Genomic DNA, 57,671 nt, shown 5'->3' with positions numbered 1-57,671 from the left:
AGCGGAATTGCACCGCCTGGTGCGAAAAGATTAGTTGTCCGAAGCTTTCGCGCTCCTTGGCATAGGCGAGCGCCGCTTCGAATGCCGCGCGTGCCATGCCGACGCTTTGTGCCGCGATGCCGATGCGTCCGCCTTCGAGCCCTGAAAGCGCGATGCGATAGCCTTCGCCTTGCGCGCCGATGCGATTGGCCGCGCTCACACGGCAATTGTCGAAGACGATTTGGGCGGTGTCGGAAGAATGCTGACCGAGCTTGTCCTCGATGCGTGCAACGATGTAGCCGGGCGTATCGGTCGGCACGATGAACGCGCTGATGCCGCGCTTGCCGGCAGATTTGTCGGTGACGGCCAGCACGATCGCCACCTGGCCGTTCTTGCCGCTGGTAATGAACTGCTTCACGCCATTGATGACGTAGCTGTCGCCGTCCTGTACCGCGCTCGTGCGCAGTGCCGAGGCGTCTGAACCTGCCTGCGGTTCGGTCAGGCAAAACGCCCCGAGCATGTCGCCGCGTGCGAGCGGTGCGAGCCACTCGTGTTTTTGCGTTTCACTGCCGTAGGCGAGCAAGATGCTGCATACAGGGCAGTTGTTGACCGAAATCGCCGTCGATGTACCGCCGTCGCCGGCTGCGATCTCTTCGAGAATGACGGCTAGCGCAAGCGCGTCGAGCCCCGCACCGCCATACTCGTGCGGCACCAGCACGCCATATGCGCCGAGTTCGGCCAGTTGACGATGCACGTCCTTTGGAAACGTCCGCTCGCGGTCCCAGCGGGCCGCATTGGGCGCAATGGCCTCGCGTACGAAGGTGCGCACCGCATCGCGAATCATCTGGTGATCCTGATCGAGCACCATGTTGTGTGTCTCCCTGAGCGGAAATGGGGCGGGCAGTTCACCAGTCGATGGCGGTGCCGTCGTATTGGATGAAGCGCCCGTTAAACGAGGTACGCGCGGCGCCTGCCTGCGCGATGACCTCGCGCATGCCCGCCACGCTGCGTTCCGGCTCGATCGCCGCTTGCGCGCCGCCCATGTCTGTGCGCACCCAGCCAGGATGGAGCGCGATGCAGCTTGCGCGGCGCGTCTGCAACGATGCAACGTGCAGCGCGCAATTGAGCGCCGCTTTGCTCGTGCGATACAGCCAGCCCGTTGTGCCCGTGGCCTCGCCGATGCTGCCCATGCGGCTCGACAGCACCGCGAGCACGCCTTCGACGGACTCGACGAGCGGTAACAAGCTCGGCATGAGCAGCATCGGGCCGCGTACGTTCGTCATCATCACGTAGTCGAAATCGGCGGCCGAAAATGCTTCGACACCTTCGGTTGGTGGGCCGTACACGCCGGCTACGACAACGGCCACATGCAGCCGTTCGCCGGCGAGCCGTTGAGCGAGCGCGTTGATTTCATCGGGCTCGGTAATGTCGAGCGACATCGGCTCAGCGCCGAACGCCGTTTCGAGTTCATCGAGCGCTTCGTCAGTGCGCGCGGTGGCAATTACACGCCAGCCTGCTTCACGGTATTGGCGCACGAACTCGTGGCCGAGGCCACGTGACGCGCCTACGATCAATGCGGTTCTCATGGGATTGTCTCCGCGAGTTGCGGTGTGCTGCTTAACCGGGTTAACGATCACAGTTTCGGCATCAATGCGCAAGCGATTGATGAGGGTCCGGCGAGGCTATTCGTCCCATATCAATCGTTATTCAGTCCGAATTTTATCGGACGACTTCGAGTGCTTGAGGCGAGCGGCGTGTAATGCGGCGGTTATACGCATTTACCGCATTTACCGATTACGCCGCCAATGATGCAACGCCGACACCTGGCAGCTTGGATTGGGCTGCTGGGGAGCATGTTGATGTTGTCTCGCGCCGCACCAGCCGCACCGTCTTTACCGCCTACACCGGGGCCGCAGATTCAACGTCTGCAAGAAGAGCAACTCGAAGCCATCGAGGCGCTCAACGCGCGCCCAGACGTATTGACACCCGCCGAGCCGTCCTCGACGGCAGCGGACCTCGCACATTTGCCGGTTGAACCCACTTGCTTTGCGGTAAATCGGCTGGTCTTGCACGACAACCCATTCGGGTGGCTTGGCCGCAAGCTGCAGCCGGTGGTAGGTCAATGTGTCGGTAAAACGGCGCTCACGCAGATATTGGACGTGGCGAACGGCGCGCTGATCGAACGCGGCTATATCAGCTCGCGTGTGCTGATGCCGGTTCAATCAATGGAATCGGGCACGCTCGCGTTGCAGGTCGTGGCCGGCCGGGTGGGGGAGCTCAAGTCGCCGGTGCCGGGCATCGGCTGGCTGCGCGCGGCATTGCCGACGTCTCACCCTGCGCTGCTCAATCAGCGCGATATCGATCAGGGCCTGGAGAATTTGCGTCGATTGCACTCGCAAGCCGATGCGATGTTCGAGCTTGCGCCGAGCCTATCGCCCGATGAATCGGACATCGTCCTGCGCCCTGGCACCGGCAAGCGGTGGCAGGCGGTGGTCGGTGTCGATAACGCCGGGCTCGACTCGACAGGCAAGTACCAGCTCTCGAGCGCGTTCACGTTCGATTCGCCGCTGCATCTGTACGACCAACTGCAGGTTATTGGTGCAACCAACGCGAACTTCGGCACGCGCGATCAGGGCAATCGCTCGGTGGCGGCGAACTACAGCGTGCCGCTCGGCTATGCGCTGCTCTCGTTGAGCGCCAGCCGCTCGCGCTACAAGCAAACGGTGGCGGGCTTCGACGCCCCGATCGAATACAGCGGCACGCAATCGCAACTGCAAGCGGGGCTCTCAGGCGTCATCTATCGCAGCGCGCGAGCGCGCACGGAGGTGCGTGCCGATATTTTCCACAAACTCAGTCATAACGCGATCGATGGTGTGGACCTGCCGGTGCAGCATCGCGACGTGATCGGCTATGAGCTCGAGGTGTCGCACCGCCACTATCTCGGCAACGCGCTACTCGATGGCTCGCTTGGCTGGCGTGCGTCGCTGCCGAGTCTCTCGCGCAACCCCGGAACGGTGATCGGCGCGCCTGAGTTTAGCGGCGCGACGCAAATCGAACTCGCGAGCGTGAGCGCGCAAGCGCCGTTCACGTTGGGCGGACAGGCGCTGTCGTATCGGTTCAGCTGGAACGCGCAGCATGCGCGCACGCCGCTCACACCATCCGACTACTTCACGATCGGCACACGCTACGCGGTGCGCGGCTTCGATCAGCAACGGACGCTGGCGGCGCAAAGCGGTTGGGCGCTTTCCAACGAAATCGATTGGTTCGTCCCGACGGCCATCGGGACGCAGGCGCTTTATGTCGGGGTCGATGCGGGGCGGCGACGGAATTTCTCTCGGGCAGGGCACTCGTTGGCGCGGTGCTGGGCATGCGCGGCAATTTATCGACAAAGCGTTCTCCGGCATCGCTGAGCTATGACGTCTCGCTGGGTTGGCCGGTTTCGATGCCCGATCACTTCCAACGCCGTTCGCCCACGTTGCTCGTTCAGCTGAGCACGTTGTTCTAAGCGCGAGAGGAAATGATGAAATCGGGGAGATTGAGACTAACAACGCGTGTTGGATTCGCCGTCCTGTGCGCATTCATTGCTCAGCCGTTCGCTGTCCACGCGCAGATCACGTTGCCGATCACGCCTGATCGCCGCGGGCCGACGCATCCGGTCATCGGTGTGTCAGCCAACGGTGTGCCGCTGATCAACATCACGGCGCCCAATCGCGCGGGCGTGTCGCTGAACAACTTCACGCAGTACAACGTAGGCACGAACGGCGCGGTGATCGTCAATAGCGCTCGGCCGAGCGCGTCGCAACTGGCGGGCGCGGTGCAAGGCAATCCGTTTTTGGGCAACCAATCGGCGCGCGTGATTATTAATCAGGTGACGTCCGGCCACGCCACGCGCTTGCTCGGCCCCACCGAAATCGCTGGCCACCGGGCCAACCTCGTCATCGCGAATCCGGTCGGCATCACCTGCGCGGGGTGCGGTTTTATCAATACGCCGCGCGTGTCGCTGTCCACTGGGTTGCCGACGGCTCGCTCGCGGGCTTGAATGTCACGCAAGGCCACATCGATATCATCGGCGCCGGGCTCGATGCGCGCGGCAGTGCGTTGGATCTGATCTCGCGCGCGATGACGATCAACGCGCAACTGTGGGCCGATTGGGCCGACGCGGTGGCCGGTGCCAACCAGGTCGACTACGGTACGAACGCGGCGCACCCGCAGGCGGGCGTCGGCCCCGCGCCTTACTTTGCGATCGACGCCAAAGCGCTCGGCAGCATGTACGCCAACGGTGTGCGGCTGATTGGCACCGAGGCGGGTTTGGGGGTGCGCGAGGTCGGCGGGATTACCTCATTGACGGGCGAGATCCACCTGTCGGCGAATGGCGAGATCACGATCGAGCCGCGCGCACGCCTGCAATCGGCAGCGGGTACGCGTATCGAGGGCAAGGTCGTTACGAATCGGGGCGAGATCGTCAGCGCGCAGGCGGCGACGCTGAGCGCCTCGGCGACGCTCGCGAATGAGGGCGTGATTGCGGCGGCGGGGGACGTCACCTTGGAGGCAGCGGTGCTTCGCAACAGCGCGCAGGTATGGGCCGGTGTGGATAGCAGCGGCGTGCCGAGTGCGCCGGGTGCGGTGAAGCTTGCCGCGTCGGAGGTGGTGAACCGCGGGCTGATCGCGGCGGGCGGCGGCATCGACGTGGTGGCGCGCGAGCGGATGTCCAACGTCGGCGGCACGCTGCTGGCGAACCACGCGACGATCGACGCGGCGCGCCTGGACAATACCGATGGGCGAATCGGCACGGCGGGCCAGCTTACGATCGAGGTGGCGCGCGATATCTCGAATGCGGGCGGGTTGATCGAGGGCGGCAAGCGGCTGAGGCTCGAAAGCGAGACGCTTTCGAATACGGGCGGTGGGCAGGTAAGAAGCGTGGCGGGCGATTTACGCATCCAGGCGCGCGAGGACGTGAATAACACGGACGGCACAATGTCGGCAGCGGGCCGCTTGACGCTCGACGCGCGGGTCCTGCGTAACGGACGGGGAGCGATCGGCGGGGGCGAGGCAAAGGTGGTGGCCGACTCGATCGAGAACGACGCGGGCAAGATCGTGGCGGCTGGGGCGTTGGAGGTGGATGCGAGGGGCGCGGCGTCCAATGCCAATGGCGTGATCGTCGGCGCAAGCAGCTTGATATTCACGGCTGGACGGCTGTCGAGCAATGATCACGGTCAAATCGGCACCATTGCTGGGGATGGATCGTTTGAGGTCGCGCGGGAGATCGATAACTCGAATGGCCGCTTCGGTGTGGGCGGTGAGCTGACGTTGCGCGCGGACGCACTTGAGAATGGCGCGGGCACGATCACGTCAGGTGCGGCCGATATCGGGGTCATCGGCGAACTGACGAATCGCGGCGGCACCATCGCCACGACGCGCGACACCGAACTCACAGCGGGCGCGTTGCGTAATGAGCACGGCACGATCGGTTCGGTCGAAGGGGGACTGTCGATTACGACCGATGGCGCGACTAATAACACCGAGGGCAAGCTGCTGGCGCACAAGGATCTTTCGCTGAAAAATGCGGAGTTGATCAATCGCGCGGGGCTCATCGATGCGAATAGCGCCAAGGTCGAAAGCGCGGGGACATTCAACAATACAGATGGGCGCGTCAACGCGGGCCAGCAGCTCGATGTTTCGTCAGGCGTGCTCAATAACGACGGGACGCTTGAGTCGGCTGGTGACGCCACAGTTTCCACGCGCGGCGATTTCAACAACACCGGGACCGTGTCGGCAGCGGGCAACCTGCGCGCGACAACCGAAGGCGCGCACGAGAACAGCGGAACGCTATCGGCCGGCAACAGGCTTTCAGTGTCGGGTGCCACCGTCAACAATAAGGCCAGTGGCGAGATGATCGGCACCGTGCAGACGAACGTCAAAGCGATCGAAACCGTTGCCAATGAGGGAGTGATCGATGGCGGCGCGACCCAAGTTACGGCCAACAAAACGGTGCGCAACGTTGGGCGCCTCTATGGAGATGCCGTTTCGATTGGCGCGCAAACCGTCGTCAACGCACAGAACGAACAAGGTGTCGGCGGCGTAATCGCTTCGCGCGGCGATGCCGACATCGGCGCGCAATCGATCTCGAACGAGCAGCATGCGCTCGTGCACGCGAGCGGCGATATGCGCATCGGCCGTGCGCTCGATGCCGACGCGCGTGCTATGGGCACCGCCGAGACCGTCACTAATATCGGTGGCCAGCTCGATGCGGGAGGAGACGCCAACATCGACGCGGACCGCGTCGATAACCTGAATGCGGACTTTAGAACGGCTAAGGAAACGACCGATTCGGGCCGCAAGATCTGGCATCAACTCTCGGGCTCGACCGAGCAGATCGATCCGTCGACCGTTCACTTGTACCACCGCAACAATCACGAGATCACCGAGGGCGCGAACTATCGATGGCTCGGCTCGGACGATCATAAAGTGTTGCTGCTGCCGTCCAAGGCGTATCCGGCGGCGACGTTCGGGCCGCATACCGTGAACGGGGTGGCGGGCGCGATTGATCCGGTGTTTTCGGAGTCCTATTGGGACAACATGAGCGGCTGGAATATGCCGCCGAAGTACCGCGTATTCGGGGATAACGGCATTTGGCGGACGTTTGGCATTGAAGCGCCGGCAGCGATGCCGGATATCGAGCAGCGAGATGGGCGCGGCCGGTCACTGCCGCCGTTGACAGGCAGTGCCGCCATTACAACTTGCTTTGCATCGACCGCCCCCGATTGCGCGCCGGTGATCAACTGGATGCGAGCGAGCGGCAGTGCCTACACCGCATTGAACCGTGCCATTTGGAAATACAACGACGACGTTCGCCGCCATATGGTATCGGATTGGACCATCTACGATGTTCAGATGCGCTCGTCGAAGGACGTGGTTGTCGCGACGCAGCCGGGCAAGATCACCGCGGGCGGCAATATTCATATCAACGCGAAAGACGGCAGCAACGACAAGAGCCAGATCGTCGCGGGCGGCACCGCGTATTTAGGCGGCATGCGGGACAACCAGCGTGCGGTGGGCGAACAAACGTTCACGGCGGAGGGGCACGCGATTTATACGCGGGTCGCCTCGGGTGGACGATTTAGCGGGGACGAGCGCAAGAACGACTACACGCCGTATCGGCCGGCCGTGCCCGCGCGTGAGATCGAGCTGCCGGTGGCCACGCCCAATGCGGCACGCGCCGCTCCGATCAAGCAGGTCGTGGCCCGGACGCCCGATGTGCCCACCTTCACTTCGACCGTCTCCACCCGCGGCCTGGACCCGGCGCTCGTCACTGCAGTGCGCGCCAACGCCGGGGACGCGGTGATTCGCACCGTGAGCCCGAACGTCCAACTGCCAAGCCACGCGCTGTATCGCGTCACGCCCGATGCGGGCAGTCCGTTTCTTATCCAAACCGATCCGCGCTTCACACGCGGCAAGGCGGAGGTATCGAGCGACACGATGTTAGCGGCGCTCAGGACCGACCCGGCGAGCGTCACCAAGCGCATCGGCGACGGCTTTTACGAGCAGCAACTGGTGTTGCAGCAAGTCATGCGTACGACCGGACAGTATTTCGTGGGCGATTACACCGATAAGCAGCGGCAGTATCAGGCGCTGCTGGCCAATGGGGTGCAAGCGGCCAAGCGGTTCGATCTGAACGTCGGCACCGCACTCACCGAAGCGCAAATGGCAGCGTTGACCACCGATATGGTCTGGCTCGTCAATCAGTCGGTGAAGCTGCCGGATGGAACCGAGCAAACGGTGTTGGCCCCGCAGGTGTACTTGCGTGCCCGCGCGGCTGATGTAACGGGCGAGGGTGCCGTCATTGCCGGCAAACGGGTTCGCATCGACGCGGCGGGTTCGTATCGGAATTCAGGCACGATCGCGGGCCGAACGGTCACGGTCATCACCGCCGACTCGATTACGAACCGCGGCATGGTCGAGGCCGACACCGTGCTCATCGGTGCAAAACGTGACTTCGCGAATCTCGGTGGGGTGATTCAGGGCAATGCGGTGGCGCTCGCGGCGGGCCACGATGTGAATCTGACGAGTACGACGCGCTCGGCCGAGGCCGACAGCGGCACAGCCACGGGCGTTGATCGCCTATCGACGATTAACGTGGGCACCCTGCAAGTGCAAGCGGGGCACGATGTGAACGCCCGTGCCGCAGTGATGACCACGACGGGGGAGGCGCAAATCGTGGCCGGCAACGACATCAAGCTGCTTGCCGCACGTGAAAGCAGCGAGGAGGCGATCCGATGGAGCGAGAAGAACCGCGCGGAGCATTCCGCCTCGGTGGATGTGGGCACGCGCATCGCATCGGGCGCGGGTCTGACGATGCAGGCGGGACGCGATGTCAACGCGGTTGCAGCCTATGCCAGCGCGCAAGGCGAGATCGACGTGCATGCCGGGCGCGACGTGAAACTCGATGCGGGCGAACGGAGCGCGAGCGCGCTGGATGAGCATTACCACAAGGAAAGCGGATTCCTGTCGTCGAAGAAGACACACACGCTCGATTCGAGCGCGCACACCGAAGCGATTGGCACGACGCTCTCGGGCGATCGCGTCACGGTGACGGCAAGCAATGACCTCCGCACGCAAGCGGCGACGATTGCGGCAACCGATGACGCCACGCTGGCCGCAGGACATGACCTCTTGATTGGAACGGCCGAGACCTCAGCACGTGAATACCATTTCAAGGACGTTACGCGAAGTGGCCTGGGCGCGGCCGGCGCCGGCATTTCTTACGGGCGCAGTCAAACGACCGACACGAGCCGCGACACCGTGCGCGGCGCGCAGGGCAGTCTAGTGGGTAGCACGGACGCCGGTGTGAGGATGCAGGCGGGCAATCGCCTGCAGATCACGGGCTCGGACGTCATAGCGGGCGAGAGCATAGCCGGCATCGCCCGCGAGGTGAGCATTGAGGCGTCGAGCACACAGCGCCATCATGACGAGACGCACGAGATGAAGAGTGCGGGCATCTCGCTGGCGGTCAAGACGCCGGGGACCGATGCGCTGCAAAACGTCAACCAGCAGGCGCAGGCGGCAAGCGACAGCCAAGATGGCCGTGCGGCGGCCTTGCGCGCTATTGCGGTCGCTGGTGGCGCGATGGAGGCATTGATTGCCACGGAGGACATGGTCAATGCAATCAAGGACCTTGAGCGCCGGCCGGAAGCGAAAGTGGAACTGAGTGTGGGCGCGTCGCGTAGCAAGATGACCTTTACCGAAGACAGCACGCAGCACACGGGCAGCCATATTCGTGCGGGCGAGACCGCGGCATTCGTCGCGACAGGCGACGCGGCATCCGAGAGCGGCAACGTCACGATCGCAGGCTCGGACATCGATGCACGCGCGGTCTTACTGCAAGCGAACAATCGCATTGACTTGCTGAGCAGCGTCGACACGAATCGCACGCGCAGCACGAGCGAATCGAAGAGCGCGAGCGTGGGGGTGTCGTATGGGGTGGATGGGGTGGGTGTATCAGGCTCGGTGTCGTACGCGCGAGGCGACGCGAATGCCGACGCAAGCAGCCACAACAATACGCACATCAACGCAAGCGATCGGGCCACGCTGGTCAGCGGGGGCGACACGAACGTGGTGGGCGCAAACGTGAATGCGAACCGTATCCTGGCGGACATTGAGGGCGACATGAACATCGCTTCGATGCAGGACACGAGCCGCAGTGCGGCGCATCAATACGGCGGGGGCGGCGGTTTTAGCGCAAGCATGGGCGGCGTGAGCGGCAGCTTTAGCGCCACCGCTGGTCAAGCGCGCGGCAACTATGCGGGTGTGAACGAGCAGTCGGGCCTCCAAGCCGGTGAGGGCGGGTTTGACGTGACGGTAAAGGGCAATACCGATTTGAAAGGCGGGTATCTGGCGAGTACGGCGAGCGCGCCGGACAATCGCTTGAGCACGGGCACGCTGAGCTGGAGCGACGTCATGAACCACTCGAGCTATCGTGCAACGAGCGTGGGGGGCGCGCAAGGGGGAACGACAGGTAACGGGGGCAATAACTACGCGACGCACGGTGCGAGCTCGGGCACGAACACGGGCGGTGTGTCGCCGATGCTGGTGCAACACGACAGTGGCAGTCAAAGCGCGCTGACGCGCAGTGCGGTGGAAGCGGGTTCGATCACGATCACCGATGAAGCGAATCAGTCGCAAGACGTGGCGATGCTCAATCGCGATACCGGCGCATTGAGTGGCACGGTGGCGCGCACGCCGGACTTGCAAAGCAAGCTGAACCGGCAGGCGGAGGTGATGACAGCGGTGCAGGAAGCGGGCGAAGTGGTGGCCAAGCAGATCGGGCGATATGCGAATGGCAAGCGCGAGGCGGCGTTGGAGGAGATGAAGCAGGCCCAGGCGCGGGGCGACGCGAAGCTTGCGGCGCACTACGAAGCGCAGGCCGAGCGTTGGAGTGAAGGCGGCCAGGGTCGCGCGCTGATGCAGGCGGCGGGGTCGGCGGTGACGGTGGGGCTTGGTGGCGGCAATGCGGTGGGCGCGGCGGCGGGAGCCGGGGTGGCTTCGCTGGCCGGCGGCAAGTTAGACGAGCTTGCTGAGCAAATCAGGTCATCAAAGCTCACGGGTAACACCGATGTCGACGAAGCATTGGCCAATATCGTGGCGAATAGCCTCGCGACGGTGCTGGGCGTGGCAGTAGGCGGCAATGCGGGTGCTGTGGGTGCGTATAACGTGGATCGGTTCAATCGGCAGTTGCATCCGGATGAAAAGAAGTGGATCGGCGAGAAAGAAGCGGCGTATGCGAAGAAGTACGGTTTGACGCTTGAACGGGCACGCGAAGAATTGACAACGCAGGCGCACCTGCAAGTGCAGAATGGTTCGCCTGGGCGGTGGAATCAGCGTGCATCTGAGTTCTTAGGCCAGGCGCATGGGATGTTGCCTGCGGATGGCAACAGCGGGCCTGGGTACATGTTCTATGCGACGCCGGAGCAGAGGGCAAATCCAAACATATATGCCGGGTTTTCCGCGAACGGCGAGGGGTTGAATCAACCCGCACCGGTTGATATCGCCAATTCGGTCGAACGTCAGAATGCGTATCGCGTTCTCTATGAGAAGGGGACGTGGGGTGCGGCAGCGGGCGCAGCGACAGTCGCAATCGCTGGCCCTGTTGCGATGATTCCTGGCGCGCCGATCTTGAGCACGAACGGCGTACTTGGTGCGAGTACATGGGCTTCGCCTGCGGGGACCGGCGCGATTAGCGCAACGATCAACGCGGGTGCGCAGTACGTACAGAATGGGACGATCAATCCGGTGGACGTCGGCGGTGCGTTTGTGACGGGCTCGGTGGGATCGAGAGGCGGGTTGTTGTGGAATATGTGGGTGAATGCCACCGGCGGCGCTGCAACGACGGCGTTAAACAACAAGTTGTTGGGAAAGAATGACAGCGTCGTGGGTGCTGGCATCAACAGTGGGCTGTTCAGCGCAGCTGGTTACGGTATCGGAAAGGTGGGAGATTCGTGGATTACCGATACTCTTAGACCGGGCATCAACGCCCAGAATTGGTCGAACCCTGGCATGTGGTCGAGTAGTGGATGGAATCTTCTCAGGCCAAATACGACGGGAGTCGTTGTCGGTACCACTGCGGGAGGTATCGGACAAGAAATCACGGGCTCCGCTGCCCAAAATCTCCCTGGATTCCGCGAGCAGAAGAAATGACACGATGGATTACTGCTTGCGTTGGAGCTTGGGCGATTTGCGTCGCCGGATTCCTTGCCATATGGCTGTTTGGCCTGTGCGTGCATTGTCTGACCACGCCAGGCTGTGTCAGCCGGATCGATATGCGGAGCTTGTTAGCCGCGGTGAATTACAAAAGCGTTGCGACGAAGGGAACGCTATCGGCAATTGCTCTTGTAGGAATTGTGTGGCTCCGGAGGCGGTCGCAATGATGGCAAGCCTGCCGTGCGGGAGGCGTATGCGTCGGTTTGGTTCGACGGCTGCGGATCGGTTCAATCGGCAGTTGCATCCGGCGGAGAAAACGCTGGCGCAAAAAATAGCCGCCGATGCGCAGGCGAAGGGCATCACGAATCCGGACGGTTCACTGATCACGTTGCATCAAGTCGAGAATGCGCTGCGCTCGGCGGACAACAGCAAATATGGCGAGACGATCACGGCTGGGATGGTTGTGCCGTTGAACGCGAACACCAAAGCGAGCGACGTGTACGACGCGGCGGGCATGAAGGTAACGAGCGATGGTGCGGGCAACAACTATCTGGTGCAGGATCCGTCGATGCTGGGTTCGCCGTCTCAGCCGTTGCGGGATTTGATCAACGAAAGTACGGGCGGAGCGAATTCGCCGTACAGTTGGAACGTGCCGTCACCGGAGACGGCGCAGGCGAGCGGCGGTGCGCCGAAGGTTGATTCGTATGGCCCGTTCTCGCCTGGGTGGAACACCGGTGACAATTCAGCTGGATTTCAGCAACCTGGCATCCCCGCTCCTGACTATGTCGCCGTCAATGGCAATGCGTTGGGTATGGCGGGCTCCCTCTTATTGAATCTGCACAACGGTCAAGTTTACGTTGGGGCTGGCGGCTCTGTGCCGGTGGCTCCCGGCGCGAGCGTTTCGCTGGGTTGGATGCCGTCAAATTATGGACTGCCCAACGCGGTACAAGGCGAGAATACTGATCAATTCTTGGCGGGCGGCTCCTACTCGGCTGGCGCTTGCACGTACGGAATTTGCCTTGGCGCGAACCATGCCATTGGTGGCTCTACGTCCATCGAGGCTGGCGTGGGAATCGGCGCGCCGACAAAAACGATAAATCTCGGCGGGAGTGTAGGCACGGGAGTAACTTTGCCTGTGTTCACACTTCCGGCGCCACAATAATTGGATCATGCGAAAGAGCCGAATTTTTGGCACCTCCGCCTGGCGCTACGTAGTAGCACTGGCTGTGGTGTTGTGGTTGTTCATCTTCATTTATGCGCTGACAAAAAATCCAACAACGACCGATGCAAGTGAAAGGCTGCACATAATGAAAGCGGATATGGCGACGATGCTCTCAAACGGAGGGGGGTTCGTGTATCGCAATGAGAGTGCGAAGCCCGGAGGGGCGCTGTTATCGGTCCTGATTCGAACGGATTCGTGGTCTCAGCAGCTTCGGGATCGGGACATCAGAACCCTGGGTGATCTAGGCTGGCAGCAGGTTCCGGCTAACCCATCTTCCTTTTGTAAACAGGGCGTGCTTGCGGAGATTCAGGAAAACGTTGGGGATTACAATAACACGCCCACTGTTCTCATATCAATGAGGTACAACGCCACTACAATCAAGGCATGCAAATGGCTCAATTGACCCATTCTTCGATCCTGGCTCGAACCCTTGGTGGGGATAGCAGAACGTGATTAACCAATTCAAAAAAGGTGATCAATGACTCTTGGTATCGGAGTGATCGTTATCTCGTTTGCATCCCTTGCGGTGAGTTGGTCAATGTTCGGCCGCGGAGATTTGCGGTTGAAGCGGAATAAGTTTTTTTACTGGTTAAAGTCAACGCTGTTTCTTAGTGTAGCGTTGACGGTTTGGTGTCAATACAAAGAGCCGACCGTCAGTTTTTTATTGTTAGCGGCCCTTAGTTTCACGTTCGCTGCGTTTCTTAATATGCTGAGGTCGCAATCGATTTTTATGCTTCCGTGAGCATTGAGCCCGGCGCTAGCGCCGCAGCTTCGGCCGATGGCGCCCAAAATCGCGGACAGGCCTCCAACGCCTTTTCATCGAAGCAAAACACTTTCATCGGAACGCGAGGCAGTACTCGTCCCGCTGCTGTTCGGCACGAAGTGCACGACCACCTTCACAGCGTGCCCACACGGCATGGTGGGGTTGGGTTTAGCGAAGGGCGGTCCGTTGGCGTCTGCGGGGCTGATGGGTATTGGCACGGCCGCTAATTTGATTGCGAATGGGAGCATGCAGCTCGCGGGCGATCAGCCGTTTGACTGGACGAGCTTTTCGTTGTCGGGCGTGACGGGAGCGCTATTGACTAGGATGAAGTTCGGTCCAGTGTTTCTGACGGGAGTCGGTGGCGCGTTGACAGGCTCGGCATTGCAAGGTCAGAACCCGAATTCGGCGATGGGGGGCGCGGCGGTCGGAACGGTGATTGGGTATCCGATTGGCTCCAAAATCGAAGGCAAACTCGACAGTATATTGAACCCATGGTATCGCCAGGAATGGCGTGATCTTGGGATGGGCATATCGACCTATGTGCCGCCAAGCACAATTCCGTCGTGGGCTGGCGGGGCGTTAGGTGGCGTGACTCAAGAGGCTGCAGGTGGGGCTGCGCAGAACTCAATCGACGGGAACGGTAAGAAATGAAGCCCAAGACTAGCTTCGAGCTATTCCGCTGGAGCTACTTTGTATTGCTCTGGCTGATTGTTATGGGATTCGGGGTTACTCTAGTTGAGATCGCTGTTGGCCCTGCTTTGCAGTGGTTGTTCCACGACGTGCCATATCACTTGCCGACATGGAATCGTGTGGGCCGAGTGGTCGTGTTTGTGGCTCTGTTCAGCCTCTCCGTTGGTACGCTGACCTGGTTTTACGAAAAGAGGTCATCAGGTCGCTAGCCTGAAAAACGAACCCGGCGTAAGCCGGATTCGTCGTATCCGGCATCAGGTGATGATGGGCACGCCAGCGATCATGTAGCGATGGTCGGGCGCGATGGTGATTTGGGAGTTTTGATAATCGACGCTGAATAGGACGTGCTGGCCGGATAGGAATCCGGCGTGAGCGAGCAGATGCTCGGTGATCTGCATCCAGGAGAACGCAATGCGTGTGGCGTGCGTGAGCGTGTGGCCGTTCGCTCTTGCGTCTCATAGGACGGCGGGCACGTGCAGAGCGGAAGGCGGCGCACCGCGGCATTCGTTGCAACAGGCGACGCGGCATCCGAGAGCGGCAACGTCACGATCGCAGGCTCGGACATCGATGCACGCGCGGTCTTACTACAAGCGAACAATCGCATTGACTTGCTGAGCAGCGTCGACACGCACCGCACGCGCAGCACGAGCGAATCGAAGAGCGCGAGCGTGGGCGTGTCGTATGGGGTGGATGGGGTGGGGGTATCGGGCTCGGTGTCGTACGCGCGAGGCGACGCGAATGCTGATGCGAGCAGTCACAACAATACGCACATCAACGCAAGCGATCGGGCCACGCTGATCAGCGGGGGCGACACGAACGTGGTGGGCGCAAACGTGAATGCGAAGCGCATCGTGGCGGACATTGGGGGCAACATGAACATCGCTTCGGTGCAGGACACGAGCCGCAGTGCGGCGCATCAATACGGCGGGGGCGGCGGTTTTAGCGCCACCGCTGGTCAAGCGCGCGGCAACTATGCGGGTGTGAACGAGCAGTCGGGCATGCAAGCCGGTGAGGGCGGGTTTGACGTGACGGTAAAGGGCAATACCGATTTGAAAGGCGGGTATCTGGCGAGTACGGCGAGCGCGCCGGACAATCGCCTGAGCACGGGCACGCTGAGCTGGAGCGACGTCACGAACCAATCCAGCTATCGCGCAACGAGCGGGGGGATCTCGCAAGGGGGAACGACAGGTAGCGGCGGCAATAACTACGCAACGCACGGTGCGAGCTCGGGCACGAACACGGGCGGTGTGTCGCCGATGCTGGTGCAACACGACAGCGGCAGCCAAAGCGCGCTGACGCGCAGTGCGGTGGAAGCGGGTTCGATCACGATCACCGATGAAGTGAATCAGCGGCAAGACGTGGCGATGCTCAATCGCGATACCCGCGCATTGAGTGGCACGGTGGCGCGCACGCCGGACTTGCAAGGCAAGCTGAACCGGCAGGCGGAGGTGATGACGGCGGTGCAGGAAGCGGGCGAAGTGGTGGCCAAGCAGATCGGGCGATATGCGAACGGCAAGCGCGAAGCGGCCTTGGAAGAGATGAAGCAGGCGCAGGCGCGGGGCGACGCGAAGCTTGCGGCGCACTACGAAGCGCAGGCCGAGCGTTGGAGTGAAGGCGGCCAGGGTCGCGCGCTGATGCAGGCGGCGGGGGCGGCGGTGACGGTGGGGCTCGGTGGCGGCAATGCGGTGGGCGCGGCGGCGGGAGCCGGGGTGGCTTCGCTGGCCGGCGGCAAGTTAGACGAGCTTGCTGAGCAAATCAGGTCATCAAAGCTCACGGGTCACGCCGATGTCGACGAGGCATTGGCCAATATCGTGGCGAATAGCCTCGCGACGGTGCTGGGTGCGGCAGTGGGCGGCAATGCGGGCGCGGTGGGTGCGTATAACGCAGATCGGTTTAATCGGCAGCTTCAAGATGAAGACCGGGAGCAAAGAAAGGAGCTCACGGCGTTGGCTGAGGAAAAGGGACTGCGGCACACCGACGCGGAAATCGCCAATCAACAGGCACTGATGAATCTAAGTGTGGGCGCAAAGGGTAAGCGACATTTGGCGGCCGTCTTGACGATCAGAATTTGATCTCGAAGAGGCGTTCGTTGGCGGTGTGAAGGTCGAAGGCTGCTGGATCGAAGCCACCGCCACACCAGTCGAGCAACTGCTGGTGTTCCTCATGAGCGGGGTCGATGATCGCATCGAGGAACTCGATGTAGCCGGGTCCACCGCCAACATCTTCCGGCGGACAGGCATTGCGGCCATCCAAGCAGATAGGCGAGCGCAACTCCGGATCAGTCGGCAGGACCTTCTCGATCTTCACACGATGTTGCCAGTTGTCACCATAATCGTAGAGGTAAGTGAACGACTTGCGCGTACCCAGCGCACGGTCCAAGGTCACTCGCGCCTCGTTAAGCATCGGCGGGTCACTCGGGAAGTCCAGATCGGGTACACCGTAGTTGGTGTCGCCGAACATGAATTCGTGCAGGTGGCCACCCTCCCAGCCCATTGCCAGCAGCAACACAACGTGCAGCTTCGGTAGTCTGATCGAGGCGGGAACCAGCACCCGTCTCCAGACTGCCGGCTTCAGATACTTCAGCTCAATGTGCAACTGATAGACCGGTGCCGGTGAATTGACCGCGCGTACCGCGGGTTTGCGAGTTGATGCCATCGTCACGCAGCCTGCTGGAGCGGCTGCTGCGCCGGCATCAAACGCCACGGCAGCAACTGATCGATTCGGTTGATGGGATGATCGGCAATGCGCTCGAACACTGTGCGCAGGTAAGCATACGGTTCGACACCATTCAGGCGTGCCGTGCCGATTAGGCTGTAGATGACCGCCGCACTTTGTCCACCACCGTCAGAACCGGCAAACAGGTAATTGCGCCGGCCGATCACGAGCGGCCGGATCGCGCGTTCCGCCGTGTTGTTGTCGATCTCGATGCGCCCGTCTTCGCAGTAGCGCACCAGCGCAGGCCAGTTCCCCAGCGCATACCGGATGGCACGCCCCAGGCTCGACTTCGCCGAGACCTGCGCGAGCGTGTGCTCCAACCAGTCCTTCAGCGCACGGGCAAGCGGTAGCGCCCGTGCCATACGCACCGACTGCCGCAACGCCGGCTTTCGGCCGCGAATCTCGCGCTCGATGGCATACAGAGCCGCGATGCGGCCAAGTGCCTCCTGTGCCACCGGCGAACGCTCCAGCTCGTACAGGTCGTAGAACTTGCGCCGCACATGCGCCCAGCACGCGGCCTCGATGATCATGCCATCGCGATACAGCGCATCGTAGCCGCTGTACGCATCCGCCTGCAGGATGCCCGACCAGCCCTGCAGATGCGTACGGGGTCGCTCGCCCTTCCGGTCGGGCGAGTATCGGTACCAGACGGCCGGCGGCGCCCGGCTGCCCGCCGGCCGATCATCGCGCACATACGTCCACAACCGTGCCGTGCGGGTCTTGCCACGCCCGGGCTCGAGTACCGGAACGGGGGTATCGTCCGTATGGATTTTTTGCGCCTCGCGCACATACCGGCCAACGGCATCGGCCAGCGGCTGCAGTAGCTTGGCGCACTCGCGAACCCATGAGGCCAGCGTAGCCCGCTCGAGGTCAATGCCGGCGCGGCGATAGATTCCTGCCTGCCGGTACAACGGCGTATGGTCAGCATACTTGGCGACCACCACCTGTGCCAGCAGACCCGCACCGGCCATGCCGCGTGCGATCGGGCGCGACGGCGCCGCTTCCTGGACCACCTTTGCACAGCGGCGGCAGCTTAGCCGGGGACGCACGTGGCGAATCACCCGGAAGTACCCTGGCACGTAATCCAGCATCTCGGAGGCGTCTTCCCCCAGCTTGCGCAACCGCCCGCCGCATTCGGGACAGTCGCAATGCTGCGGCTTGTGCTCGATGGTCTCGCGCGGCAGATGCGCAGGAAATGCGCGTGCGCGGCGGCGCAATGGAACCACCGGTGCTGTCGTGCTCACCCGTTCATCCTGCTCGGGTTCAGGAGGCGGCGCAGACACCTCATCGGGCTGCGGCAGCGGCCAGTCACTGAGCGCGAGCTGCAGTTGTCCCGTCAGTTCCACCATGCGTTCCGACGACCGACCATACTGCCAACGCTTCAGGCGCGAGATCTCGGCCAGCAGGCGTGCGATAGTTTCTTCGCGCACGGCAAGCATGCGCTTAAGGGTGTCGATGTCGTCGGGGAACCGGCTGGCTGGCATGCCCGGAATTTTATCAAGCACACGCAGACGCGGGAGCAAATTTACGCGGCGCATGTGGGCCTCCACGTTCGTTGCGGGCGTCGCCAGTCGATGCCTTCGAGCAGCATCGACAATTGTGCTGCCGACAGGTGGAGGCATCCCGCGTCAGCTTGCGGCCAGATGAAACGACCGTGCTCCAGCCGCTTGACGTACAGGTTCATTCCATCGCCACTCCACCACAGCAGCTTGAGCAGATCACCCCGGCGACCACGGAACGCAAACACGTGGCCCGAGAACGGGTCTTGCTCGAGCGCCACCTGGGCCAGTGCCGCCAGACCATCCATGCCACGGCGCATGTCGGTGACGCCTGCGGCTAGCCAGATGCGGGTGCCGGTCGGCAGCGCGATCATGCCGACCTCAGACAATGCAGCACCAGTCGCAACTGAGCCGGATCGACCTTCCCGTTCACCCACACGCGTGCGCCATTGAGTCCGATCTCAATACTTGAGGGTGCTGCTTCCTGTGCGCGTAATGGCAATTGCGCCGTTGGCAACGGCAGCGACGAAACCGCCGTCGACTCATCCGGCGATATCGCCACCGGAACAAACACCGCCGCCTTGCTCGCCGTCTTACTGTCCAGCAGACCGGCACGATACTGCCTGCGCCACTTGAACACCATGTTCGGATTCAGGCCGCGCGACTGTGCGAGCTTCGCCACCGAGATGCCTGACTCGCACGCTGCTATCGCAACCTCACGCCGGAATTCAGGTGTGTAATTCGGCCGCCCTTTGCGGCTCTTTGCACTGTCGATCTCTGTCATCAAAGTGGTCCCCACTACTCGAAGTGATGGGCATCACTTTGGACTCACGCGGCTACGCTGTCGATGCGGCCTCGAAATAACGCTTACCGCAAAGGCCTACTATGGCGAGAATCAAGTTTCGACGGGCGAGAAGCCGCAAGACGGAACGGATTGGAGCTACTACGGGCAGAATGTGAATGGCGAGTCGGTGTGGGTACAGAACGTGCAACGAGGCGATCCCGACCTGCAAGCGTTCATTGCGAACAACACGAATGGCAAGACGGCGAACGGTATGACGTACGAAGCGACGACATTCGGTTCGAATCCGGGGCTGTTCAGAATGCCGGACTTTGTGAACTTCCAGGTTGATTACTTCGTAGGCAGCGCGTGGGGCACATTTACGCGGGATGGCAACTCGTACCTCGGTTACGGCGTGAACATGAATGTCCCTAACCCCATCAATGCGGGGATTGGAGTCTCGGCCGGATGGCTGAACACGTCAACAGTGAAGCCCGGTCAAACAAACAACTTTGCTGCCGGGTACGCTGGGGGGACAACCGGAGCATATGACTTGGTAGGCGGTGGTGTAATGTATTCACCGGGAAACGGAACAGCGACCGTATTAGGCGTTGGCGCCGGGATAAATGCCGGGAAGACAAAAAACGTTGGGACCGCAGGCGGGGGCTTCTCGGTCGACCAAGGCAAGACTGGAATCGAATGGTGATCAAATGCCTAGCTTCCCCTTCTCTTCATCAGCAAGAACGCATCGTAGTCGGATCGTAGCCATCGTTGCCTTTGCGACGCTGATGAGCTTCATCGTGTACGTGATAGTCAAGAACTTGTTGTTCCGCTGAGGCATGAAAGCATCGAGTCCCGCACTGCCGTAACGACGGCAATAACTACGCGACGCACGGTGCGAGTTCGGGCAAGAACACGGGCGATGTGTCGCCGATGCTGGTGCAACACGACAGAGGCAGCCAAAGCGCGCTAACGCGCAGCGCGGTGGAGGCGGGTTCGATCACGATCACCGATGAAGCGAATCAGCGGCAAGACGTGGCGATGCTCAATCGCGATACCAGCGCGTTAAGCGGCACGGTGGCTCGCACGCCGGACTTGCAAAGCAAGCTGAACCGGCAGGCGGAGGTGATGACAGCGGTGCAGGAAGCGGGCGAAGTGGTGGCCATGCAAATCGGTCGGTATGCGAACGGCAAGCGCGAGGCGGCGTTGGAAGAGATGAGGCAGGCGCAGGCGCGGGGCGACGCGAACCTTGCGGCGCATTACGAAGCGCAGGCTGAGCGTTGGAGCGAAGGCGGCAAGGGGCGAGCGCTGATGCAGGCGGCGGGGGCGGCGGTGACGGTGGGACTCGGTGGCGGCAATGCGGTGGGCGCGGCGGCGGGAGCCGCGGTGGCTTCGCTGGCGGGCGGCAAGTTAGACGAGCTCGCTGAGCGGATCAGGTCATCAAAGCTCACGGGTAACGCCGATGTCGACGAGGCATTGGGAAATATCGTGGCGAATAGCCTCGCGACGGTGCTGGGTGCGGCAGTGGGCGGCAATGCCGGCGCGGGTGCGTATAACGCGGATCGGCTTAATCGGCAACTGAACGTAGATAAGAATCCGCATCGCGACGAAAAAACCTTGGCGGGACAAATCGCCGAGCATAGTGACGGCAAATATACGCAGGTGCAGGTTGAAGACCAGATGCGAATCATGGGTGTCATGATCCATGGCGAGCACCAGTCCGGCGTACCGGTGACTTTAGTCGGTGAAGAGCCGAAGGATCCTGGAGCTCAGTGGATTTATGTCGGAACCACGAGCGAGGGCAAGCCGATTCGGACGCAGGTGACGGCACCGGCAAATCCTGAACTGCAGACGTACATCCTGGAAAAGTACAACTCAGCTGGGAAAGATAACGTGCCGAGCGTCTTCACTTACGATCGGCCCAACAGCAACGATTGGGGATTCACTCTCACGGGGCCTTTTACCGAGCTGAGCAAGGCCGATGTCGAGTTTATGAGAACAACGACGGCGGATTCGATGTCGATGGTTTCAAAAATGCGGGGCGATTGGGCTCGATAACTGCCGCGGCTGCAAGCGTTCCCTCACCGTATGCGCCTGGTCTCGCCGCGGTGTCATATGGTGCGACTGCAGTGGGTTTGACCGCCGATGCCGTCGCGCAGGTCGCCAGGCCCGATATGGGTGAATACGCCTACGGAGGGGCACTGACTTTGGGTGCGAAGGTAGCTTCCGACAGGGTGCCTTTGGCTGCGCCGATTATCAACGAAGCAGTCGAGTCCACGAAGGCCATACCGTTCTCAGAACGGATTCGTAGCTGGATCAATGAAAGATGGGGTGCCGTCGCTATCCCCAAAGGGAGCAACGAATGAAATTGGTCGAGAATGGAAATTTCGCCGGATGGTTTCGGGTCGCGATGTTCCTTGGAGGGGGGGTATCTCCACTGGTGGTTTGGCATTCGATGTGCTGCCCAACTCAATCAGAGCCTCGGCGTTTCTACTGGGGTTCGCCTTCATGGCTTTGGGAGGTCTGTCGAGCAACGCGCATATGTTAGGCATTCGACCATTCGACGACAGCTATCGGAGAGCCCGGCGCAGCTACATGGTCACGGACGACAGTAGGGAAAAAAACGAAGGCTAATCGTTTCGTATGCGTTGTGAAATGCAAAAACGGAGACGTTTCGAAAATGGCGCCGGGACTGAAGGACGAGCGAGCCCGAGCGCTGATCGCGTCGCGGCTTGATCGCCCGGTCTTTGGGCATGTCGGTGATGCCCAGCCGGTGGGGCAATACGATCGCGGCATTGCTGTGCGGTGGAACGAAGAGCGGGCAAGCGAGAGGCATTGAGGTGGCAAAGCGCCTGGCAACAGAGTTGGGAGAGTGAGATGGCTGAAAAGCTAACGACCTACGACCCTGTCGAGGACTTAAGCAGTGAGGAAGCGATGGCGGTGTTCATGGCTGAGGCGTTCGAGACGAACGATGTGGCCTACATCGCGCATGCGCTCGGGGTGGTAGCCCGTGCTAAGGGGATGGCGCAGATCGCAGCGCAAACGGGGCTCTCGCGCGAGCAACTGTATCGTTCCTTCAGCGATCAGGGCAATCCGACGTTGAAGACGATGCTGGCGGTGCTGAATGCGTTGAGCCTGGAGCTGACAAACAAGTGACTGGGCGCGAGCGTGGGCGCCGTACGAAGGCCAGGATTGGCAACGAAGGGCCGGCTAAATTGCTTGCCTTTTCATCGAAGCAGGGGTTGTCAGAATTTCCGTGCTCAAGGCGGGGCTAAGATTCACGCGGATGGTCGAACGAATCGATCCGCGTAGAGGACAGCGAATTGGTTCATGGCCTGCTTCCAATCGTGAGCAGAACGACTCCAGCCGGCCGTGATGTTGCGCAGTGCAAGCCAGATAGTTTCGTGGCGGCATCATCGGTCGGGAAGTGGCCTCGCGTTTTGATGATCTTGCGCAGTTGCGCGTTGATGTTCTCAATGGCGTTCGTAACCGGCATGATATGAACCGGTGCTCCGCGCGTCCCCGCCGCGAGTTTTCAGGCGTATGGTACGACCATCCGGGACAGGGGCACCGGGGGAGCACTTCGGGTGGGCAGGCCGTTCGTACACGATGAGCCGCGAGCTCGTGTTAGTAGTTGGCCGCCCCTGCGACCCGCCCGGTTGCGCTGTGAGCGCGAATCCGTAGTTGTCGTGCTGTCCCACCGGCTCCCTGTGTGTTTTCCATGGGAGAACGGCTATGCGCATTGTTGGTCTGGACGTGTCGCGATCGGTCGCCGAAATCGCGTATCTGGAAGATGGCGTACTGCGTGCCGGCGGTCGCGCCGGACTACGCCGGGATGAACTCGAGAGATTTGCCGCTCAGCTTAGACCTGACGATCACGTCGTGCTCGAAGCGACTGGCAATACTGCGGCGATTGTCAACGTGCTTCGGGCACACGTCGGTCAGGTCATCGTTGCTAACCCTCTACAGGTCAGGCTGATTGCCGAAGCACGGGTCAAGACCGACAAGATCGACGCGGCAATTCTGGCCCAGCTATACGCTAGCGGCTTTCTGCCTCAGGTGTGGATGCCTGATGAGACTACGCAGGCGATGCGACGGCAGGTGTCGCGACGAGCGCAGATCGTACGGCAACGCACCCGCTTGAAGAACGAAGTCCATGCAGTGCTCGCCGCGCATCTGATTGAGCGCTGCCCCGCTACGGATCTGTTTGGCAGGAAGGGGCGCGCCTGGCTGGCCAATCAGCCGCTGCCGACCGATGAGCGATTGGGCGTCGAGTAACGGCTACGTGAGTTGGACCGTCTTGGTGACGACCTTAAACAAATTGAGCAGGCCCTCGCGCAGTCCGTGCTGGACGACGAGCGACTGCGCAAATTGCTGACAATCACCGGCGTAAATGCCATCGTGGCAATTGGTCTGCTGTCCGCAATTGGTGACATCGCCCGATTCCCCACCGCGGAGAAGTTGGTCAGCTATTTCGGACTCAACCCCTGCGTCTATCAGACCGGTGCGCAACCCGCCAGGCACGGCCGTATCAGCAAGCGGGGACGCTCCTATGCGCGTGCGATGCTCGTTGAAGCCGCGTGGTCGGCGGCGCAGTCAGCCGGACCGCTACGCGCATTCTTCCTGCGCATCCGAGATCGGCGCGGCCAGCAGATTGCCGCTGTCGCGACAGCACGCAAGATTGCCGTTATGGTGTGGTACGTCCTCACACGCAATGAGGCCTTTGCGTGGGACCGCCCGGCGCTCACCGCGCGCAAGACGCGATCACTCGAACTGCAGGCCGGCATGCCTGCGCGCCGCGGCGGTCCGAAAGGCAGTGCAGCAGCCTACAATTTGAAGAGCGTGCGCGACCAGGAACGGGCGATGGCCGAGCAGGCCGAGCGGGTGTATCACCGGCTGTTCTCCCGCTGGAAACAGGCTCGGCCCGGCAACAAGCCCGCCTCAACGCAATGGCCGCCGAGGCAGACGTCATGAAGCTCAAAAAATATCGACCTTGAGGCTTTTCAATTTCATCCGTCGTGTAGATCACCTTGCGCACCGCTGGCGGGAACGCAAAGAACGGAATCACGCGATCCCAAGCGTTGCGCCAGGCAGCGCTGACTGTCGGGAATCGTTGCCCCCACGGCCCTTGGGCGAAGGCATCGAGTTCGGCCTGCGCTGCCTCGGCGCTCGGGGCTGTGTAGATCGGTCGGATCGCCGCAGCCAACGCCTTACGGTCCTTCCAGCTCGCGTACTCAAGGCTGTTGCGAATCAGGTGCACGATGCAAGTCTGCAGTGTGGTTGCCGGGAATACCACTGCCAATGCCTCGGGCATGCCCCTCAGGCCGTCGGTCACGGCTATCAAGATATCGTGGACGCCGCGGGTCTTGAGATCATTGAACACCTTCATCCTGAACTTGGCACCCTCGGTGTTCTCGATCCACAGGCCCAGAATATCGCGCGTGCCGTCGGGCAGCACGCCAAGTGCAAGGTAGACGGCCTTATTTCGCACGACCGCGTCTTCGCGAATCTTGACCCGCATCGCATCGAAGAACACCACGGGATACATCGGTTCGAGCGGCCGGGATTGCCAGGCGGTGACTTCCGCCATCACCTCGTCGGTGACCGAACTGATGAAATCGGGCGACACCTCGGTGCCGTACTGCTCCTGCAAAAAGCCCTGAATCTCGCGTACGGTCATGCCGCGGGCGTACATGGCGACGATCTTCTCGTCGAAGCCCGTGAAGCGTCGTCCGTGCTTCGGAATCAGCAGTGGCTCGAAGCTGCCATCGCGATCGCGTGGCACTTCGATGCGCATTGGACCGTCTTCGATCAGCACCGTCTTGGCGCCAGTGCCGTTGCGTTGGTTCGTCACGGCAGCGGGCTTGGCAGCGCCAGACGGATAGCCGAGATGATGATTCATTTCGCCACCCAGCGCCCGCTCTATCAACGCCTTTTTCAGGGCCATCGTCGCGGCGTTAATCGATTCGGCTGTCATCGGGCCGTTGCCGAATTGCTCAAGCAGCTCGGCGGGGATCGCCGGCAGGTCTGCAGGAAGGGCTTTCAGTTTGCGAGGCATATATTCTCCTGGGGAGCATCATATGCCTTGAACACGAAATTGCTGACAGACCCCTGAACGTATGCCCGCCCACAAAATCGCGGATAAGCTCAGCACGAGTTTGCGTCACCATTCCGTTTGTAGGCGGGCATTCTCCGAACAAGGCGATTTGCACAGTGCCACGAGCGCAAATCGCCAAGCCCATAACGTTCACCTTCGCGCGATGCGTCGCGGGCCGCCGACGATCAAACGATCTCCACCCCCATCGCCGTTGCTTCCCCCCCGCCGATACAAAGGCTCGCTACACCGCGTTTCCCGCCGCGTTTCCTGAGCGCGCCGATCAGCGTGACGAGAATGCGTGCACCGGACGCGCCAATCGGGTGGCCGAGTGCACACGCGCCGCCATTCACGTTTACCAGCTCATGCGGGATGCCATGCTCTTTCATCGCCGCCATCGTTACGACGGCGAATGCCTCGTTGATCTCGTATAGATCGACGTCCAACGCACGCCAGCCGTTCTTCTCAAAGAGCTTTCGGATAGCGCCAACGGGCGCCGTGGTGAACTTCGCCGGCTCTTGCGCGAACGTCGAATGGCCGACGATGCGGGCGAGCGGCGTGAGCCCAAGCCGTTCAGCCGTCGAAGCGCGCAGCATGACGAGCGCTGCCGCGCCATCGGAAATCGACGACGCGTTAGCCGCGGTCACCGTGCCAGTCTTGCTGAACGCCGGCTTGAGCGTCGCGATCTTCTCGATATTGGCCTTGAACGGTTGCTCGTCGCGAGCGATCGTCACTTCATCGCCTTTGCGTCCGGCCACCTTCACAGGGGCGGTCTCCCACGCGAACGAGCCGTCTTCGTTGGCGCGCTTCGCACGCACGAGCGACTCGATGGCGAAGGCATCCTGTGCTTCGCGCGTAAAGCCGTACGACGCCGCGCATTCCTCCGCGAACGTGCCCATCAGCCGGCCTTTTTCGTAAGCATCTTCGAGGCCGTCGTAGAACATGTGATCGATGACTTGCCCGTGGCCCATGCGCATGCCCGCGCGCGCTTTCGGCAGCAAATACGGTGCGTTCGTCATGCTTTCCATGCCGCCCGCCACGACGACCTCGACCGATCCCGCAGCCAGCATGTCATGCGCGAACATCGCGGCGCGCATGCCGGAGCCGCACATCTTGTTGACGGTGGTGCAGCCCGTCGAAAGCGGCAGGCCGGCGCCCAAGGCCGCTTGCCGCGCAGGCGCTTGGCCGAGCCCGGCAGGCAGTACGCAGCCCATCAACGCTTCTTCGACCAGCGCCGGTGCGAGGCCAGCGCGCGTCAGTGCCGCTTCAATCGCGGCCGCGCCGAGCTGCGGCGCCGTGAGCGACGCAAGCTCGCCTTGAAACGCTGCCATCGGCGTACGAGCCGCCGACACGATCACGATCGGATCGCGCGCAATTGCATTTGTGTTTGCGTTTGCATCAGTCATGTTTGATCTCCTTGATCACGCCTTCGACGACCGCTGCAAATTTCCGCATCTGCGCGGCGTCGGCGGCGACGGTATCGATGCTCGCCGAACTCGCACCTTTCGTGGAGACTGCAGAGACACAGCGTTCGTAAGTACCACTAAGCATCTCCGCGCTCGAAATCGTCATGCCCAAGTTGCGAATGCGGCCATCGTGCAACCCGTATGTCCAACCGTGCACGGTCAGCGGCTGGCTGCGCGCCCATGCATCGTTGACGATCGTGGTGCGGCAAACGTTCACGACCTGTTCGATCGTATTGAGTTCGACGAGCCGCCGGTGCCGCACCTCGCCCATTGGCCATTCGTCGAGCAGCGCGGCATGTTTCGCCCGTACGTCATGGATATGATGCAGCCAGTTATCGGCAAGCCCGACGCGACGGTCGAACAGCGCCGCGCCGACCCCGGAGCAACCATAGTGGCCGACAACCATGATGTGCTTGACCTTGAGCAGATCGACCGCGAACTGAATCACAGACAAGCAGTTCAGGTCGGTATGCACGACGACATTCGCGATGTTGCGATGGACGAATACTTCGCCCGGCGGCAAGCCGATGATCTGGTTCGCCGGCACGCGCGAATCGGAGCAGCCGATCCACAGATACTCGGGCGTTTGCTGATCTGCCAGGCGCGAAAAATAGTGCGGGTCCTGTGCGAGCTTGCGCTCGACCCATGCCTGGTTGTTGACGAAGAGTGTTTCGAGAGGATCGTTAGAGTCGCTCATGGTGCTCGTTAGCAGTTGAGGTTGAGCCGGAAATTGACGAGACACGCCACGCGTGCATGCCGGCCGGTAAATGTTTCGGCATCCTAACTATTCATGCCGCCCGCTTATCGTTGCCTGATGGTTTATCTTTGGCACCACTAGCAAACCGCTCTGGATAGCGGTTGCAAAAACGTATGCCTTGGTCGTAGGGGAAAAAATCGGGCAACTCCCCTTTTAGCAGCAATTCCTTGTGTTTTTGCCACAGCGCGGGATCAAAAAAATCAGCGTGGTGGCTCAAAAAATGGCGGCGCACGGTAGGGTCTCCGAGCAGAAACGTGCCATACGTCTCGGGGAAAATATCGTTGCGGCCGACGGCGTACCACGGCTCCGCCGACAGTTCGTCTTCCTCGTTTTGCGCTTGCGGCACGTTGCGCACGTTGCAATCGGTCAGGTATTCGATTTCATCGTAGTCGTAAAAGACCACGCGGCCATGGCGGGTGACGCCGAAATTCTTATAGAGCATATCGCCGGGAAAAATGTTCGCCTGCATCAATTCTTTCACCGCATCGCCATATTCTTTGATCGCGTGTTCGATATCGGCATCGGTGCCGTTTTGCAGGAACAAATTGAGCGGCACCATGCGGCGCTCGATATAGACGTGGCGAATGACGACGCAACCATCCTCGTATTCGATCATCGAAGGCGCTTCTTTTTCCAGCTCGCGAATCAGCGCGTCGTCCAGCCGCGACAGCGGCAGCGCAACGCTCGAATATTCGAGCGTATCGGCCATGCGCCCAAGCCGGTCATGTCGTTTGACGAGCTGATATTTTTCCTGAATCCGTTCGCGTGTCGTTTCCTTCGGCGGCGGAAAGTTGTCCTTGATCAGCTTGAATACGTACGGGAACGACGGCAGCGTAAACACGAGCATCACGAGTCCCTTGATGCCGGGCGCGATGACAAATCGGTCGCTCGAATGGGAAAGATGCTTGAGCAGGTCGCGATAAAAAAGATTTTTGCCCTGCTTTTGCAGGCCCACGGACGTATAGATTTCCGCGTTAGGCTTGCCGGGCATCAACGTGGCCAGGAAGTCCACATAGGCCGACGGCACTTCCATGTCGACGAGAAAATACGAGTGCGAGAAGCTGAAGATGATCTGCAGTTGCTCGCGCTTGAGCAATACGGTATCGAGCGCGAGCACGCCCGGCCGTACATGGCGCACCGGCACGGCGAACGGCAACAGCACTTCGCCGTTGATGATGCGCCCGATGATATAGGCCGCCTTGTTGCGAAAGAACAGCGACGACAACACATGCACCTGGAAGTTGAACGCCTCCGAAAACTGGCCGTAGTTGTCGCGGATCGTATCGATGATGCAGGCCACATCACGGCTCAGATCGTCGAACGGTACCTCGAGCTGAAAGTTCGTCACGATGCGTTCGAGCGTTTCGGCGAGGCCGTCCTTGCCCGGGTAATACGCGCGATACGTAGGCCTGGCTGCAGGCTCCTCGTTCTCGAGATACGCCGTCGAAATGACGGGGCGCACGAAGATGAAGTCGTTGTTGAAGTACGAGCGATGAAGAATCTTGCAACACACCGAGTTGAAGAACGTCTCCGCGCATTCGGGTTGCAGATGATGGGTCAACAGCCCGATGTAATGAAGCTTGATCTGCTGCCAGATCTCGTCGTCGATTCGCTCGGCATCGTATTCGTCCTGGAGCAATTCGACGCATTCGTCGACACGGTTGTCATAAGAAGCAATGCGCTCGCGCGCGAGCTTTTGCAAGCCATGCCAGTCACCGGCTTCGAACAGCGTCTTGGCGTGCGCGCCCGCATCGCGAAACGCACTATAGTGTCTGTTAAAGCCCTCCAGCATCGACTGCGCCACATCGAAGCCGATTTGCGAGGAGAGCAGTTTCGGAAAGTGGTTCATGTGCGCTCCACCTGCACTGCGTCACTTTCGCTCAGCATCGCGTGACACTGTGCCTCGTATCGCGCGAGGTCTTGCAGCGTCGCGTTCAGGTCGTCGAGCTGATGCTCCAGCACTTTGCGATGTTCGGCGATGGTCGCAAGAAACGCGTGCAACTGCGGCACGGTGTCCGTCGGCGATTCATACAAATCGAGCAGACCGCGAATTTCCGAGAGCGTAAAGCCGAGCCGCTTGCCGCGCAGCGTCAGCTTGAGCCGCGTACGATCGCGGTTCGAATAGACGCGGCGCAAGCCGCTCGCGCCTTCGCGCCATGGGCACAGCAAGCCCTGGTCTTCGTAGAACCGGATGGCGCGGGGCGTCACGTTGAATTCACGTGCGAGCTCGGTGATCGTGTAATGCTGGCTCATGGTGGCGCGTCGGGCTGTACGCCGCCGGCGCTAAGGCCTGCGGCTGCGTTGCGGGCAGATCGGGTAGAATCGATCGACGTTTACGTTATCGTCAACTTGCACAAAGCGCAACTGGCGGGATGCGGCGATACAAGCGCAATGAAAGAAGGACTAGAGAGATTCGGCTGATGAATGCCCTCGAACACCAACTCGATTACCCGTTCGGCGATTCGCTCGTTGAACCCGGCCGCACGCGCGAGGTCGCGCCGGGCGTCTACTGGTTGCGCATGCCGCTGCCGTTTGCGCTCGATCACATCAATCTCTGGCTGCTGCGCGATCAGATCGACGGGCAAAACGGATGGACGGTCATCGATTGCGGCATTGCCGACGACACGATAAAAGCGCATTGGGAAACGATTTTCGACACGCAGATCGAAGGCTTGCCCGTGTTGCGCGTGCTCGTCACGCACTGCCACCCCGACCATCTCGGGCTGGCTGACTGGATCTGCAAGGGCGGGGCGCGCGGCCGCTGGGACGTTCGGCTTTGGATGACGCTTGGCGAATACATGTTCGGTCGCGTGATGGCAGCGGGCGATGGCTCGAATGCGGGCGGTGAGGGTGCCGCGCGGCACTTCGCGCGGCATGGGCTGACGGACCCCGAAGCACTCGACAAGCTGCGCCGCCGCGGCGACTACTACAAGAAGCTCGTGCCTTCAATGCCGTCGCAGTATCGGCGTTTGCGCGACGGCGACACGGTTACGATCGGCGCGCATGCCTGGCGTGTCGTGACGGGCTATGGCCACTCGCCCGAGCATTGCGCGCTCTTTAGCGAAGCGGCCGGCGTGCTGATCTCTGGCGACATGGTCTTGCCGCGCATTTCGACGAACGTGTCGGTATTCGACATCGAGCCCGAGAGCAACCCGCTCGCGCTTTACCTGCAATCGTTGCACCGCTACGAAACCATGCCGGCCGACACGCTCGTGTTGCCGTCGCATGGCCGCCCGTTTCGCGGGCTCGCCACGCGGATCGCGCAGTTGCGCACGCATCACGACGCGCGATTGGCCGAAGTGCGCGAGGTCTGCGCGAGTGGACCGCAATCGGCCGCCGACATCGTGCCGATCATGTTCAGGCGGCCGCTCGACATTCACCAGATGACGTTCGCGATGGGCGAAGCGCTCGCCCATTTGCATCTGCTATGGCTCGATGGCGAACTCGAGCGCCGCGAAGGGGCCGATCGGGTGATCCGGTTCGCGCGGTGAAGGCTGAGGACGAGCTTAGATCACGACCACGGGTTTGATGACGGACCCGTTTTCGGTCGCGGCAGCCGCTTCGTTGATCTGCTCGAACGGAAAGGTCTTGATCAGCCGGTCGAACGGAAAATTGCCCTCGCGATACAGGTCGATCAATCGGGGAATGAAGCGCTGCGGATCGCTATCGCCTTCCAGAATCGCCTTTATTCCGATGCCTCGCATCAGTAAGCCCATCAGGTTCACCGAGAGGGTTGCGCCCGTGGGCGACATCCCGAGCAAGCCCAGCATGCCGTTAGGCAGCAGCACATCGATGGCCTCCTCTATCACGCTGGGTATGCCGGTTGTGTCGAGCGCGTAGGCAACTCCGCCGCCGCTGACTTGCCTGATCATGGTAGCGAGGCAGATGTCATCGGCGCTCGGATCGATGGCGTCGGTTGCACCCAGCTCGAGCGCAAGCGCTCTGCGTGCCGCATTGGGTTCGACAGCGATGATGGTGCCCGCTTGCGCCACCTTGGCCGCCATCACCGCGGACATTCCGACGGTGCCCGTGCCAAACACGACGAGCGACGTTCCTGCCCGGACATCGAGCGAATTCAACACAGCGCCCGCGCCCGTTTGGATACCGCATCCGAGGGGCCCTAACAGTTCAAGCGGCAGATCTCGGTCCACGCGGATCGCGTTCCTTTCACGTGCGATTGCAATGCTCGCGAACGACGACTGACCAAAAAAGTTCGCGTTGATAAGTGTGCCATTGCGCGACAGCGCGGTGGAATTGTCGTCGGGGCGTGCGCCGCTGTAATTGTAGTGGCCGGCTTTGAAGCAGTACGAAGGCAGGCCGCGCTCACAGTTCGGACATGCGCCGCATGAGTTGAAGGACAGTACGACATGGTCGCCCGGTTCGAGCCGGGTGACCTCCGGCCCGACCGATTCCACCACACCCGCACCTTCGTGGCCCAGCACGATGGGTAGCGGCACCGGAAACCCATCGCGAAAAACGAGATCCGTGTGACAGATTCCGGTGCCGACGATGCGCACACGTATCTCGTCCGCGCGAGGCGGATCGAAATCGATATGCTCGACAGACATGGGTTTGCCCGACTCGCGGACCACTGCCGCCAAGCCTGTGATTGACGACGAGCACGAACAGCATTGATTCATGGTCTTCCTCGAAGGTAATCACTGTGATGCGGAACACAACGCGTGTGATGCCGGCTCAATCAGCGGCGTCCGCGCCGACGCCGCGCTTGTACTGAAGATACTGGAAATAGAGCATTTCCATCGTCGTATTGCGCATATCGCGAAAGAGCGGCGACGGCGGCGCATAGTTGATGGCCCGGACAACCCAATCGCGCGGTGCGGCACCCACATCGAGGGCATTGATGCAGCCGGTTGCCTGTGCGAGATGACCGAAGAACGCTCGTCCACCGGCCGTGATGGCATGTGAAAGCAGCGCGCGATTGACGCTGCTATGCAGTACGAGCAACGAAGTGTCCCATGATGCATCTTCGCGCAGCATGGCCATTGCGGGCAGCGCGCGATCGAGCAATGCGCCGATCGTTTCGCCACCGAGAAAGTGTGTTTCTTCGGGCACGACGCCGTCGAACAGGCGCAAAAACGCGCTCTCCACTTCATCGGACGGAATACCCGTCATCGAGCCGGGGCGAATCTCCTGCCACTGAGGCCAAATCTCGAGCTCGGCGCGTTGGCCTGTTTCCGCGAGCACGCGCTCGGCTGTTTCGGCAGTGCGCGGCAAGCCGCTCACGATTACACGGTCGAAATACACTTGTTGTGCGGCGAATGCGCGCCCTGCGGCGCTGGCTTCCTCGCGGCCATTCGCGTTGAGGGGAACCTTATCGGGTTCGATTGCACGGCGGGCGCCGTGAAAGTAGGTGACCTCACCGTGTCGCATCAGAAAAATGCGGCGGCGCTTCGGGAGCCGAAAATCCGACATCGTTGACTCGCTTAGTTTGGACTGCGAACCATTAGGACTACGAACCATTGTTCGAGGAACGGGTGACGCCTGACTTCCTGTTTGTGGAATCTACCCTCGGCACCTGATCGCGAAAAAGTGCAAATTCGTGAGTTTTACCGGTTCGTCTGCGGTGAAACTACCAATAGTCGAAGCGTTGGCACGGTGCGCAAGTGCCACAATCGACGCAACGCGCAGTGAAGGTTCCACCGGAGAAGTCATGTCTCCCGCACTCCCGAATCATGTCGCCATCATCCCGGACGGGAGTAGACGGTGGGCCAAGTCGAAAGGGTTGCCGCCGCGCGTCGGGCATGAAATCACGTTCTTTGAAACCACGCCGAAGCTGATTCGCTGCCTGCTAACGGCAGGTATTCATACCATCACGCTCTGGGCGTTTTCGACCGAAAATTGGGCGCGCTCTGCGCAGGAGGTGGATTGGCTGATGCAAATTTTTGTCCGCTTCGTCGATGAAACCCGCGAGAGTGCGACCGCCGATGCGGTTCGTGTAAGACACATTGGGCGGCGAGACCGGTTGCCCGTTGAACTAAAAAGAGCGTTGTTTGTAGCCGAAGAGTCGACGGTCAGTGGCAAGCGAGGCGATCTGAATATCGCACTGGACTACGGTGGACAAGATGAACTTGCCAACGCATGCGCCAAGTATCGCGCTCACGCCTGCACCAAGCCCGATTCATTGAGTTCATACCTGTTCACCGCCGGGCAAACCTATCCGAACCCCGACCTGGTGATACGAACATCGGGGGAGCAGCGGTTGTCGGGATTCATGCCGTGGCAAACCGCGTATAGCGAACTGTATTTCACCCGTGTGCTTTACCCCGATATGAGTGAAGCGGACATTCATTCGGCGTTGGATTGGTTTTCGACCCGACAGCGGCGACATGGGATTTGATTGCCTTCGAGACATAATTTGCATCATGCCGAAATGGATTGCTCGGTCGGGCTTATGGACGAAACATTGATACTGGTCGATGAGCGCGATCGAGAGATCGGCTCCGAAGCGAAGATGGTCATTCATCGTAAAGGCATGCTGCACCGCGCTTTTTCGATTTTTATCTTCGACGAAAAAGGGCGCTTTTTGCTTCAGAAGCGAGCGTCCGATAAATACCATTCCGGCGGCCTCTGGTCGAATAGCTGTTGTGGCCATCCTCGCGTCGGCGAAGATCTCTTTTCCGCCGCGGCCAGAAGGCTTTACGAGGAAATGGGTATGGCTTGCCCGCTGAGCAAGCGCTCGGAGTTCGTGTATCGGGCTGACGTTACCGATGAGCTGACGGAATACGAATACGACCATGTGCTTGTCGGTACGCATAGCGCCGACCCATCGCCGAACCCCGAGGAAGCGTCGGCTTGGATGTGGATCGAGCCCGAACGCCTCGCCATGTGGCTTGCGCGTGCGCCGGATGAATTCACCGCTTGGTTCAAACTGTTGATGAGCAAAAATTTGAATTTCACTTTCGCCGGTGAAGCGGCGCCGAATGTTTAAGGCGAGCTGAAGTTGCACAAACCGACATGACGCAAATTCCTCAGTCCTTTGGATGAAAGCAATGTCGCGCCGGAGAGGGTCAAGCCGATCAAACAAATCATCAATGCGTTGCTTGTACCCAGTGAAGCGGCTAAAGCGCCGCCCGCCAGCGCGCCAACGGGATCGGCTCCCCAACTGATAAAGCGCGTCGTCGCTGATACGCGTCCCAAGTGGCTTTCGGCGATCATCGTTTGACGTAGCGTCTGCTCGACGATGATGTGAACAACGATGACGAAGTCCCACGCGGCGAGGCACAACGCGATGGTGGCGACCTGATACGGTAATGCCAAGCTACCCGCGAAAATGATCGGAATGCCTAGCGGGCCTACCACCAGCAACGTGCCGGCTAATGTCACGCGCACGTCGAGTCTCGAGACGAGCTTAGGGCCGCAAAACGCTGCAAGAAGACCGACGACGCCGACGCAGGACATCGTCGCGCCAAATACGCTTGGAGCGAGCGATAGATCTTTGATCAGAAAGACAAGGAGCACAGCGAAAAACGCGCTATGAAAGAGATTGAATAGTCCTGCCGATAACGCGATGGTTCTCTGAATCTCGTTGCGCCAAAGAACGCGAATGCCATCGGCGATGTCGCGAAGGTGCGAGTTGCGTCTGCTTGCAGAGACCGGCCCACTCGGTAGCCGCAGACCCGTTAGTGACATCGTGCCAAGAAAGTAAAGCGCGCAAGATAGAACGAACGCGGTTACCGCCGGCGAGCACTGCATCAACCCGCCTGCAATCGCGGGGCCCAACGCATAAGCGATCGAATTTGCCGCTTCTAGCCAACCGTTCGCCTTCGGAAGATCGCTGCGTTCGACGATCTTCGGCATCAGAGACATGACGGTGCTATCGAACGCCAGCTTGACGGCCGACAAGCCGAAGGCGGCAACGCATAGCAGCGGCATGGACGCTTGTCCGAGGTAAACAGCGGTGCATAGCGAGAGCAACAGCAGCAGCCGCATCGACCCGCATACCGCGAGCGCTCGTCTTTTGTCCACACGATCCGCCAAGGCACCTGCCGAGAGACCGAGCAGCAACGGGGCGGCCGAGCCAGCGGCAGCCAACACGCCCACTTCGAGCGGGCCTGCATCGAGCGTTGTCATTGCCAGCAGTGGGATCGCCGTCAGCGTGATCGCGCTCGAGACCGTGTTCAGGGTTTCAGATATCAGTAGCCGGGGGAGGGTATTGGAGCGGTCGGTCTTGCGCGATTTCATCGGTTATTCGCTGTGATTGGGGCTCGGTCACCAGCTTGCCTCAAGGCGGTCCCCAAAATAGAAGATGGTTCATGTATCAGGCGCCAAGGCAAGATACCCATCTTCACCGAGCGAGAGCCGCCCCATCTCTGCGCATCGCTCGCCCCGCGTCCAGCATTCCCGCCCCGCAAAGCCGCCCTTGCTCCGCCGAGACCTGCGCGCAACTCGACCCATCCGGATACGGCCGCACGGCCGCGATCAGCTTCGCGCGCACGCGCTCCGGTGTCAGCGTTGGATTCGCCGCCAACATCAGCGCAACGGCTCCCGTCACATGCGGGGCAGCCATGCTCGTCCCGTTGCCGAGCTTGTAGTCGTCCTCGGCAGGCGCACGCTTGCCCGCGTTCGATGTCGACACGATGTCGACGCCCGGCGCACCAAGGTCGATACGCGCGCCAAAATTGCTGAACGATGCCTTCTCGCCGCGCCTGTCGATGGCCGCCACCGCGATCGCCCCGCGACAACTCGCGGGCTGTCCCACTTCACCGTTGCTGTTGCCCGCCGCGGCTACGACCACCACGCCCTGGCGAATCACGTCGTCGAGCGCAGCTTGCATCGCCGCGCCGCAGGGTATCGGCGTGCCGAGGCTGATATTGACGACCTTCGCCGGATGCGGGTTCGTTGGCACGCCAGGAACGGGCAGGCCCGCCGCCCAACGCAGTGCATCGATGACGTCGCTCTGGCGCGCGCCGCATTTGCCGAGCACGCGCACCGGAACGATGCGGCCCTGCCATAGCGCGCCCACGCCGCCGATGCCGTTGCCGGCCATCGCTCCAATCGTGCCCATCACGTGCGTGCCGTGCCACGTGCTGTCGGTAACCCAATCATCGGTGCCGTCGCACTGCCGCGACTCCTCCACGGTCGTCCAATCACCGGGGTCCGACGCATCGGGGTCGCGCCCATCGCCATCGTTGGCGCGCGACGCATCGAGGATGAAGTCATATCCGGGCAGCAGGTTCGCCGCGAGGTCGGCATGCATTCGATGACCGCTGTCGAGCACCGCGACAACCACGCTCCCCCCACCCGCCGCGGCTTCGTCCCAAGCAGCCGGGAAGTTCGCGCCGGCCAACGCATCGGTCCATCCCCACTGCTTGCCATAAAGCGGATCGGTCGGCTCCGCATACGCCCGCATCATGTAATCGGGTTCGGCGTAGCCGATCTCCGGCTGCCGTTCGAGCAACTGCGCGAGCGTCGCGGCTTCGTCGATGGACAACGGGGTGGCGAGCTGCACGACATGCGCCTGTCCAGACATGGCGCGTTCGACGCTGACACCATCGACGTCGCCGGTGGCCCGCCGCGAACGAAGTGCCGCGTTGCCGTTTGCTCGCATCTGCAAGACCCGCATTACGACGTTGCGTGCGGTCTGCGCGGCATCGGTCTCGCCACGCGGCGCATGCGAATCGCTCAGACCGAGCCCGCTTGCATGTCGGTCGTGCAATTGGACGATGAGCCGGGTGATATGGGATTGTCCCAGCGAGGCCGGCTTTGGCGTCCGTTCCCGCTCCAACGCCGATAAACCGCCCTCGGCTGCGTAAGCCGCTCGCATCGCAATATGGCAAACCAACACACACGCCAATACACAAACGTTCCGAAATGCGGCGGCTGCAACGGTTGTTCTTTCAAGCATGAGCATGACGACCTCCTGAATGCTTTTGCTACATGTCGAAAAGCAATGGAAAGCCGTGCCACCGTATCTCACATATCCGCGTGCTCCAGCGGTGGGCCGCGTTTACCAGACGAACGGAATCTCGATATGGGCCGAAGGAACCCGAGCGGGGCTGTCAGGCGGGCCCTTGCGCGTCCATTTCGTTGGCGCGGGCGAGCAGCAGCTCGCGTTCGCGAGCGTTTTGGGTCATGGCGGCGGCGCGCTCGAATTCCGCGCGCGCATCGCGCCATCGGCCGAGCTTGGCCAGTAAATCGCCGCGCACGCTTGGCAGCCAGTGGTAGTGCGCGAGCGCCGGGTTGTCGGATAGCGTTTCGACAATGGCGAAACCTGCTTCGGGGCCGAATGCCATCCCCACCGCCACTGCGCGGTTGAGTTCGACAACGGGCGACGGGCTGATTTGTACGAGCGCGTCGTAAAGTGCGACGATCTGTGCCCAGTCGGTGTCGGCGGTCGTCACGGCGCGCGCATGACAGGCTGCAAGCGCCGCCTGCAACGCGTAAGGGCCGAGCGTGCCGCCCAGCGATTCCGCACGTGCTAACGCTGCGAGGCCCCGCCGGATCAGCAGCGGGTCCCAGCGGGAGCGGTCCTGGTCGGCGAGCAGCACGGGGCGCCCCTGCAAATCGGTACGGGCGTGAATGCGCGAAGCCTGCAGTTCCATCAGCGCCACGAGGCCATGCACTTCGCTTTCGTCGCGCACGAGCTCCGCGAGAATGCGGCCGAGGCGCAGCGCCTCGTCGCACAGCGTCGGACGCATCCAGTCGTCGCCTGCTGTTGCGGCATAGCCTTCGTTGAAAATCAGATAGACGACTTCGAGCACCGAGGCCAGCCGTGTCGCACGTTCGTCCGCGCGCGGCACTTCGAATGGGACTTTCGCGGCGGACAGCGTGCGTTTGGCGCGCACGATGCGCTGCGCGATCGTCGGCTCGGAGACGAGAAACGCGCGGGCGATCTCATAGGTGGTGAGTCCGCCGAGCAGCCGCAGCGTCAGCGCCACGCGCGCGTCGGTCGACAGCACCGGATGGCAGGCGGTGAAGACCAGGCGCAGCAGGTCATCGCCGATATCGTCGGCGCGCGCGGCATCGAGCGCGTCGACGAAGTCGGGCACCACATGCGCTTCGAGCGCATCCATGTCGCGGCCGAGCGCTTCGTGCTTGCGGGCGTGAAGCGCATCGAGCTTGAGCTTGTCGAGTGCACGATGCTTGACGGTGGCCATCAGCCAGGCGCCCGGATTGTCCGGCACGCCTTCGCGTGGCCAATGTTCGAGCGCAGCGACGAGGGCGTCTTGCGCCAGTTCTTCGGCCACGCCGATATCGCGCACGAACCGCGCAGCATACGCGACGACGCGCGCGGATTCGATGCGCCAGACGGCTTCGATGGCGTGGTGGGTCGCGTTCGTCATTGTGCGTTCGTCATCGTCATCGTCATCAATATTGACGTCGTCATCGCCCTAACGGCGAGCGGCTTCGAGTTCGCGCAGCCGCTCGACGGCGGCGTTCGGCGCGAAGTCTTCGAGCTCGTAAAGCTGACGAACCTCGATCTCGCCGTCGGCTGTTTCGCCAAACGGCGCGGGAAAGCGGCGCGCCCACTCCATCGCTTCCTCGCGCGAGCGGACCTGAATCAGCGTGTAGCCGGCAATGAGCTCGCCCACCGCGCCAAACGGGCCGCTCACGACGGTGCGCTTGCCACCGGAATAGCGCACGCGCCAGCCTTTCGAGCTGGGCGTGAGCCCGCTCGCATCGAGCAGCACACCCGCTTTCGCCAGTGCTTCATGGTAGGCGACCATGTCGGCCATTAACTTCTCATCGGCACCCGAATCCGGGCTCGTTTCTGCTTCGCTTTGCGCGGTGGCTCTAACCATGATCATGAATCGCATCGCTCTCCTCCCTCGGGAAAGGGCGCCCAGGGAGCGGGCGCTTGTCGATACGACGAATGACGCGCGCGACATTCGACGTCAGCAGCGCTCGTTTAGGGGAAAACCCTTATTCGTAACAAGGTGCGACGCGGCGGACTTCGATGGTGCACCATTGCGCAGCCGGGCATTCGGCCGCAATCGCAAGGGCATCCTCCTCTCGGTCGCAATTGAGCAGATAAAAGCCGCCGACCATTTCCTTCGCCTCGGCGAACGGTCCGTCGATGAGCCGGCGCTCGCCTTCGCGCACCTGCACGCGCTTCGCGGTCCTGGCGTGGGCGAGGGAATTGGCTGTCACGAGAATGCCACGCGACTGGAGCCCTTTCGAAAACTCGATCATCGCATCGTAGGCCGCGTGTCCGGCTTCCGGGGTGCGTTCGCTGCGCTGATTAGGGGGCTCGACGATTAGCAGCATGTAAGACATGGGGAAACTCCGTTCAAGTGGCGCGCGCTAAGCATAGAACAGCTGTGAGACGGTTGCCAGCGAACGAGCATCGCCGCAATTCGGCGCACGCCGAAGCAATTGGCGAAGAGGTGAGGACGACATGCTCGCTGGCTGCCGTGCGTTGAATTGCGGCGATGTATTCACGGCTTCGGGTATTGGGTGACGCTCGAGAGCGGGTTAGGTCAGGTTGATGCTGCACATCTGCGCCACACTCAGGAACGCAATATGCAAAAGATTCCTGGCAATAATTTTAGTTCGATTGCGGGCACGGGTTCGGATAAGGATAACGCGACGCTCGGCCAACTGGGTCGTTCGTCGAACCCATCGTCGCAACCTCAGACACCTGAATTGTCGGGGCTGCAAAGTATGCCGCAATCCGACGGGCGCCATGTTTCTGCCCGTTTCGGCGCTAACAACGAAAGCCCGCCGGCGTCCGGGCCGTCAAACGGAGAACAAGTCGGCCAAGCGGTACATCAGCGCGTGTTATTCCCGTTAGTCGGTTGGAAAGGCGCTATGTCACTGGTCTTGGACGGCCACGCCGTCGCCGTTGATGCCTCGGGCTGGGTGACAGCCGGAGGCCTACCGGTTCTAACCCATAAGGGCCAGCGGCTGCAGGTTGTCGACGGTGTGCCGATGGCCGGCGGGCAGATTGTTACCGTGAGCAGGGACGGTCGCGTATTTGTCGGTGGCACACAAAATGTCGAAGAAGGACGCGGCTATTCCGGTGGTAAGCAAACCGCTCTAACCACGGACTTGCCGGCACTTATCGCAAAACTGCAGGCCGCCGCAGCAGCTCGCGACGCCAAATCGTCCGAAAGCAAGACGCCGAGCGTTAAGACGCTATTCGACGTGCTGGCTAGAAATGATCGTGGAGAACCGTTCTTTAAACCGAGCCCGAAGACGGTGAAGGCTAATCCCGAAAGGAATGGGTTAGCGACGTTGCAACTGGGTTGGCTTCGCATGAGCGACGGCACTTTGCTCGTCGCATATCAGAACCGTACGGACTTGCGCGCTTACGATTTCAACTGCCACGGATACTCGATTGGTGACTGCGCGTTCATCATCGACAACCACGACATGCAAGAATGGCTCGACAAGACTTCACTCTTGACCAAGACGGAGGACCCTAACCTCGGTGACCTGGTTGTCTACAGAAATACTCACGGCAATATCGAACATTCCGCCATCTTGACGGGCCCAGGAATGGTGACCATGACGGCAGGAACCCGTATGCATCACAACGACGTGAGTACAACGCCTCCCGGCAGTACCGCCGGCCCTTCGAAATTGACCCGCGTCCCCGTCGAGCAAGGGTGGACAGAACCAGGAACGTCAATTGAATATTGGCGGCCGGCAGTATCCACCGACTCTGGCCAGAACTGAGCGCACAGCGGCAGGTTAGCGCCGCTCCCCGACGACGCTACTGCGTCGAAACCACCGCGAAGTTCTGCCGTCCAAACGGGCTGACGCGATATCCGCTAACGCTCGCACCGGTGATCGCCGCCGCTGTCGGATAGCCGAGCGGAATCCAGAGCGCCTCGTCGTGGATGATTTTCTGCGCGGTTTCGTATGCCTTTGCGCGCTTGCTTTGATCGGGCGTGGCGCGCCCCTCGGCGATCAGCTTGTCGAGTTGCGGCGAGCAGTAGCGCGCGAAGTTGATGCCCGACGTGACTGCGTTGCAACTGAAGAGCGGTGTGAGGTAGTTGTCCGGGTCGCCGTTGTCACCTGCCCATCCCATGAAGAGCAAATCATGCTGCCCTTGCTTGGCTTGCTTGATGAGCTCGCCCCATTCGATCACCTTGATGTCGGCCTTCACGCCGATTTTCGCGAGATCGGCTTGCAAGAGTTCCGCGCCGACCTTCGGATTGGGATTCAACACGCTGCCCGTGGGGCGAACCCAGATCGTCGTCGCGAAACCGTTCGGCTGACCTCCTTCGGCCAGCAACTGCTTCGCTTTGGCGACGTCGTAGCCGTAAGCTTGGATCGACTTGTCGTAGCTCCAGGTATTGGGCGGATACGGGTTCGTTGCCGGTTGTGCAGTGTTGTCGAACACGGTTTTCAAATACGTAGTGCGATCGAATGCGAGGTTGAGCGCCTGTCTGACTTTCTCGTTATCGAGCGGCTTGTGGCCGGTATTGATCGCGACGAATGCGGTCATGAAAGCCGGCGTTTCGACCACCTTCAGCGCTTTGTCGGCTTTCGCTGCGGCGACATCCTGCGGCTTCGGCGAGAGCGCGATATCGCATTCGCGCGCCTTAACCTTTTGCGCACGCACGGTTGCATCGGGCGTGATGGCATAGATGAGCCGCTCGGCCTTCGGCTTGGCGCCCCAGTACTGCGGGTTGGCGTCGTAACGGATGATGGCGTCCTTCGTGTAGCTTTTGAGCACGAAGGGTCCTGTGCCAATCGGCTTGGCATTCAGTTCCGTCTCTTTACCCGCCTTGTGCAGTTGATCGGCGTATTCGGCCGAGTAGATCGAGGCGAAGCCCATCGTCAGAATGGGCAAGAACGTCGCATTCGGCTCGTTGAGCTCGAATTTGATCGTCGTGTCATCCACCTTCGTCACTGCTTTCACGAGCTTCACGAGCCCCATCGATTGCGCGTGAGGAAACCCGTTCGGTCCCGTCACCTTATGCCACGGGTTGCTCGCGTCGAGCATGCGCGTGAACGTGAACACGACGTCGTCGGCGATAAGCGGGCGCGTCGGCTTGAAGTAGTCGGTCTGCTGGAAGCGCACTTGCGGCCGCAGATGGAATGTGTAGGTGAGACCGTCGCTGCTGACGTCCCATTTGTTGGCCAGCGCAGGCACTACTTTCTTTTGCACTTCATCGTAGGAGACGAGCGTGTTGAAGATCACGTCAGCCGATGCGTTGGTCGTCACGAGCGAGTTGAATTGCACGACATCGAAGCCGTCAGGACTCGCCTCGGTGCAGACGGTGAGCGGCTTCGCAAGCGAGAGCGCCGGCAAAACGGCAACGAGAGCGGCAGCGAGGACGGCAAGCTGTTTGACGCGCATGGGTTCTCCGAAGGGCAAGCTTGATCGGCAAGTTCTAATCAGTGGGTTCGTATGCGTGCTGCGCCGGTCAGCTTAGACCAATGCCGCGGCAGCGACAACGGCATCGAAACTATATCGATATATCGAAATGATTGCCGCCGGGCTAATTCAGCTGGCCGATTGACGCGGTTTGCGCGGTGCCTTTTCGAAGACGGCGTCGTACAGGCCGCGGGGCAATAAGCGCAGCAACATGGCCACGATACGCATCGGCCACGGAAACACGGCGAAGCGCGCTTTGCGTTCGATCGCGTGCGCGGCTTTTGCGGCAAACCGATCGGCGTCCATCAGAAATGGCATCGGATAGGGATTGTGCGCCGTCATCGGCGTGCGGATGTAGCCAGGCGCAATAGTGACGACCGCCACCCCCAACGGCCGCATTTCGACGCGCAGCGATTCCAGATAGGTGAGTGCGGCAGCCTTTGATGCGCTATAAGCGCCCGAGCCAGGCAGCCCCCGCACGCCAGCCACACTCGCGATGCCGACGAGCGTACCGTGCCGTGCTTCCGCCATATGTGCCGCGAACGGTTCGAACGTCGCGGCCATGCCGAAGCAATTGATGTCCATGACTTCGCGAAATGCCGCCAAGTCCCCATGCCCGGTCGCGACGCCCTTGCTGACACCGGCATTGGCGATGACGATATCGGGCACGCCATGGGTCGCGATGAAATTCGATGCGGCGTCGTCGAGTGCGGCCGCATCGCGCACGTCGACGCTGTAACAGCAGATCGAGACGCTGCGAAAGCGCTGCGCGAATGTCTGGAGCGCAGCGGAGCGGCGGGCCACGAGGCCGAGCACGGCGCCGCGCTGCGCGTAGTGCTCGGCAAGCGCCAGGCCGATTCCGCTGGACGCGCCGGTGATAAAAACCTTCAAGGGTGCGGGGCGACCGGCGCTTGAGTGTCTGACGGCGCGCTCAGAGCTTCTTGGCACGCACTTGCGCGACGAGGTAGTCGAGCACCTTCAGCGTATCGTCAAGGCCGCCCGTCAGCGACGGGCTCGTTTCGTACTTGCCCTGCACGATCAGCGTCGGCACGCCGTCGATGTTGTAGTCCTTCAACTTCTGTGTGTCGCGCTGCAATTCGCTTTGGGTCGAAAACGAATTGTAAGCGGCGAGGAATTTCTGCTTGTCGACGCCTTGCGTGGCTAGGAACGCGGCCTGCGTCTCGGGCGTCAGCAGATAGTCCTTCTTCTCGTGGACCTCGTTAAAGATGATCGGCGTCAGCTTGTTCGCCAGGCCCAGCGCGTCGAGCGCGTGGTAGAGCTTCGAGTGAGGAACGAAGTCTGGGCGGAAGGCCACCGGCACGCGCTTAAAAACGACATCGGGGCGTTGTTTCGCCACCCACTTTTCCAAATGCGGATCGAATTCTTTGCAATGCGGGCAGCCATACCAGAAGAATTCCGTGACTTCGATTTTGCCCGGCGCGATTTCGAGGGGAGGTGCGTTCTTGACCACCTTGTAGTCGGTATCGGCGGCGGGTGCGGCGGGCGACGCTTGCGCGGCGCCCACGCCGGCAATGGTGAGCCCAAAGGAAAAAAACAGTGTGCGGATCAGTTTTTTCATGGATATGAGGTATCGAAAGTCGAACAATGTGCGCCGCGCGTGCCGTTGCCGGCAACGATCTTACTGCTTCGTGAAGCGAATGACCGCGGTATCGACACCTGACTCCGACAGGCGCTGGCGCGTCGCGTTCATATCCTCGAACTTCGCAAACGGTCCGATGCGCACGCGGTAATACGTCGTGCCGCCCGCGTCGCGCTGCGTGACTTTCGATTCGAAGCCCTGGAAAGCAAGACGCGCACGCTGCTGCTCCGCATCCGCGGATGTGCGATAGGAGCCGACTTGCAGGAAGTAGCTCGTGTTGGCTTGCGCACCCGAGGCACCCCCGGCACCGGCGGCACTCGCGCCGGCCGACGGCCCCGATGCCGCGTTATTCGCATGCTGTTGCGCGGGCGCCGCAGCGCTGCCTCCAGCCGGCGCATTGGCGGTCGTGGCGGGTTGCGGCGGCTTCTTCGCCGGCGCGGGCGCGTTTTGCTGAGCCGGCTGCGGTATCTGAGGCGGTGCCGCGTTGCCGGCAGAGGCCGCCGGCGGCACTTCGACGATCTGCGGCTCTTCGAGCAGACCCGGGGCATTGGGTTTCGCCGCGTTGCCGGCCGATTGGCCCGGCGCCGTATTGGGCGGCGCGCTTTGCGCCGTTTGCGGCACCGGCTGCCCGGGCGACTTGCCTTGCAGCGCTCGGTTCGGATCGTATTGCTGATCGGTCGCACCCGCGCCCGACGCCGCAGGCGGGGCCACCTTGTCGACGAACGGCGTCGGCGCGCGCGTAATGTAAAGCGCCACCACGACGGCAATCGCAAGCCCGACGATCAAACCGAGCACGATGCCCAGGAACGTGCTGCCGGTTTGTTTCGACTGCTTCGAAGTGCTGCGCGGCGAAGTACGGCTCGGTTTTGCCATTGTCTGAATCACCTGCGAAAGAAACGCGAGAAAACCCGTGAAAGGAGCGGACGGCGCGCGATATTCAGGCGCGCCCAAATGCGGCCACGATTATAGCGACGCGCGGCCATGCCGCATCCGAGACTACATCTTGACCGGCGCCGATACGCCGATTATTGCAAGACCATTGGCCAGTACCTGCCGTGTGGCGGCGATGAGCGCGATGCGCGCCTCGCGCTCCGCGCGCTCGTCGACGAGCACGCGCTCGGCATTGTAAAACGAGTGGAATTCGCCGGCGAGTTCGCGCAGATAGAACGCCACGGCATGCGGCGCCAGTTCGCCGGCTGCGTGCGTGAGCACGTCAGGGTATTCGGCGAGCTTGGCGAGCAGCGCCATCGCGCGCGGGCTCGTGAGCGGCGCCACGTCGCAGGCGCCGAGCATCGACTCGTCGCCGTTAAAGCGCGTCTTCCACTCGCCGAGCACCGACGAGATCCGCGCATGCGCGTACTGCACGTAGTAGACCGGGTTTTCGTCGTTCTGCTTCAGCGCGAGGTCGACGTCGAACACGAACTCGGTGTCCGCCTTGCGCGAAATCAGGAAGAACCGCACGGCATCCCGCCCGCGCCGGATCGTTTCCGCATCGAGCAACTCGGGCGACGCCTCCGAGCCCGGCGCGGCACCGCCCGACCACTCGATCAAATCACGCACGGTCACATAACTGCCCGCACGCTTCGAAATCTTGACCTCCTGACCGTCGCGCATCACGGTCACCATCTTGTGCAGCACGTAATCGGGATAGCCCTGCGGGATGCCGGCATTCAGCGCCTGCAAGCCCGCTCGCACGCGCGCGATCGTGCCGTGGTGGTCTGAGCCCTGCACGTTGATGACTTTCGCGAAGCCACGCTCCCACTTGCTGACGTGGTAGGCGACATCGGGCACGAAGTACGTATAGGTGCCGTCCGACTTGCGCATGACGCGGTCTTTGTCGTCGCCGTATTCCGTGGTGCGAAGCCACAGCGCGCCTTCCTGCTCGAACGTCTTGCCTGCGGCCATCAACGCCTGCACCGTGTTTTCGACGCGCCCCTCGGTATAAAGCGACGATTCGAGGAAGTACTGATCGAACTTGACGCCGAACGCCTGCAAGTCCATGTCTTGCTCGTGGCGCAAATAGGCGACGGCGAACCGGCGGATGGCTTCGAGGTCGTCCGCGTCGCCCGCGCCCGTCACCGGTTCGACGTCCTTTGCGGTCACCGTCTCTCGGTTCAGGTAATCGCGCGCGATGTCGGCAATGTACTCCCCGTTGTAGGCGGACGCGGGCCAGCCGGCGTCGCCTGGCTTGAGCCCGCGCGCGCGGGCCTGCGTCGAGAGCGCGAGGTTGCCGATCTGCACGCCGGCGTCGTTGTAGTAGAACTCGCGCTGTACATCGTAGCCTTGGCTTGCGAGCACATTCGCAAGCGCATCGCCCAACGCGGCCTGGCGGCCGTGGCCGAGATGCAGCGGGCCGGTCGGATTGGCCGAGACGAATTCGACCATGACGCGCTTGCCTGCAGCGTGGGGCGATCGGCCGAATGCATCGGCTTGCTGCAGCACAGCGCCCACGACGGCTTGTCTGGCCGCCGTCGTTAAATGCAGGTTGATGAAGCCGGGCCCCGCGATTTCGGCGCTATCGACGAGGCCGCGCGCGCCCGGCTGCGCGATCAGCACGTCGACGATGCGCTGCGCGAGCTCGCGCGGATTCTTCTTGAGCGGCTTGGCGAGCTGCATCGCGGCATTGCAGGCGACGTCGCCGTGGGCGGCGACTTTCGGCCGTTCGAGCACGATGGCGGGCAAGGCTGGCGCCGCAGCGCCTTCAAGGTCGGCGGCGACTTGCCGGATGCTCGTCGCGAGCAGGGTTTCGAGTGTTTCTTTGTGTTCGGGCAGCATGCTTTTCGTGCGTCGAATGGGGCGGTCTCGCGTGAGCGGACCGGAGTGGGGCGGGCAGGCGCCTGTCGCGCCGCGCTGTTCGGTCTAGCCGGATTTTAGCAGGTGCTAATATCTCGAATCAGCGCGTGCGCGCGGCCAAGCGCGCGAATTCGATAGAAAAACTTAGGAAACGGGTCATGCTAATCACTTTTAAATGCCGTTCGACGCCGGACGTCGTGATGCTCGAAAATCTAGCCCAATATCTGATCGGGATCGTCGGCAAGCAGCTCGGTCAGCGCGGCGTCATCAGCCACGATGAACTGGATACGGCGATTGCGAAGCTCGAGGCGGCCATTCTCGTCGACAAGAAAGAGACGGCCGAACACGAAGGCTATTTCCATGAAGGCGAGGAAGGGCGTCAGCCGCACGAACTGCCGATTGGCTTGGCTCAGCGCGCTTTCCCGTTCCTCGACATGCTGCGCGAGGCAAAAAAGGACAATACCGATGTGCTCTGGGGCGTCTGAACAACTGGCCGCCCTGCCGCACGTGTCAGAGTTGCGGCGCTAGCGCGCGCTCGGCCTCGGGTAACGACAAACTCATACGGCGTGCGTAGTCCTCGAGTTGATCGCGGCCGATCTTGCCGACCGAAAAGTACCGGCTTTCCGGATGCGCCAAATAAAAACCCGACACGCTCGCAGCCGGCAGCATCGCGAGCGAATCGGTGACGCTCATGCCGATCTCCTCCGCTTTCAGCACCTCGAACATATCCCGCTTGACGAGGTGATCCGGGCACGCCGGGTAGCCCGGTGCCGGACGGATGCCGACATAGCGCTCGTCGATGAGCGCGCGGTTATCGAGCGCTTCATCAGCCGCGTAGCCCCACAGCTCGCGTCGCACGCGCGCGTGCAACGCTTCGGCGAACGCTTCGGCGAAGCGATCGCCGAGGGCTTTGAGCGTGATCGCGCTGTAATCGTCGTGATCGGCGAGAAACTGCTTTTCTTTGACATCGACGCCAATGCCGGCCGTCACCGCGAAAAGCCCGATGTAATCGGCCACGCCGGAGTCCTTCGGTGCGATGAAATCAGCAAGCGAGCGGTTTGGCCGCATCACGCCGTCCACGACGGGCCGCACGCTTTGCTGCCGTAAATTGCGCCAAGTCAGCGCGACCTCGCTGCGCGAGTCGTCGGTGTAGATTTCGATATCGTCGTCGCCGACTGTGTTGGCCGGCAACAGCGCGAGCACGCCGTTCGCTGTGAGCCAGCGGCCCTGAATCAGCCGCGAGAGCATGGTCTTCGCGTCAGAAAACACGCGGCGCGCCGATTCCCCGACAATCTCGTCGTTCAGGATGGCCGGGTACGGGCCGGCAAGGTCCCATGTCTGGAAGAACGGGCCCCAATCGATATAGCTCGCAAGCTCGTTCAAATCGTAGTTCTTGAACACGCGCCGGCCGATGAACCGCGGCTTGGGCGGGTGGTAGTTCGCCCAATCGGTCTTGGCCTTGTTCGCACGCGCGGCCGAAAGCGTCACCATTGGCTGCGCCTTTTTGTTGGCATGCTGCTGGCGAATGCGTTCGTAGTCCGCTTTGAGTTCGTCGAGGTACTTCGCCGCGCCTTCGTCGGACAGCAGGCTCGACGCAACGGACACCGAGCGCGACGCATCAGGCACGTAGACGACGGGCCCCTCGTAGTTCGGCGCAATCTTTACCGCGGTATGCACGCGCGAGGTCGTCGCACCGCCAATCAATAGCGGAATTTTCTTGATGCGGAAGTACTCGTCGCGCTGCATTTCGGAGGCGACGTAAGCCATTTCCTCGAGGCTCGGCGTAATGAGCCCCGACAAGCCGACGATATCGGCGCCTTCGACCTTCGCCTTCGCGAGAATCTCGTTACACGGGACCATCACGCCCATGTTGACGACTTCGAAGTTGTTGCATTGGAGCACCACCGACACGATGTTCTTGCCGATGTCATGCACATCGCCTTTCACCGTCGCGATGACGATCTTGCCCTTGGCGCGCACGTCGCCCCCTGCTGCGGCGATGAGCTTTTTTTCCTCTTCGATGAACGGGATCAAATGGGCGACGGCTTGCTTCATCACGCGGGCCGATTTCACGACCTGCGGCAAGAACATCTTGCCCTGCCCGAACAGGTCGCCCACGATATTCATGCCGTCCATCAGCGGCCCTTCGATCACATTGATCGGACGCCCGCCCGCTGCTGCGACCTTCTGCCGCACTTCTTCGGTATCTTCGACGATGAAGTTGGTGATGCCGTGCACGAGCGCATGGGCGAGGCGCGCTTCGACGGGCGCATTGCGCCACTCGAGGTTTTCCTCTTTCTTCGCCGCGCCGGTTTTGAACTTGTCGGCAATCTCGAGCAGGCGGTCGGTGCCGTCGGAGCGGCGATTCAGGATCACGTCCTCGACGCGTTCGCGCAATTCGGGATCGAGCTCGGCATACACGCCAAGCTGCCCGGCGTTGACGATGCCCATGTCCATGCCGGCTTGGATTGCGTGATACAGAAACACGGTGTGGATGGCCTCGCGCACCGGGTCGTTGCCGCGAAACGAGAACGATACGTTCGACACGCCGCCGCTCACCTTCGCATACGGCAGGTTCTGCTTGATCCACCGCGTGGCGTTGATGAAATCGACCGCGTAGTTGTTGTGTTCTTCGATTCCCGTTGCGACCGCGAAGATATTCGGATCGAAGATGATGTCCTCGGGTAGGAAACCGACCTCGTCGACGAGAATGCGGTACGAGCGCTGGCAGATCTGCGTCTTGCGCTCGAACGTATCGGCCTGGCCTTTCTCGTCGAATGCCATCACGACGGCGGCCGCGCCGTAGCGCCGAATCAGGCGCGCATGGTGACGGAAGGCGTCTTCGCCCTCCTTGAGCGAGATCGAATTGACGATCGCCTTGCCTTGCACGCACTTGAGGCCCGCTTCGATCACCTCCCATTTCGACGAGTCGATCATGATCGGCACGCGCGCGATGTCGGGCTCCGATGCAATCAGATTCATGAAGCGGACCATCGCCGCTTTCGAATCGAGCATCGCTTCGTCCATGTTCACGTCGATGACCTGCGCGCCGTTTTCAACCTGCTGGCGCGCAACGGCGAGCGCTTCGTCGAACTGGTTGTTCAGCACCATGCGCGCGAACGCTTTGGAGCCCGTTACATTCGTGCGCTCGCCGACGTTGATGAAAAGCGTTCCCGAGCTCACGTTGAACGGCTCGAGGCCGGCCAGGCGCATCGTGTGGTCTGTCATGGTGCTCATCGTTAAATGGCGGGGGAAGGTGGGCGGCGCCCTACCTTGCAGTCATTCGGCTGATTCAACCGTTTCGCGATAGTGTGCCCAGCGACGCGGCTTCACGCCAGCTAGCGCTTTGGCTATCGCGGCAATATGTTCGGGCGTGGTTCCGCAGCAGCCGCCCGCCAGGTTCACGAGCCCCGCTTCGGCGAATTCCTTCAAGAGCGCCGAGGTGTCGGCCGGAGTTTCGTCGAAACCTGTATCGCTCATCGGGTTCGGCAAGCCGGCGTTCGGATAGCACGAGACGTAGGTATCGCACAACTTCGACAACTCGGCGATATAAGGCCGCATCAACGCCGCACCGAGCGCGCAATTCAGACCGAACATCAGTGGGCGCGCATGGCGCAGCGAGTTCCAGAACGCTTCGACCGTCTGCCCCGACAAGATCCGGCCCGAGGCGTCGGTGACCGTGCCCGAGATCATGATCGGCAGGCGCTCGCCGGTAGCGTCGAACAGTTCGTCGAGCGCGAACAGCGCGGCCTTCGCATTCAATGTATCGAAGATCGTTTCGACGAGGAACAGGTCGACGCCGCCTTCGAGCAGCGCTTTCGCCTGTTCGTAATAGGCCGCGCGCAATTCGTCGAACGACGTATTGCGCGCACCCGGGTCGTTCACGTCGGGCGAGATGCTGGCCGTCTTCGGCGTCGGGCCGATCGCGCCGGCCACGAAGCGTGGCTTCGTTGGCGTCGAATATTTGTCGCAGGCCGCACGCGCGAGCCGCGCCGAGACAAGATTCATTTCAGGCGCCAGCGCTTCCATGCCGTAATCGGCCTGCGCGACGAATGTCGCACCGAAGGTGTTCGTTTCGACGATGTCGGCGCCCGCGGCAAGATACTGCTCGTGGATCTCGCTGATGATGCTCGGCTGCGTGATCGACAGCAGTTCGTTGTTGCCTTTCACGTCGCGCGAGATGTCTTTGAACCGTTCGCCGCGGTAGCTCGCTTCGTCGAGTTTGTAGCGCTGAATCATGGTGCCCATCGCACCGTCGAGAATCAGGATGCGCGAGGCGAGCAGCGCTGGCAGCGCTTGAGCGCGGGTATAAGACGTGTCCGCCGCGACGGCTGCGGCGGACGAAGCGGCTGACGAAGTCATGGCAGAAAGGGCCGTAGCCGGAGTCCAGTGGGAGCGTTACATTGTAGCGGGTGTGGCCCGCGCTCGCCCAAAGCCCCTTCATCCCTGGTGAACGCACAGCAAACGCTGCGGAAAGCAGACGAAAAAAACCCCGTCCGGTGCGAACCGGACAGGGTTTTCGGAGGTGCCGCCGTTACGTTGCTGCGCGGGTGCTCAGTGCGTCAGTGCATCAGTGCAGTACGACGGGCTGATTCATCAAGCTATCGAACTGGCCGAGAAATTCGTCGACCTCGTCGAGGCTCGGCTCCTCTTCGATCAGCTTGCGAACGTGCTCGCGAAAGCGTGCCGCCATTGCGCCATCGATGAAGATCTCGCGCTGCGTGTTCTTATCTACGATTTCGTAGCCACCTGCGTTCATCGCCAGATGGCCGGCTTGCGGCGCGAACTCGACGACACAATAGTTGGGGCTGTTGTAGATCATTTGCATGGCGACACTCCTTATTCCGTTTGGCTCCTGGCCGTTTTCCGCCCTGTACGTGGAGCGTTGTGCATGGAATTTCAAGGGGTGGGTCTTAAACGACGCTTAAACAGTGCAAAAAACCGACACCGCATTCGAAACAAGCATCGCAGACCTAACGCTTAGACCCCGGCCATACCAAACGTTCGAGCGGCGAACGAAAACATCGAGTGAGGTTGGTACGCCTCCACACCTTCTATAACGGTACTCCAGGCCGCTGGTTTAGGGTTTTTCGCGCGTCGGCAGCTCAGTTGGCGCAACACCGGGCGACTCGCCTGGTGTCGTCGGTACGGATGCATTTTCCGGACCCGGCGCCGTCAGCGGGCCGCGCCAGACGAGTTCGACTAGCGTGCCGTTCGGTTCCGTTTGCCTGATGCGGGCCGGTAGCCAGCCCAGCGCGGGCGCGAGCCAGACGTCGATACGCCGTGCGTCGTTGGCGCGTCGCGGTAAGCGCATGAAATGGCGTGCACTGACGAAACCGGCTGCAGTACGCACCGTTTCGTCGCCGATCGTCTCGATTGGCCAAATTTCACCACTGTTGTCGTCGGCGACGTAGAAATTGCGCGTGACACCCGGGCGATAGGCGTCCGGGTCGCCGCGCACCAGGCTGGCAAGCTGCATCACCATGCTGAAGCGGTCCTGGGCGCCGTCCGGCAGCGCGAGCGTGGCGCTTGTGCGCGTGAAGCCGATGCGTCGCGCTTGCCGGTCGAATGTCGTGACTTCCTCGGGCCGGCGGCCGCGGTGCTCCACGTATCGGTCAGGGGCGAGGCCGAATGCGTCGACGCGGCCTCGGCTCGCGTAGGTAAATGTGCCGACGAACGGCAGCGGCACCGAGACGATTATCTCGTATCCGTTGCCATCGCTCGTCCAGTGGATCGTACCGACCGCGTTTTGGACGCCGTTGAAAAACGTGTCGTAGCGGAATTCGCCAGACGGCGGCACCGAAAACTTCACACCATTGGTTTTTTCGTCGGCGTGGCCGGTTTTCGACCCTTCGGTGGCAGCCGCGGCTTGAGCTGCGCCGTTTGTTGTCCCCTCGCTTGTGCCCGAGGCCGGGCTGGCAGCAGCGGACGCTGGCGTGAGAGGCGCGGCGCTCGTGGATTCAGCGGGCTCGAGCGCCTGCAATACGTGCTCGGACGATGCTTTCGAATGCGCTGTGCTGGTTCGCCGCTGTGCGCGCGTGGCCGCAGGCGGCCCGCCGCGCGGGCTCGCTTGCGCCGGCTCGCGAGCGATGCGTTCCGGCCGCAGCAGCGCAACCTCCACTGGCGGCTTTTGCGTGTTTGCCGCAAAGAGGTCGCGATGACGCGCGAACCAAATGCCGACCAAGCCATGAACAAGCAGCACGCATAACAAAACGACGCCCCAGCGCCATGACTGGGTACGCGCTTTCGAAGTGAGAAGGGCGGTGCGGAACGAATCCGGCAGTGCGTTCAGAGGCATGACAGTGGCAACGCGCGAAAACGGGCAAGCGCGCGGCACGCAAGGTACGCGCTTCACGCTCGGTCAGTGCGGCGAGGGGCTGTATCCCAGTTCGTACGAGAGTTTTTCTGCGCACGCGCGCAGCGCTCGGGCGGTCGTGCCGTCCCATGCAATATCGAATACCCCTTCCTGCCCGAGCGCGATGATGCCGAGCGCAAGCGCCCCGGTCGCGTCGAACACGGGCATGCAAAACGCGTCGATGGTCGGCACCAGCATGCCTTCCACGCGCGCCGCGCCATTGCTCCTTACGTCTGCAAGCAAGCGTTCGACTTCGTCTTGCGTGCGAGGCAAGGCGGCGTGCGGCGAGTGGCGTGCATCGGCGAGCTCACGCTCGATCAGCGCCTGCGTCTTGCCGCGAGGCAAGTAAGCCGCAAAGAGCAGGCCTGTCGCCGAGCTGAGCAACGGCATCACGTCGCCGAGCTTGAGCGCTGCCTTCGCAGGGCGGCTCGATTCGGCCCAATGCACGACAGTCGGCCCTTGATTGCCCCACACGGCGATGCCGAGCGTTGCATCCAACCGCTCGTGCAGTTCGGCCAGCGCAAGATGGGCGAGCTTCACACCGTCAACGCGCGCGAGCCGCGCGAGCCCCATTTGCAGCGCGAAGCCGCCGAGTTCGTAGCGGCCCGTCAACGGGTCTTGTGCCACGACGCCCAGCCGCTGGAAGCTCACGAGATAACGGTGGGCCTTGGCCGGGCTCATGCCGGCGCGGCCCGCCAGGTCGCGCAGCATCATCGCGCGCGGCTCGCGCGTGAGGACGTCGAGCAGCCGAAAGCCGACCTCGATCGACTGGATACCCGCGCGTGTTTTTTCCTCGGTGTCGTCCGTGTCCTCGGTTTCGAGTGAGTCGTCGGTGCGCCCGGTCGACGCGCCGGGCGAGGCGTGTTCCGCGGGCGAAGCAGGAGGGGCGGCAAAGGGTGTGGGCATGGAGCGAAAGAAGAGCGCCGGGGAAAAAGCAAACGCGAGGGAAGCGATACGGCGACGTGAAATGGCTACCGCAAGTTCACCATCGTAAAATAGATTTCCCCTATCGTCACTACGTCACTACCACGCTTCGATCCTTTATGAAACTTGCCACGCTGAAAGACGGTTCACGCGACGGTCAACTGATCGTCGTGTCTCGCGATTTGCGCACGGCGGCCATCGCCGATGCGATTGCGCCGACGCTGCAGCGCGCGCTCGATGATTGGCCGTTTTATGCGCCGCAACTCGCCGAGCTCTCTGACGCGGTCAATCAGGGCATGGCGCGGCATTCATTCCCATTCGAGCCGAACGACTGTATGGCGCCGTTGCCGCGCGCCTACCAATGGGCCGACGGCTCGGCCTACGTGAACCACGTCGAACTCGTGCGGCGCGCACGCGGCGCCGAGATGCCGCCCGAGTTCTGGACCGACCCTTTGATGTATCAGGGCGGCAGCGACGACTTTCTCGGCCCGCGCGACGACATCGTCTGCGCATCGGAGGCGTTCGGCATCGACTTCGAAGCGGAAGTCGCGGTCGTCACCGGCGATGTCCCGATGGGCGCTACGCCCGAGGCGGCTTTACGCGGCGTGCGGCTCGTGATGCTGGCCAACGACGTCTCGCTGCGTGAGCTGATCCCCGCCGAACTGGCCAAGGGCTTCGGCTTTTTTCAAAGCAAGCCGGCCACGTCGTTTTCGCCCGTGGCGGTGACACCCGATGAGCTCGGCGAGCACTGGCGCGACGGGCGGGTTCATCGGCCGATGATCGTTCATTGGAACGGCAAGAAGGTTGGCCAACCCGACGCGGGCGCCGACATGGTGTTCCATTTCGGTCAGTTGATCGCACATGCTGCGAAGACACGCAACGTGCGTGCGGGCTCGATCGTCGGGTCCGGTACGGTGTCGAACCAGGACGCGCAACGCGGCTATTGCTGTATCGCCGAGAAGCGTTGCCTCGAAACCATTGCCGACGGCGCCGCGACAACCGGCTTCATGATGTACGGCGATACCGTCAAAATCGAGATGTTGGACGAAGCAGGCCGGTCGATCTTCGGTGCGATCGAGCAATCCGTCGCGCCGCTCGATGCGGCGGATTGATTGCATGGCTTTGCGCCGGGTTTCGCCCGATGCCTGCATGCGCATGTGCGCCTACACTGTCACGGCGTGCGAAACGTGGACAAGCGGGCGGGCATAGCAGGGCCGCAAGCGAACCCTATCGACGAGCCAGGACCCATGACCGAGACGACGAACACTGACGAGGGCAACGAGGCTCCGCCTGAGTGCTATCAGAAGTATCAATCGCTGCGGGTGCACCTGCACGAAGCGGGCGTGATCGAAATCGTCATGAGCGGCGAAGGTATGAACCGCAGTGGGCTCGCGGCGGCTGACGAACAAATGCATCGGGAACTCGCCGAAATCTGGCGCGACGTCGATCGCGATCCGGCCACGCGTGTCGCGCTGATTCGCGGCGAAGGCAAGGGCTTTTCGGCGGGTGGCGACCTCGCGCTGGTCGAGCAGATGGCGGCGCATCATGACGTTCGCACGCGTGTATGGCGCGAGGCGCGCGAGTTGGTCTACAACATCATCAACTGCAGCAAGCCGATTGTATCGGCGATGCACGGGCCTGCGGTCGGCGCGGGGCTGGTCGCAGGGCTGCTGGCGGACGTATCGATTGCCGCGCATGATGCGCGCATCATCGACGGCCATACGCGCCTGGGCGTGGCCGCGGGCGATCACGCTGCGATCGTCTGGCCGTTGCTGTGCGGCATGGCGAAGGCGAAGTACCATCTGCTGCTGTGCGAGCCGGTGAGCGGCACGGAGGCCGAACGCATCGGGCTCGTGTCGCTGGCCGTGGACGCGGCCGATTTATTGCCGAAGGCGTTCGATGTGGCGAATCGGCTCGCACGAGGCTCGCAAAGCGCGATACGCTGGACGAAGTACGCGCTGAACAATTGGCTGCGAATGGCCGGGCCCACCTTCGATACCTCGCTTGCGCTCGAATTCATGGGCTTTGGCGGGCCCGACGTACAAGAAGGCATTCGCTCGCTGCGCGAGAAGCGTGCGCCTGATTTTCCGGATGCCGGCGGCGCGCTTTGACAGTCCTTTACCCGTGACGGTGACAGCGACTGTGGCGTGTCCCCACAATCGATTGACGATGAGAGGCTAGACGCAAATGACCGATACCGCAGGTGACAAGCCGTTCCCCGGTTTTCCGGGCTTTCCGCCCGCTGAAATGCTCGACAAGATGTGGGACATGATGCGTCTGACGCCGTTCGGCTCGGCGTTTCCGGGCATGCAGCCTGGCAGTGCGCAAGGCTTCGGCTCGCCGCTCACGGCGATGTCGGACATGATGTCGCCGCTGATGAGCGTCGAAGACCTCGACAAGCGCATTACGGACATGCGAGCAGTCGAGCAGTGGCTCAAGCTCAACGTCAATATGCTGAGTTCGGCCATTCAGGCACTCGAGGTGCAACGGGCGACGCTCGCTACGCTGCGCGCCTTCGGCGCATTTGCGGACGCGTCGATGTCCCAGGCGCCGAAGGCCGAGGCCGCGCGGCCCGCATCGAGCGGATGGACGACTTCGTCGAGCGGTGCCGCGTCGAAGCCCGAGGGTGAGACGCGCGCATCCGGTGACGACGCGCAGCGCGAGCAGGCATCGCACGACGCAAGCGCCGCGGGGCAACCCGCGTTCGACCCTTCGGCTTGGTGGAACTTGCTGCAATCGCAGTTCAATCAGCTTGCCTCGTTTGCTGTTTCGCAGCCTGGTGCGGGCGCCGCGGCCGCCGGCAATGCCGCAGCGGATGCAAAGCCGGAAGGCGCGAAGCCGGCCGCAAAGCGTGCCGCGACCGCTAAACGCCCGGCCGCGCCCAAGCGGGGCGGCACCGCACCCCGGCCCACGCCTACCTCGTCGAACGAAAAATAGCGGCCGCAAAACGTGACGCCAGCAAGGATCGATGGAGTGAAGACGCACATGCGGCGCGGCGCCCGAAGGAGAGGGCCGTGCGGCTCGCGCTCGTACTGATGGGCGGCGGC

At 61.7% G+C, this 57,671-nt stretch carries 47 protein-coding genes and 3 pseudogenes (2 of these 50 cut by a window edge); 20 read left to right on the top strand and 30 right to left on the bottom strand.

The window, feature by feature from the left end:
* Together ACSQ20_RS17925 and ACSQ20_RS17920 are read right to left on the bottom strand one after the other, a co-directional pair.
* Positions 1 to 847: the 5' portion of an acyl-CoA dehydrogenase family protein gene (locus tag ACSQ20_RS17925; RefSeq protein ID WP_436022293.1), read on the bottom strand. Its footprint begins 284 nt before the window's first position; 847 of the gene's 1,131 nt are visible here — the first part of the coding sequence; its start codon is at positions 845 to 847; the stop codon falls past the left edge of the window.
* Between the two features lie 37 nt (positions 848 to 884).
* Complete coding sequence (locus tag ACSQ20_RS17920; protein ID WP_436022291.1) at positions 885 to 1,565, bottom strand: SDR family oxidoreductase; 681 nt, start codon at positions 1,563 to 1,565, stop codon at positions 885 to 887.
* 273 nt (positions 1,566 to 1,838) lie between these two features.
* On the opposite strand from ACSQ20_RS17920, the gene ACSQ20_RS17915 reads away from it, so the two are divergent.
* The 6 genes from ACSQ20_RS17915 (at position 1,839) to ACSQ20_RS17890 (ending at position 14,309) form a co-directional block, all read left to right on the top strand.
* Positions 1,839 to 3,389: a ShlB/FhaC/HecB family hemolysin secretion/activation protein gene (locus ACSQ20_RS17915; protein WP_436022289.1), complete on the top strand. Its 1,551-nt coding sequence runs from the start codon at positions 1,839 to 1,841 to the stop codon at positions 3,387 to 3,389.
* Positions 3,390 to 3,514: 125 nt separating this feature from the next.
* Positions 3,515 to 4,018, top strand: coding sequence for a two-partner secretion domain-containing protein (locus ACSQ20_RS17910; protein ID WP_436022287.1), 504 nt, complete (start codon positions 3,515 to 3,517; stop codon positions 4,016 to 4,018).
* Positions 3,949 to 11,670, top strand: a complete 7,722-nt coding sequence (locus tag ACSQ20_RS17905; RefSeq protein WP_436022285.1) for a hemagglutinin repeat-containing protein — start codon at positions 3,949 to 3,951, stop codon at positions 11,668 to 11,670. Before ACSQ20_RS17910 ends, ACSQ20_RS17905 begins: the two co-directional genes overlap by 70 nt.
* A 4-nt stretch (positions 11,671 to 11,674) precedes the next feature.
* The gene (locus tag ACSQ20_RS17900; protein ID WP_436022283.1) at positions 11,675 to 12,835 is read left to right on the top strand and encodes a hypothetical protein; all 1,161 of its coding nucleotides are present in this window, start codon (positions 11,675 to 11,677) and stop codon (positions 12,833 to 12,835) included.
* 7 nt (positions 12,836 to 12,842) lie between these two features.
* On the top strand, positions 12,843 to 13,298 hold the full coding sequence (locus ACSQ20_RS17895) for a hypothetical protein (protein ID WP_436022281.1): 456 nt from the start codon (positions 12,843 to 12,845) through the stop codon (positions 13,296 to 13,298).
* A 375-nt stretch (positions 13,299 to 13,673) separates the two neighbouring features.
* The gene (locus tag ACSQ20_RS17890) at positions 13,674 to 14,309 is read left to right on the top strand and encodes a hypothetical protein (protein ID WP_436022279.1); all 636 of its coding nucleotides are present in this window, start codon (positions 13,674 to 13,676) and stop codon (positions 14,307 to 14,309) included.
* A gap of 293 nt (positions 14,310 to 14,602) precedes the next feature.
* Here the strand turns inward: ACSQ20_RS17890 and ACSQ20_RS17885 are convergent, their stop codons facing one another.
* A complete protein-coding gene (locus ACSQ20_RS17885; RefSeq protein ID WP_436022277.1) occupies positions 14,603 to 14,746 on the bottom strand; it encodes a hypothetical protein in 144 nt (47 codons plus the stop codon).
* A 75-nt stretch (positions 14,747 to 14,821) separates the two neighbouring features.
* On the opposite strand from ACSQ20_RS17885, the gene ACSQ20_RS17880 reads away from it, so the two are divergent.
* Positions 14,822 to 16,420: a hemagglutinin repeat-containing protein gene (locus tag ACSQ20_RS17880; RefSeq protein WP_436022275.1), complete on the top strand. Its 1,599-nt coding sequence runs from the start codon at positions 14,822 to 14,824 to the stop codon at positions 16,418 to 16,420.
* Here ACSQ20_RS17880 and ACSQ20_RS17875 read toward each other — a convergent pair.
* Genes ACSQ20_RS17875 through tnpA form a run of 4 tightly spaced genes read right to left on the bottom strand, consistent with a single transcriptional unit; the run spans position 16,410 to position 19,346 of the window.
* Positions 16,410 to 17,003, bottom strand: a complete 594-nt coding sequence (locus tag ACSQ20_RS17875; RefSeq protein ID WP_436019123.1) for a plasmid pRiA4b ORF-3 family protein — start codon at positions 17,001 to 17,003, stop codon at positions 16,410 to 16,412. The genes ACSQ20_RS17880 and ACSQ20_RS17875 overlap by 11 nt on opposite strands.
* Positions 17,004 to 17,005: 2 nt before the next feature.
* A complete protein-coding gene (tnpC, locus tag ACSQ20_RS17870) occupies positions 17,006 to 18,547 on the bottom strand; it encodes an IS66 family transposase (protein ID WP_436022998.1) in 1,542 nt (513 codons plus the stop codon).
* A gap of 41 nt (positions 18,548 to 18,588) precedes the next feature.
* Entirely contained in the window at positions 18,589 to 18,936 is a 348-nt protein-coding gene (gene tnpB, locus ACSQ20_RS17865) for an IS66 family insertion sequence element accessory protein TnpB (protein WP_436019121.1), read from the bottom strand.
* Positions 18,933 to 19,346, bottom strand: a complete 414-nt coding sequence (gene tnpA / locus ACSQ20_RS17860) for an IS66-like element accessory protein TnpA (RefSeq protein ID WP_436019119.1) — start codon at positions 19,344 to 19,346, stop codon at positions 18,933 to 18,935. The genes tnpB and tnpA overlap by 4 nt, the downstream gene beginning before the upstream one ends.
* A gap of 187 nt (positions 19,347 to 19,533) precedes the next feature.
* On the opposite strand from tnpA, the gene ACSQ20_RS17855 reads away from it, so the two are divergent.
* From ACSQ20_RS17855 to ACSQ20_RS17845, 3 genes are all read left to right on the top strand, one after another.
* Positions 19,534 to 20,049: a hypothetical protein gene (locus ACSQ20_RS17855; protein WP_436022273.1), complete on the top strand. Its 516-nt coding sequence runs from the start codon at positions 19,534 to 19,536 to the stop codon at positions 20,047 to 20,049.
* Positions 20,050 to 20,282: 233 nt separating this feature from the next.
* The gene (locus ACSQ20_RS17850; protein ID WP_436022271.1) at positions 20,283 to 21,401 is read left to right on the top strand and encodes a hemolysin; all 1,119 of its coding nucleotides are present in this window, start codon (positions 20,283 to 20,285) and stop codon (positions 21,399 to 21,401) included.
* An 819-nt stretch (positions 21,402 to 22,220) separates the two neighbouring features.
* Positions 22,221 to 22,499 carry an addiction module antidote protein gene (locus ACSQ20_RS17845; protein ID WP_436022269.1) on the top strand — a complete coding sequence of 93 codons (279 nt, stop codon included), beginning with the start codon at positions 22,221 to 22,223 and terminating at the stop codon, positions 22,497 to 22,499.
* Positions 22,500 to 22,621: 122 nt separating this feature from the next.
* Here ACSQ20_RS17845 and ACSQ20_RS17840 read toward each other — a convergent pair.
* Positions 22,622 to 22,842, bottom strand: a pseudogene (locus ACSQ20_RS17840) (transposase); the annotation flags it as partial.
* 251 nt (positions 22,843 to 23,093) lie between these two features.
* Between ACSQ20_RS17840 and ACSQ20_RS17835 the strand changes: the two are divergent.
* Positions 23,094 to 24,317: pseudogene (locus tag ACSQ20_RS17835) on the top strand (IS110 family transposase).
* A gap of 28 nt (positions 24,318 to 24,345) precedes the next feature.
* Here ACSQ20_RS17835 and ACSQ20_RS17830 read toward each other — a convergent pair.
* The 5 genes and pseudogenes from ACSQ20_RS17830 to ACSQ20_RS17810 all read right to left on the bottom strand — a co-directional run.
* Positions 24,346 to 25,401: pseudogene (locus ACSQ20_RS17830) on the bottom strand (IS256 family transposase); the annotation flags it as partial.
* Positions 25,402 to 25,625: 224 nt separating this feature from the next.
* A complete protein-coding gene (locus ACSQ20_RS17825; RefSeq protein ID WP_436022267.1) occupies positions 25,626 to 26,843 on the bottom strand; it encodes an acetyl-CoA C-acetyltransferase in 1,218 nt (405 codons plus the stop codon).
* Positions 26,836 to 27,600, bottom strand: coding sequence for a carbonate dehydratase (gene can / locus ACSQ20_RS17820; protein WP_436022265.1), 765 nt, complete (start codon positions 27,598 to 27,600; stop codon positions 26,836 to 26,838). The genes ACSQ20_RS17825 and can overlap by 8 nt, the downstream gene beginning before the upstream one ends.
* Before the next feature lie 91 nt (positions 27,601 to 27,691).
* On the bottom strand, positions 27,692 to 29,509 hold the full coding sequence (gene aceK, locus ACSQ20_RS17815; protein ID WP_436022263.1) for a bifunctional isocitrate dehydrogenase kinase/phosphatase: 1,818 nt from the start codon (positions 29,507 to 29,509) through the stop codon (positions 27,692 to 27,694).
* Positions 29,506 to 29,913 (bottom strand): MerR family transcriptional regulator, encoded by a 408-nt coding sequence (locus ACSQ20_RS17810; protein ID WP_436022261.1) that lies wholly within the window; start codon positions 29,911 to 29,913, stop codon positions 29,506 to 29,508. Before ACSQ20_RS17810 ends, aceK begins: the two co-directional genes overlap by 4 nt.
* A 167-nt stretch (positions 29,914 to 30,080) precedes the next feature.
* Here ACSQ20_RS17810 and ACSQ20_RS17805 point away from each other — a divergent pair, with 167 nt between their 5' ends.
* Entirely contained in the window at positions 30,081 to 31,151 is a 1,071-nt protein-coding gene (locus ACSQ20_RS17805; RefSeq protein ID WP_436022259.1) for an MBL fold metallo-hydrolase, read from the top strand.
* A gap of 15 nt (positions 31,152 to 31,166) precedes the next feature.
* Here ACSQ20_RS17805 and ACSQ20_RS17800 read toward each other — a convergent pair whose 3' ends face one another.
* Both ACSQ20_RS17800 and ACSQ20_RS17795 read right to left on the bottom strand, forming a co-directional pair.
* Entirely contained in the window at positions 31,167 to 32,228 is a 1,062-nt protein-coding gene (locus ACSQ20_RS17800; RefSeq protein WP_436022257.1) for an NAD(P)-dependent alcohol dehydrogenase, read from the bottom strand.
* Positions 32,229 to 32,355: 127 nt separating this feature from the next.
* The gene (locus tag ACSQ20_RS17795) at positions 32,356 to 33,093 is read right to left on the bottom strand and encodes a histidine phosphatase family protein (protein ID WP_436022255.1); all 738 of its coding nucleotides are present in this window, start codon (positions 33,091 to 33,093) and stop codon (positions 32,356 to 32,358) included.
* A gap of 238 nt (positions 33,094 to 33,331) precedes the next feature.
* On the opposite strand from ACSQ20_RS17795, the gene uppS reads away from it, so the two are divergent.
* Positions 33,332 to 34,018, top strand: coding sequence for a polyprenyl diphosphate synthase (uppS, locus tag ACSQ20_RS17790; protein WP_436022253.1), 687 nt, complete (start codon positions 33,332 to 33,334; stop codon positions 34,016 to 34,018).
* 18 nt (positions 34,019 to 34,036) lie between these two features.
* Complete coding sequence (idi, locus tag ACSQ20_RS17785) at positions 34,037 to 34,609, top strand: isopentenyl-diphosphate Delta-isomerase (protein WP_436022251.1); 573 nt, start codon at positions 34,037 to 34,039, stop codon at positions 34,607 to 34,609.
* Here idi and ACSQ20_RS17780 read toward each other — a convergent pair.
* The 5 genes from ACSQ20_RS17780 to ACSQ20_RS17760 all read right to left on the bottom strand — a co-directional run bounded on the left by ACSQ20_RS17780 (position 34,606) and on the right by ACSQ20_RS17760 (position 39,897).
* Positions 34,606 to 35,862 carry an MFS transporter gene (locus ACSQ20_RS17780; protein WP_436022249.1) on the bottom strand — a complete coding sequence of 419 codons (1,257 nt, stop codon included), beginning with the start codon at positions 35,860 to 35,862 and terminating at the stop codon, positions 34,606 to 34,608. The genes idi and ACSQ20_RS17780 overlap by 4 nt on opposite strands.
* A 103-nt stretch (positions 35,863 to 35,965) precedes the next feature.
* On the bottom strand, positions 35,966 to 37,531 hold the full coding sequence (locus ACSQ20_RS17775) for a S8 family peptidase (RefSeq protein ID WP_436022247.1): 1,566 nt from the start codon (positions 37,529 to 37,531) through the stop codon (positions 35,966 to 35,968).
* Positions 37,532 to 37,679: 148 nt separating this feature from the next.
* Positions 37,680 to 38,963 carry an RNA polymerase sigma factor gene (locus tag ACSQ20_RS17770; RefSeq protein WP_436022245.1) on the bottom strand — a complete coding sequence of 428 codons (1,284 nt, stop codon included), beginning with the start codon at positions 38,961 to 38,963 and terminating at the stop codon, positions 37,680 to 37,682.
* Between the two features lie 48 nt (positions 38,964 to 39,011).
* Positions 39,012 to 39,437, bottom strand: coding sequence for a YciI family protein (locus tag ACSQ20_RS17765; RefSeq protein WP_436022243.1), 426 nt, complete (start codon positions 39,435 to 39,437; stop codon positions 39,012 to 39,014).
* A 106-nt stretch (positions 39,438 to 39,543) separates the two neighbouring features.
* Positions 39,544 to 39,897: a YciI family protein gene (locus tag ACSQ20_RS17760; RefSeq protein WP_436022241.1), complete on the bottom strand. Its 354-nt coding sequence runs from the start codon at positions 39,895 to 39,897 to the stop codon at positions 39,544 to 39,546.
* 246 nt (positions 39,898 to 40,143) lie between these two features.
* Here ACSQ20_RS17760 and ACSQ20_RS17755 point away from each other — a divergent pair, with 246 nt between their 5' ends.
* The gene (locus ACSQ20_RS17755) at positions 40,144 to 41,301 is read left to right on the top strand and encodes a hypothetical protein (RefSeq protein ID WP_436022239.1); all 1,158 of its coding nucleotides are present in this window, start codon (positions 40,144 to 40,146) and stop codon (positions 41,299 to 41,301) included.
* Positions 41,302 to 41,338: 37 nt separating this feature from the next.
* Here ACSQ20_RS17755 and ACSQ20_RS17750 read toward each other — a convergent pair whose 3' ends face one another.
* From ACSQ20_RS17750 to argS, 5 genes are all read right to left on the bottom strand, one after another.
* Positions 41,339 to 42,934, bottom strand: coding sequence for an ABC transporter substrate-binding protein (locus ACSQ20_RS17750; RefSeq protein WP_436022237.1), 1,596 nt, complete (start codon positions 42,932 to 42,934; stop codon positions 41,339 to 41,341).
* Positions 42,935 to 43,081: 147 nt separating this feature from the next.
* Positions 43,082 to 43,843 (bottom strand): SDR family oxidoreductase, encoded by a 762-nt coding sequence (locus ACSQ20_RS17745; protein ID WP_436022235.1) that lies wholly within the window; start codon positions 43,841 to 43,843, stop codon positions 43,082 to 43,084.
* A 40-nt stretch (positions 43,844 to 43,883) separates the two neighbouring features.
* Complete coding sequence (locus tag ACSQ20_RS17740) at positions 43,884 to 44,531, bottom strand: thiol:disulfide interchange protein DsbA/DsbL (protein WP_436022234.1); 648 nt, start codon at positions 44,529 to 44,531, stop codon at positions 43,884 to 43,886.
* A gap of 60 nt (positions 44,532 to 44,591) precedes the next feature.
* Positions 44,592 to 45,425: an SPOR domain-containing protein gene (locus tag ACSQ20_RS17735; protein WP_436022232.1), complete on the bottom strand. Its 834-nt coding sequence runs from the start codon at positions 45,423 to 45,425 to the stop codon at positions 44,592 to 44,594.
* A gap of 123 nt (positions 45,426 to 45,548) precedes the next feature.
* The gene (argS, locus tag ACSQ20_RS17730; RefSeq protein ID WP_436022230.1) at positions 45,549 to 47,327 is read right to left on the bottom strand and encodes an arginine--tRNA ligase; all 1,779 of its coding nucleotides are present in this window, start codon (positions 47,325 to 47,327) and stop codon (positions 45,549 to 45,551) included.
* A gap of 176 nt (positions 47,328 to 47,503) precedes the next feature.
* Here argS and ACSQ20_RS17725 point away from each other — a divergent pair, with 176 nt between their 5' ends.
* On the top strand, positions 47,504 to 47,830 hold the full coding sequence (locus ACSQ20_RS17725) for a DUF1840 domain-containing protein (RefSeq protein ID WP_436022228.1): 327 nt from the start codon (positions 47,504 to 47,506) through the stop codon (positions 47,828 to 47,830).
* A 25-nt stretch (positions 47,831 to 47,855) separates the two neighbouring features.
* On the opposite strand, the gene metH is transcribed toward ACSQ20_RS17725, so the two are convergent.
* The 5 genes from metH to ACSQ20_RS17700 form a co-directional block, all read right to left on the bottom strand.
* Positions 47,856 to 50,573: a methionine synthase gene (gene metH, locus ACSQ20_RS17720; protein WP_436022226.1), complete on the bottom strand. Its 2,718-nt coding sequence runs from the start codon at positions 50,571 to 50,573 to the stop codon at positions 47,856 to 47,858.
* 51 nt (positions 50,574 to 50,624) lie between these two features.
* Positions 50,625 to 51,707, bottom strand: a complete 1,083-nt coding sequence (locus ACSQ20_RS17715) for a homocysteine S-methyltransferase family protein (RefSeq protein WP_436022224.1) — start codon at positions 51,705 to 51,707, stop codon at positions 50,625 to 50,627.
* 208 nt (positions 51,708 to 51,915) lie between these two features.
* Positions 51,916 to 52,173 (bottom strand): BTH_I0359 family protein, encoded by a 258-nt coding sequence (locus ACSQ20_RS17710; RefSeq protein WP_085227764.1) that lies wholly within the window; start codon positions 52,171 to 52,173, stop codon positions 51,916 to 51,918.
* Between the two features lie 252 nt (positions 52,174 to 52,425).
* Positions 52,426 to 53,643 carry a DUF3108 domain-containing protein gene (locus tag ACSQ20_RS17705; protein WP_436022222.1) on the bottom strand — a complete coding sequence of 406 codons (1,218 nt, stop codon included), beginning with the start codon at positions 53,641 to 53,643 and terminating at the stop codon, positions 52,426 to 52,428.
* Between the two features lie 63 nt (positions 53,644 to 53,706).
* Complete coding sequence (locus tag ACSQ20_RS17700) at positions 53,707 to 54,606, bottom strand: IclR family transcriptional regulator (protein WP_436022220.1); 900 nt, start codon at positions 54,604 to 54,606, stop codon at positions 53,707 to 53,709.
* A gap of 137 nt (positions 54,607 to 54,743) precedes the next feature.
* On the opposite strand from ACSQ20_RS17700, the gene ACSQ20_RS17695 reads away from it, so the two are divergent.
* From ACSQ20_RS17695 to ACSQ20_RS17680, 4 genes are all read left to right on the top strand, one after another.
* Positions 54,744 to 55,736, top strand: a complete 993-nt coding sequence (locus tag ACSQ20_RS17695; RefSeq protein WP_436022218.1) for a fumarylacetoacetate hydrolase family protein — start codon at positions 54,744 to 54,746, stop codon at positions 55,734 to 55,736.
* Positions 55,737 to 55,871: 135 nt separating this feature from the next.
* A complete protein-coding gene (locus tag ACSQ20_RS17690) occupies positions 55,872 to 56,735 on the top strand; it encodes an enoyl-CoA hydratase/isomerase family protein (protein WP_436022216.1) in 864 nt (287 codons plus the stop codon).
* A gap of 76 nt (positions 56,736 to 56,811) precedes the next feature.
* Positions 56,812 to 57,561, top strand: a complete 750-nt coding sequence (locus ACSQ20_RS17685) for a PhaM family polyhydroxyalkanoate granule multifunctional regulatory protein (RefSeq protein ID WP_436022214.1) — start codon at positions 56,812 to 56,814, stop codon at positions 57,559 to 57,561.
* A gap of 77 nt (positions 57,562 to 57,638) precedes the next feature.
* Positions 57,639 to 57,671 carry the 5' portion of a patatin-like phospholipase family protein gene (locus tag ACSQ20_RS17680; RefSeq protein ID WP_436022212.1) on the top strand. The gene runs 1,206 nt beyond the window's last position, so only the first 33 of its 1,239 coding nucleotides appear in the window; the start codon lies at positions 57,639 to 57,641; the stop codon falls past the right edge of the window.

It is taken from the genome of Trinickia sp. LjRoot230 (genome assembly GCF_964253315.1).
GTDB lineage: Bacteria > Pseudomonadota > Gammaproteobacteria > Burkholderiales > Burkholderiaceae > Trinickia.
This window is presented reverse-complemented; position numbering and strand designations above follow the sequence as displayed.

What these genes read in the sequence shown, in the direction of transcription:
- ACSQ20_RS17920 (WP_436022291.1), bottom strand. Translation starts at nt 1,565, where the DNA reads ATGAGAACCGCATTGATCGTAGGCGCGTCACGTGGCCTCGGCCACGAG.
- ACSQ20_RS17915 (WP_436022289.1), top strand. Translation starts at nt 1,839, where the DNA reads ATGTTGTCTCGCGCCGCACCAGCCGCACCGTCTTTACCGCCTACACCG.
- ACSQ20_RS17900 (WP_436022283.1), top strand. Translation starts at nt 11,675, where the DNA reads ATGGATTACTGCTTGCGTTGGAGCTTGGGCGATTTGCGTCGCCGGATT.
- ACSQ20_RS17895 (WP_436022281.1), top strand. Translation starts at nt 12,843, where the DNA reads ATGCGAAAGAGCCGAATTTTTGGCACCTCCGCCTGGCGCTACGTAGTA.
- ACSQ20_RS17890 (WP_436022279.1), top strand. Translation starts at nt 13,674, where the DNA reads ATGGCGCCCAAAATCGCGGACAGGCCTCCAACGCCTTTTCATCGAAGC.
- ACSQ20_RS17885 (WP_436022277.1), bottom strand. Translation starts at nt 14,746, where the DNA reads ATGCAGATCACCGAGCATCTGCTCGCTCACGCCGGATTCCTATCCGGC.
- ACSQ20_RS17875 (WP_436019123.1), bottom strand. Translation starts at nt 17,003, where the DNA reads ATGGCATCAACTCGCAAACCCGCGGTACGCGCGGTCAATTCACCGGCA.
- tnpC (WP_436022998.1), bottom strand. Translation starts at nt 18,547, where the DNA reads ATGCCAGCCAGCCGGTTCCCCGACGACATCGACACCCTTAAGCGCATG.
- tnpB (WP_436019121.1), bottom strand. Translation starts at nt 18,936, where the DNA reads ATGATCGCGCTGCCGACCGGCACCCGCATCTGGCTAGCCGCAGGCGTC.
- tnpA (WP_436019119.1), bottom strand. Translation starts at nt 19,346, where the DNA reads ATGACAGAGATCGACAGTGCAAAGAGCCGCAAAGGGCGGCCGAATTAC.
- ACSQ20_RS17845 (WP_436022269.1), top strand. Translation starts at nt 22,221, where the DNA reads ATGGCTGAAAAGCTAACGACCTACGACCCTGTCGAGGACTTAAGCAGT.
- ACSQ20_RS17825 (WP_436022267.1), bottom strand. Translation starts at nt 26,843, where the DNA reads ATGACTGATGCAAACGCAAACACAAATGCAATTGCGCGCGATCCGATC.
- can (WP_436022265.1), bottom strand. Translation starts at nt 27,600, where the DNA reads ATGAGCGACTCTAACGATCCTCTCGAAACACTCTTCGTCAACAACCAG.
- aceK (WP_436022263.1), bottom strand. Translation starts at nt 29,509, where the DNA reads ATGAACCACTTTCCGAAACTGCTCTCCTCGCAAATCGGCTTCGATGTG.
- ACSQ20_RS17810 (WP_436022261.1), bottom strand. Translation starts at nt 29,913, where the DNA reads ATGAGCCAGCATTACACGATCACCGAGCTCGCACGTGAATTCAACGTG.
- ACSQ20_RS17805 (WP_436022259.1), top strand. Translation starts at nt 30,081, where the DNA reads ATGAATGCCCTCGAACACCAACTCGATTACCCGTTCGGCGATTCGCTC.
- ACSQ20_RS17800 (WP_436022257.1), bottom strand. Translation starts at nt 32,228, where the DNA reads ATGTCTGTCGAGCATATCGATTTCGATCCGCCTCGCGCGGACGAGATA.
- ACSQ20_RS17795 (WP_436022255.1), bottom strand. Translation starts at nt 33,093, where the DNA reads ATGTCGGATTTTCGGCTCCCGAAGCGCCGCCGCATTTTTCTGATGCGA.
- uppS (WP_436022253.1), top strand. Translation starts at nt 33,332, where the DNA reads ATGTCTCCCGCACTCCCGAATCATGTCGCCATCATCCCGGACGGGAGT.
- ACSQ20_RS17780 (WP_436022249.1), bottom strand. Translation starts at nt 35,862, where the DNA reads ATGAAATCGCGCAAGACCGACCGCTCCAATACCCTCCCCCGGCTACTG.
- ACSQ20_RS17775 (WP_436022247.1), bottom strand. Translation starts at nt 37,531, where the DNA reads ATGCTCATGCTTGAAAGAACAACCGTTGCAGCCGCCGCATTTCGGAAC.
- ACSQ20_RS17770 (WP_436022245.1), bottom strand. Translation starts at nt 38,963, where the DNA reads ATGACGAACGCGACCCACCACGCCATCGAAGCCGTCTGGCGCATCGAA.
- ACSQ20_RS17765 (WP_436022243.1), bottom strand. Translation starts at nt 39,437, where the DNA reads ATGCGATTCATGATCATGGTTAGAGCCACCGCGCAAAGCGAAGCAGAA.
- ACSQ20_RS17760 (WP_436022241.1), bottom strand. Translation starts at nt 39,897, where the DNA reads ATGTCTTACATGCTGCTAATCGTCGAGCCCCCTAATCAGCGCAGCGAA.
- ACSQ20_RS17755 (WP_436022239.1), top strand. Translation starts at nt 40,144, where the DNA reads ATGCAAAAGATTCCTGGCAATAATTTTAGTTCGATTGCGGGCACGGGT.
- ACSQ20_RS17750 (WP_436022237.1), bottom strand. Translation starts at nt 42,934, where the DNA reads ATGCGCGTCAAACAGCTTGCCGTCCTCGCTGCCGCTCTCGTTGCCGTT.
- ACSQ20_RS17740 (WP_436022234.1), bottom strand. Translation starts at nt 44,531, where the DNA reads ATGAAAAAACTGATCCGCACACTGTTTTTTTCCTTTGGGCTCACCATT.
- ACSQ20_RS17735 (WP_436022232.1), bottom strand. Translation starts at nt 45,425, where the DNA reads ATGGCAAAACCGAGCCGTACTTCGCCGCGCAGCACTTCGAAGCAGTCG.
- argS (WP_436022230.1), bottom strand. Translation starts at nt 47,327, where the DNA reads ATGCTGCCCGAACACAAAGAAACACTCGAAACCCTGCTCGCGACGAGC.
- ACSQ20_RS17725 (WP_436022228.1), top strand. Translation starts at nt 47,504, where the DNA reads ATGCTAATCACTTTTAAATGCCGTTCGACGCCGGACGTCGTGATGCTC.
- metH (WP_436022226.1), bottom strand. Translation starts at nt 50,573, where the DNA reads ATGACAGACCACACGATGCGCCTGGCCGGCCTCGAGCCGTTCAACGTG.
- ACSQ20_RS17715 (WP_436022224.1), bottom strand. Translation starts at nt 51,707, where the DNA reads ATGACTTCGTCAGCCGCTTCGTCCGCCGCAGCCGTCGCGGCGGACACG.
- ACSQ20_RS17710 (WP_085227764.1), bottom strand. Translation starts at nt 52,173, where the DNA reads ATGCAAATGATCTACAACAGCCCCAACTATTGTGTCGTCGAGTTCGCG.
- ACSQ20_RS17705 (WP_436022222.1), bottom strand. Translation starts at nt 53,643, where the DNA reads ATGCCTCTGAACGCACTGCCGGATTCGTTCCGCACCGCCCTTCTCACT.
- ACSQ20_RS17700 (WP_436022220.1), bottom strand. Translation starts at nt 54,606, where the DNA reads ATGCCCACACCCTTTGCCGCCCCTCCTGCTTCGCCCGCGGAACACGCC.
- ACSQ20_RS17695 (WP_436022218.1), top strand. Translation starts at nt 54,744, where the DNA reads ATGAAACTTGCCACGCTGAAAGACGGTTCACGCGACGGTCAACTGATC.
- ACSQ20_RS17690 (WP_436022216.1), top strand. Translation starts at nt 55,872, where the DNA reads ATGACCGAGACGACGAACACTGACGAGGGCAACGAGGCTCCGCCTGAG.
- ACSQ20_RS17685 (WP_436022214.1), top strand. Translation starts at nt 56,812, where the DNA reads ATGACCGATACCGCAGGTGACAAGCCGTTCCCCGGTTTTCCGGGCTTT.